The organism is Halorubrum wangae (genome assembly GCF_051194135.1).
Classification (GTDB): domain Archaea; phylum Halobacteriota; class Halobacteria; order Halobacteriales; family Haloferacaceae; genus Halorubrum.
On sequence record NZ_JBLZNH010000001.1, the window covers coordinates 329050 to 386720 of the forward strand.

Below are 57671 nucleotides of genomic sequence, written 5' to 3' on the forward strand. Positions count from 1 at the left end.
ACCGTGACTGAGACCGCCGCCGGCGAGGATATCGAGGCGACGATAGATCTGCTGACCGCGTTTCTCGACTCCGAGACCGGCGAGCACGACTACACCTTATAAACAACCCCGCGGTGGTGCGCGCCCCTCGCGGACGGGCGTCGGAGGCGATCACCGCCGCTACACCGCTGATTCTTAATAAATAAGCGGCCGGAAGATCGTCGGCCTCCGTCATCGCAATAAACGAAGCGTCGTGACGAAAGCGTCGTGACGAACGATGCGACCACTTCAGATAGCGTCTCGCCGGACTGCTTATTACCCGCCGCCCGAACGACCCTGCGTGGACGAACTCGTCGTGAGAACCGATGTGTACGCCGACCCCGAGGAGGTGTACGAGTTCCTGCTCGACTTCCCGGGGTACGCCCGCTACTCGAAGTACCTCGATGACGTGCGGACGGTCGAGGGCGACGGCGGCCCGGGCACCCGCTACGCGCTCAGATTCGCATGGTGGAAGATCACCTACACGGCCCACTCGCTGGTGACGGGCGTCGATCCCCCCGAGCGGATCGACTGGGAGATCACGAAGGACATCGACGCTGGCGGCTGTTGGCGCGTGACCCCGCTCGATTCGGCGGACGACTCGGCGGACGATTCCGCGGACGACGTGCCCGACGGCTCCCGCTGCGAGGTCGCACTGGAAGTCGAGTTTGATCCGGGGTCGGCGAGCCCGGCGGCGCTCGACCTCCCGCGTCTCGTCTCTTTCGACTGGGTGGTGAAGAAGGCGGTCCCGCTCATCCGGGCCGAGGCGGAGCGGGTGGTCCAACGCGCCGTACGGGACCTGGAGGGGTCGAATCGCACCGTCGACCTCGACGTCTACGTCGACTCCGAACGGATCTGAGGGAGTGGACTCGAGGACGCGACGCGCGCGAGTGAGTCGGCGTCCGCGCCGTCGCCGAGTCGAAGGCCTTAATATATCCAGCGGGGAACGATGGAACGCGTACGAGGGCTCGTAGATCAGTGGTAGATCATCCCCCTGGCACGGGGAAGGCCCGGGGTTCAAATCCCCGCGAGTCCACTTCTTCACTCACTCCGTTCGTTCAGTCGCTACCTCGCGATACCGTTTCCTACCGCTCACTGGATCCCCGCGAGTCCATGTTTCTTCGCCACTCGTGAGGTCGGCGTCGCCGCCGGACCGGCCGCGACCTTCGCACGGCGGGCGTCGAATTACGAAGCCCCTCTCGAGCGTCTCACCGAAATGTATTATAGCTGGTAGTATCGTGTATCTCCGCTCCGATCACCGGTGATACCTCGGTGTGAGTTTCGAGCGGTGCATTTTCAGTAAACTCCGTTCTGGCCCCCGAAACGTACGTTTTCTATGAAATACCAACTATCGATTGCGTTCGTAGCGGGCAAAAAGAACGTCTTTAACAGGTATATATAAATATATTTAATATCGTATAGAACGATTATAAAGCATGGTCAAATGGATGGCTGTACTGTACGGAATGATCGCCTCGTTCGTCATCGGAATCGTCAGCGGACTCGGACTACCGTTCACGGACGCAACGCTGCCGGTCGTCGGCTTCGGTGTCAGCGGCCTCATCGCGGGCGGCGTCGCCGGCTACGTCGCCGATGAGGGACTCAGCGGGGGCGCCCTGCACGGGCTCCTCGCGACCACCCTCGGGGGGATCGTCGTGGCGATCGCGGTAATCGCCCTCGGCGCCCTTTCGGCCGGTCTCGCCGGCCTCGGCGTCGGTGCCGCCTTCCTGGTCGTCATCTTGGCGTCCGGGATTCCCGGTGCGGTCGGTGGTGCGATCGCCGGTATGATGCACCCCGAGGAGGAGGTCCGCGGTCGTCCGACCGCCTGAGTTCGGCGGTCGCGACCCGGTCCGACACTGCTTTTTTATACATGCTTCGTTCCGCCGAGCCACCGCAGCACCTCGCCGCGCCGGTCGAGCAGCGTCCCGAGGTGGTCGGTCTCGGTGGTCGTGAGCGTCACGTCGCTCTCGTCCGTGAGGGCGCGCACGGCCGAGAGCGGCGCGTTCTCGTCTCGCGTTCCGTGCCAGGCGCGGACCGAGGCCGGCGCGCGGTCGATCCCGGTCCACTCGCTCCCGAACGAGCGGTTCTCTCGGGCGGCCGCCGTCGCGCCCTGCCGGAGCGCCTCGTGGAAGTCGTCTGCGACCGTCTGCGCGACACCGTCTGACACCGAGCGGTCGGTGTACTGCCCGACCACGGCGTCCGGTCCTGCGACCGACGCGTACGCCCTCGTCAGCCGAAAGAGCAGGCGGACGGCGAACGGGACCCGCGCGAGTTTCACGAGACCGACGTCGGCCGGCGGGACGACGGTGCTCACCAGCGCGACGCGGTCCGCGCGCTCGGTCGCCGCGGCCGCGAGCGCGAACGGGCCGCCGCCGGAGAACCCCGCGACCCCGCATCGCTCGACCGACTCCGCATCGAGGAGCCTCTCGAGATCTCGTCGCCAGTCGCGCCAACTCCAATCGTCCGGCGGCGGCGACGACCGTCCGTAGCCCGGCCGGTCCGGGACGAGGAGTCGAACGCCCTCGATCGCGGCGGCGTCAGCGAGGAGCGACGCGAACAGCCGCGACCCCGGCGTTCCGTGGTGCGCGACGACCGGCGTCCCGTCCTCGTCGCCGGCGACGGCGTAGGTGAGCGTCCGGCCGTCCGAGAGCGTGCACGTCTCTGTCGAGAGCGCGGCGGAACGGTCCGCCCGCCGGGAACTCCGTTGCATGACTCGTTTTTTTCGTCTCCGTCGGTATAACGGGTCGGGAGTCCCAAATCGCTCTCTTAGCCTCCGTTGATTCGGTCGGTCACGCCTCGACTGACATCGGTGTTACCGCGGATTGATGCGGGACGCTCACGTGAACCAATGTATGGCTACACACGAGGTCACGGCGGAGCCTCCCGACAGCCTGGTACACGCGACGGGTTGGGACCACGTCACGCTGATCGGCAGCAACGCCGACGAAACGGTCGCGTTCTATCGAGACGTACTCGGGCTTCCTCTGGTGATCAGGCAGCCGAACCTCGACCGCGAGGAGGTCGAACACCTCTTTTTCGACGCGGGCGACGGACGACTGGTCACCTTCTTCGTCGACGAGACGCGCGACTCCGTCGAGACGCAGAAGCCCGGAATCGGCGCGGTCCATCACCTCGCGTTCAGCGTCGAGCCGGACGAGCTCCCGGCGATCCGCGACCGTCTGCTCGACGCCGGCCACGAGGTGAGCGAGTTCGACCGCGGCGCCTTCCACTCGCTGTACACCCACGACCACAACGGGCTCGTTATCGAACTCGCCGCCGACAAGTTCGAGGTCCCGGACGACCGGAAAGGCGAGGTCCTCGCGCACGCGCAGGCGGCCCGCGTCGCCGCCGGCGACGAGTACATCGCGACGGAACATCTGGAGGCCGCTATCGAGGAGCTCGGCCTCCCGGTGGAGCGGTACGACCTCCCGGACGCCGCGACCGGTCGAGATTTCTGACGACGCGATGGAACTCAGATCGGCCGTCCTCGACTTTTTCGCCTGCAACGAGGCGAGCGTCCGGAGCGCGCTCTGCGACCTCCTCGACATTCACTCCGACGCCGACTCGTCCCGCGGCGCCCGACCCTGTATCCGCCGCGCGGCCAGCACGAAGAGTCCCGTCCCGATCAGGTAGAGCCGCCAGCCGGCGTTTGCGATCGGGAAGATACGGTTGACCGGTTCCTCGGTCACCTCGTCCGGGTCGCGCGGCTCGACCGGATTGTTGACGTGCACCGTCTCCGTGGTTCCGGTCGGTCCCGCGTCGACCGTCCGCGTCCCGGTCTCCGGATCGATCCGCAGGTCGACGAACGTCTGGACGAACCCGTCCGCGGTCGAGAGCAGTATCTCGCCGTCGAGCCGGAGGAACTGATCACGGAGCGGCCACAGGTAGTTTACCCCGTCGAGGTGGACCCAATCGAGCGCCACGTGCGCGAAGACGTGCGCGAACAGCGCGGCCCACGCGACGGCGACCCACCGCGGCGACAGGCGCGCACGCACGGCGGAGCGCTCGCGAATCCGCGTGTCGTAATACAGGAGGAGCGCGGCGACCGCGGGGATCACGAGCGTGTGGCCGACGGTCCGGTGGGCGCCGGGCATGAGCGGGCCGAGGAAGCTGTCGGCCTCGGGCGCGACGACGACGACGAGCAGGACCGCGATCGCCCGGCGGTCGAATCGGTCGTCGAGCAGCCCGGCGGCGAGCAGCACGGCGAACCCGGCGTGGACTATCGTCGAGACCATCTATCGGGCCACCACGGTCTCGTCGCCGTCGCCGGCCGCGGAGCGTTCCTCGTCCGCGTCGCGCTCGCTCTCCGTCGTCCGCCGGTTCGTCGCCCACCGGAACCGAACCGCCAGCAGCGCGGCCGCGGCGACGACGACGACCAGCTGCCAGCCGGTTCGAACGAGGTGGAACTCGCGGTCGGCACCGAGTGAGAGCCCCGGTCGCCCGTCCGGGTTCGCGAACGTCGAAAGCGCGTACGATTCGGTCGTCCCGAGCGTCTCCAAGGGGAGGAGACCCGGTCCCTGCGCCCCAACGGAGACGAACGTCTGGACGACCCCGTCCCGCGTCGAGAGGACGAACCCGCCGTCGACGAGGTAGTAGGCGTCGGCGAGCGGGTACAGCAGATTCACGCCCTCGCGACCGAACAGGTCGGGGGCGATGCCGGCGACGAGAAACGCCGCGAGCGCGACCCACGCGATCCGGACGCCGCGCCAGCCGACGCGTTCGCGGAGCCGCGAGGCGCCGCGCGTTCGGGTGTCCCAGTGGAGGGCGACGCCGACCGCGAGGGGGAGCCAGACGGCGTGGAGGAGGGCGTTCGTCGCGCCGGGGATCGCGAGGCTCGCGACCGCGTCGAGGTCGGGGAGGACCGCCGCCGCAACGACGACCGCGACCGAGCGCCGGTCGAACGCGGCGCCCAAGAGGGCGGCCGCGAGGAGGGCGCCGAAGGCGGCGTTGACCAGCGTCGGTGCCATACCCGTCCTACGACCGCACGCGAATAAGTCGCTCGGGCCGGCCCCTCGGTCAGCGGTCGTCGTTGCGGTCGGCGGGACCGCGGTCGGTCTCGCCGCGGTCGGGCGGCGCGGGATCCTTGACGAACTCGAAGTCGCCGACGTCGGACTCGCGATCGGCCGTCGGTACCCGCGCCGACGCCATCGACTCCGGGCGACCGAGGAGCGAAACCGCCATTCGTCGGGCGACGTAGGCGACGAGATTCGCGACGTGAAGCGCGAGTAGGACCCCGACGACCCCGACCGGGAGTGCGACCAGTGCCTCCGGAAGAGTGTCGATCGCCCACGTCACCGGCTCGCCGTTGACCTCGCCGAAGTCGGTCGTGTACGGGTAGCGGAGGGGGGCGACGACCAGCGGCAGCGCGCTCGCCAGCAGGAACAGCGGAACGAACGCGAGGACGCTGACCCAGAACTTGAGCGAGACGAACCCGAGCCCCGTCCACGTCGACTGGGCGTCGGTGTACTTCCGCACGCCGCCGAGCGCGCCCTCGGCGGCGGCGAGGTCGTTCGGACGACGCAGGCTCGTCCCGAGGAGCGCGTTCGCGAGCCGACGTTCCAACCCCGCGGCGAGCCGGGCGCCGATCAGGGTCGCGAACAGGATCACGAAGCCGACGAGCGCGACCGAGAGCGCCAGTCCGAACGCGACCCCGAACGCGAACAGCGTCCAGTAAGCGAACCCGAGCGGGACCGCGAGCAGCAGGTACAACAGGTGTCTGTACGTTCGACCGTCGGCGACGACGCCGACGAACGGGAGGGCGGAGGGCTGACGGAGAGAGACCATGCGCGGCCGAAAACGGTTCGTCTGTCGACATAAATCGGTCGCTCTCGGCACCGCGAACGGGACTCGGTCGGGCGTGGGGGCCGCGTCCGCCGCGGCTCACTCAGCCGATGAAGAAGTCGACCGCGTTCCCCGTCGACTGTCCCTTATAAAGCTCCGAGTAGCCGCAGTCCGCGCAGGAGACCACCACGAACGTGCGGTTCTGCACGTCGAACAGCTTCGTGAGGCCGCTCCCGCTGGTGGCTATTTCGTCGGTCTCCGTCTCTTCGCCGCCGCACTTCGGACAGCCGTCGCGGCCGTCGCCGAAGTCCACCGCGCCCGGATCGACCGTCGCGTCGTCGCCGGACTGCGCCGGACGCTGAGTCGAGTCGTTGCCGAACACCGAATACTCCACGTCGTCGTCGTTGTCGGAGGGCATCGATCTCACGTTCCACGGAGAGATATAAACTCCTTTTGCCGCCGAGGCTCCTCCACGTTCTCTACTCGTCGATTTCGTCGACGAGGTCGTCGGCGACGCCGACGTATCCCGCCGGCGTCAGGGCCCGGAGCTCCTCGCGCACGCTCTCGTCGACGTCGAGGTCACCGAACAGGTCGCGGAAGTCGTCGAGCGTCACCGACTGCCCCCGAGTCAGTTCCTTCACGCGTTCGTACGCGTCGATGTCCCCCTCGCGACGGAGGATCGTCTGAACGGCCTCGCCGATGACCTCGGGCGTCGCCGCCAACTCCTCGCGCATCACGGCCTCGTTCGGCACGACCTTCGCGAGTCCGTTCTCGGCCTTTCCGTAGCCGATGAGGCAGTGCGCGAGCGCGGCGCCGACGTTGCGCTTGACGGTGGAGTCCGACAGGTCGCGCTGCAGGCGCGAACTCGTCACGTAGTCGCCGAGGAAGGTGAGGTCGCTGTTCGCCTTCGAGAGGTTCCCCTCGCTGTTCTCGAAGTCGATCGGGTTCACCTTGTGCGGCATCGTCGACGACCCCGTCTCGCCCTCGACCGTCCGCTGGCCGAGATACCGGTCGGAAACGTAGAGCCACGCGTCCACGTCCAGGTCGAGGAGGACGTTGTTCACTCCCCGCAGCGCGTCGAACAGCGCCGCGAGGTCGTCACAGGGGTTCACTTGCGTCGCGAGCGGAGTGTGCTCCAACTCGAGCCCGTGCACGAACGACTCGGAGAACGCCGCCCAATCGACGTCCGGGTAGGCGGCGTCGTGGGCGGCGTAGGTGCCCGAGGCGCCCGCCAGCTTTCCTGAGAGGTCGCCGTTCGCGACGACGACCCGGCCGAGCGCGCGACCGAGTCGCGAGGCGTACACCGCCATCTCCTTGCCGAACGTCGTCGGCGTGGCGGGTTGGCCGTGGGTACGGGCGAGCATCGGCGTCTCGCGGTGCGCCTGCGCGAGGTCGACGAGCGAGTCCCGGACCTCGCGGACCGCGGGCACGAGCACCTCGCTCACCGCGGGTTTGAGCAGCAGTCGGTGCGCGAGGTTGTTGACGTCCTCGCTGGTGAGTCCGAAGTGGACCCACGGGTACAGCGCCTCGCTCTCGGCGATTGCTCCGGCGTCGGCCGCCTCGTCCAGTCGAACGCGCAGGAAGTACTCGACCGCCTTCACGTCGTGATTGGTCGCGGCGTACCCCTCGGCGCCCTCGACCTCCAGCGCCTTTATCAGGCGCGCGTCCTCGGCCGAGAACGATTCGTAGACGTCACGGAGGGCAGCCACGGCGTCGCTCTCGAGTTCGATCGGAGTCTCGTCGAGCGCGGCGAGTTCGATCAGGTACTCGACCTCGACGCGGGTCCGGGCGCGCATGAGCGCGGCCTCGCTCGCGTACGGCGACAGCGGCGCGGTGCGCGAAGCGTATCGCCCGTCGAGCGGCGAGACCGCCGCGAGGGGGTCCGACCGCGACAGGCCCGAGATGGCGTGGTCCGTCATATCCGCGACTGCCCTCGGAGCCAGCAAAAGCGTGTCGATGGCGTGACGCACGGACGTGGATAGGTCTCGCTTTTTCGTCCGGTGGGGGCGTCGATCCTATCCGCAAACGTGGGTATTTCGCGGTGCGGACCGCAATCGATATACGCGATCGGTCGGACCGTCCGCGTATGAAGATCGCCGGACTCGCGAGCAACCGGGGACGGAACCTCAGACACATCGCCGACGTCGCGCCGGGCGGCGCGGAGCTGTCGGTCGTCCTGACGAACCGGGAGCAGGCGCCCGTGTTGGAGGCGGCGACGGAGCGCCGGATCCCGACCGAGGTCGTCGAGCGCGACGAGGACGAGTCGCGCGCGTCCCACGAGAGCCGGATCCTCGACCGGCTCGCCGACTACGACTTCGATCTCGTCTGTCTCGACGGCTACATGCGGGTGCTCACCGACGAGTTCCTCGACGCGGCGCCTACGACGCTGAACGTCCACCCCTCGCTGCTCCCGGCGTTCCCCGGCATGGACGCCCACGAGCAGGTGCTCGACGCCGGCGTTCGGACGACCGGCTGTACCGTCCACGTCGTCACCGACGTCGTCGACGACGGGCCGATCGTCACGCAGGAGCCGGTCCCCGTTTACGCTGACGACGACGCGGAGTCGCTCAAAGGACGGGTCCTCCACGACGCGGAGTTCACCGCGTACCCGCGAGCGGTCCGGTGGTTCGCCGAGGGTCGCGTGACGGTCGAGCGCGAGGGCGGCGAGCCGACCGGCGTCACCGTCGAGGGGGACGCCGGCGGCGATTTCCCCGAGCGACGCTTCGTCTCCGAGGAGCGCGCCGAGACGCTGCGGTACGGCGAGAACCCGCACCAGGACGCGGCGCTCTACGCGGACGACGGCTGCGAGGAGGCGAGCGTCGTCGGCGCCGACCAGCTGAACCCCGGCGCGAAGGGGATGGGGTACAACAACTACAACGACGCCGACGCCGCTCTGAACCTCGTGAAGGAGTTCGACGAGCCCGCGGCCGCCGTGATCAAGCACACTAACCCCGCCGGCTGCGCGACGGGCGACGCGCTCGCCGACGCGTACGACCGGGCGCTCCGGACCGACGCGAAGTCGGCGTTCGGCGGTATCGTCGCGCTCAACCGCGAGTGCGACGCCGACACCGCGACCGCGGTCGCCGACTCGTTCAAGGAGGTCGTCGTCGCGCCCGGCTACACCGACAGCGCGCTCGACGTGCTCCGCGAGAAGAAGAACCTGCGCGTGCTCGACGTCGGCACGCTCGGCGAGGGCGAGAATCGTTTCGCGGAGCGGTTCACCGAGAAACCGATCGTTGGCGGCCGCCTCGTGCAAGAGCGCGACCTCCAGTCGCCGACTGCCGCGGACCTCGAGGTCGTCACCGAGCGGGAGCCCACCGACGATCAGTTGGAGACGATGACGTTCGCGTGGAAGACGCTCAAACACGTCAAATCTAACGGCATCCTGTTCGCCACGGGGACCGAGACGGTCGGAGTCGGCATGGGGCAGGTCTCCCGCGTCGACGCCGTGACGCTCGCGGCGATGAAAGCAGAGAAGGACGCCGAGGGGAAGTCCGCCGAGGGAGCCGTGATGGCCTCGGACGCGTTCTTCCCGTTCCCGGACGCCATCGAAGAGGCCGCCGAGGCGGGGATCGAGGCCGTGATCCAGCCCGGCGGCTCAGTCAACGACGAGGACGTGATCGCCGCCGCCAACGAGCACGACATGGCGATGGCATTCACCGGATTTCGCTGCTTCCGCCACGACTGAGCCGGAGTTCCCTGCCGGCTACTCGCCGCTGCCCGTTCCCGGCTTGACGGCGCTTGCCTCCGACTCGACGGCGCCGATACCGGCGATCTCGAACCGCGCTCCGCCCGCTGCGCTCTCGGTCACGGCGATGTCCCAGCCGTGCGCCGCCACGACCTGCTGGATGATCGTGAGCCCCAGTCCAGTGCCGGACGTCTCGGTGCTGTAGCCGTCGACGAACACGTCGTCGCGCTCGGCCTCGGGGATCCCTTCCCCGTCGTCCTCGACGTAGATCCCCGTTCCGTCCGGCAGGTCGCCGACTCGGACCGTTACGTCGGCACCGCCGTGATCGACCGCATTTCTGAACAGGTTCTCGAACACCTGCTGGAGACGGCTCCAGTCGCCGAGCGCGACGCGGGTGGTGTCGACCGACAGCGTCGCCGTCTCGGCGTCCACGAACGACCAAGACTCACGGGCGAGCGCACCGAGATCGATCTCCTCTCGCCCGCCGATCGTCTGGCCCTCGCGAGTGAGAAAGAGGAGGTCGTCGATCAGCGATTCCATCCGATCGACCGCGTCCCGGCATCGCTTGAAGTACTCCGGATCGCCGGTTTCCTCCGCTATGTCGAGGTACCCGTCGACGATCCCGAGCGGGTTTCGGATGTCGTGAGAGACGACGCGGGAGAACTCCTGTAGCTGATCGCGCTGTCGCTGCATCCGTTCAGTCGCCTGCTTATGGAACAGCTCGTAGCCCACCCACTGGGCCAGCAACTCCACGAACGTCTCCTCGTTCTCCGAGAAGGGGCGGTCCCGCGCCTCGGTGTCCGCGAAACAGAAGGTGCCGTACACCTCGCGGTTGACAACGACCTTCGCGCCGATGTACGCCTCCAGCCCGAACTCCTCGTAGGCGGCGTCGTCTTCCCACCCTTCCACGCGGGCGTGTTGGACCGTGAGGGCGCCATCGAGGTCGATAGTCCGCCTGCAGTACGCCTTCGACAGCGGGCAGCTCTGACCGGACTGCAGCAGCTCGTTGTCGCCGCGAGCGTCCACTATCATCTGTGTCTCGTCATCGATCTCGGTGAGGAAGCCGGCCTCCACGTCTAGGTATGAGCGCCCCAAGTCCAGCAGGTCCGGAAGCTTCTCCTCGAACGACCGCTCCTGATCGGCCGTGATCCGGTACATTCGGTGGAGGGCGTCACCCTCGGATACTCTATTTCTCATCGTCGATCACGACTGCGATGCTCTACCAGGGTCTCCCACGACATTAAACAGGATGGTACCGACGATCGAGATCGGAGCGGTCCAGCGGTTCGGTCGATCCGACCGACAAATCGAATCGAGCACACAGACGGACGCAATCGGAATGGCCGCGAACGTAGTTTCCCGCGTCAGTCGTCGCTCGAGGCCTGCCCGGTCGGGTCGCCCGCGGCGCCCGGAACGGCCTCGGCCGGCGCCGGCGGCTCGTCGCGCACGTCGGCGCCCTTGCCCTCGGCGATGACTTCCGCGTACGCGTCGGGGAAGACCCGGACGAAGTCGTCGAGCGCCGCCGTCCAGTCGTCGAGCAGTTCGGCCGCGCGGTCGCTTCCCGTGTACGCGCGGTGGTTCTCCACGAGCCGGCGCAGCACTCGCTCGTCGGACTCGTCGAGGGTCTCGGAGACCGACACCATCCCGTGGTTCACGCGGGCGTCGAGCCGGTCGTCGGGGTCGTACACGTAGGTGACGCCGCCGGACATCCCGGCCGCGAAGTTCCGACCCGTGTCGCCGAGCACGGCGACGATACCGCCGGTCATGTACTCGCAGCCGTGGTCGCCCACGCCTTCGACAACTGCCTTGACGCCGGAGTTGCGGACGCCGAACCGCTCGCCGGCGACGCCGTTGACGTACACCTCGCCCTCGGTGGCCCCGTACAGCCCGACGTTCCCGGCGACGACGTTCTCGGCGGGGTCGTAGCCGGCCTCCTCGGGCGTGTTGACCACGATTCGGCCGCCGGAGAGCCCCTTCCCGAGGTAGTCGTTCGCCGCGCCGGTCAACTCGAGGGTTATCCCCGGCGCGAGGAACGCGCCGAAGCTCTGTCCCGCGTATCCGTCGAACCGGCAGCTGATGGTGTCGTCCGGGAGTCCGTCACCGCCGTGTTCGGAGACGACGCGGTTCGAAAGCGTCGCGCCGACCGCGCGGTCGACGTTCTCCACGTCGCGGGTGAGCGCGACGGGCGCGCCGTCCTCGATGGCCGGGGCCGCCTCGTCGATGAGGTCCCAGTCGAGCAGGGCTTCGATGTCGGCGTCCTCCTGCTCGCGGGTCTTCGTCCGGGCGTCGCCCGCGGGGTCGGCGATCACCGCCGACAGGTCGAGGTGCTTCGCCTTCTCGTGGTCCGTCTCGCGCTGGGTGAGCAGTTCGGGGCGCCCGATGAACTCCTCGACCTCGGAGTAGCCGAGTTCGGCCATGAGCTCGCGGAGCTCCTGGGCGATGAACGTCATGTAGTTGATAACGTGGTCCGGCTGGCCGGGGAAGCGCTGCCGGAGGTCCTCGCGTTGGGTCGCGACGCCGACCGGACAGGTGTTCTCGTGGCACTGCCGTGCCATCACGCAGCCGGCAGTGACGAGCGACGCGGTCCCGAACACGTACTCCTCGGCGCCGAGCGCGGCGGCGACGGCGACGTCGCGACCGGTCTTGAGTCCGCCGTCGGCCGTGACGCGGATGCGGTCGCGCAGGCCGGTCGCGCGGAGCATCTGGTTCGCCTCGGCGAGGCCGAGCTCCCACGGAAGCCCCGCGTTCTTGATCGACGTCTTCGGGGACGCGCCCGTCCCGCCGTCGTGGCCGGAGACGTGGACGACGTCAGCGTTCGCCTTCGCGACGCCGGCCGCGATGGTGCCGATACCGGCCTCGGAGACCAGCTTCACGTTGACGTCAGCGTCGGGGCTCGCAGCCTTCAGGTCGAAGATGAGCTGCTTGAGGTCCTCTATCGAGTAGATGTCGTGTTGCGGCGGCGGCGAGATGAGCCCGACGCCCGGCGTCGAGCACCGGACGTGCGCGATCATCTCGTTGACCTTCTCGCCGGGGAGGTGACCGCCCTCGCCGGGCTTGGACCCCTGCGCCATCTTGATCTGGAGCTCGTCGGCGCTCGCGAGGTACTCGGCGGTGACGCCGAACCGGCCGGAGGCAACCTGCTTGACGTTACACTCCTTCTCGGTGCCGAACCGCTCCGGGGGCTCGCCGCCCTCGCCGGTGTTCGACTTCGCGCCGATCCGGTTCATCGCCATCGCGTTGTTCTCGTGGGCCTCCGGCGAGATGCTCCCGAGGCTCATCGCCGCCGTGGAGAAGCGCTCGACGATCGACTCGACCGGTTCGACCTCGTCGATCGGAACCGGGTCGCGGTCGGACTCGAACTCGAGGAGGCCGCGGAGTGTCTGAAGCTTCTCGGACTCGTCGTTCACTATCTCCGCGAACTCTTGGTACTGCTCGTAGTCGCCGCCCCGGACCGCCTGCTGGAGCGTTCCGACCGTCTGCGGGTTCCAGCCGTGCTTGATCCCCGACGAGCGGTGTTCGTACTCGCCCGTGGTCTCGAGTTCGGGGTCGGCGCCGAACGCCATCGCGTGGCGCGTCCGGAGGTCGTCTTCGATCTCCCCGATCCCGATCCCTTCGGTGCGGATCTCGGTCCCCTCGAAGTACTCGCCGACGAAGTCGGAGGAGAGTCCCACGGCCTCGAATATCTGAGCGCCCTGGTACGACTCCATCGTCGAGATGCCCATCTTCGCCATCGTCTTGAGGAGCCCGTCCTCGAGGGCCCCGCGGTACGCCGCGAGCGCCTCACCCTCGTCGGCGCCGTCGGGGCCTGCCACGACGTCGGCGATGGAGTCGTACGCGAGGTACGGATCGATCGCGTCGGCGCCGTAGCCGACCAGTGTGGCGATATGATGGACCTCGTGCGGCTCGCCCGACTCGATCACGAGTCCGGCGCGGTTTCGCAGGCCGTTGCGGACGAGGTGGTGGTGCACCGCCCCGGTCGCGAGCAGGCTCGGGACCGCGAGCCGGTCCGGGCCGACCGCGCGGTCGGAGAGCACGACCACGTCGGCGCCGTCCTCGATGGCGGCTGCTGACTCCCTGCGGATCTGCGTCACGGCGTCGACGAGCGACCCGCCGCGGTCGTACGTCACGTCGACCGTCACCGAGTCGAACGCCGGTCCGTCGCCGTCGACGGGCTCGCCATCGAGTCCCTTCAACGCCGCCATCTCGGCGTCGGTGAGTATCGGCGAGTCCGAGACGATCTGCTCGGCGTGTTCGGCGGTCTCGTCGAGCAGGTTCCGCTGGTTCCCCATCCGGGTCTCCAGCGAGGTGACGAGCTCCTCGCGGATGTAGTCGATCGGCGGGTTCGACACCTGCGCGAACAGCTGTTTGAAGTAGGTGAACAGCGGGCGGTCGATGTCGGCGAGCACCGAGAGCGGCGTGTCGTCGCCCATCGAGCCGACCGGATCTTTCCCCTCCTTCGCCATCGGCTCGACGAGGTGGTTCAGCGAGTCGGTTGTGTAGCCGAACGCGGCCTGGTGCGACCGGACTGTCAAGTCCTCCTCGCTCTCTTCGTCCTCCTCGTCTCCGTCGATCTCGGTGGATGACGCTGTTTCTGTGTCGACGTCGACCGCTCCCGCGACGTCGTCGAGGTTGACCTGTCCCTTGTCGACCCACTCGCCGTACTTCTCGTCGGTGAGTTCGGCGAACACCTCCTCGTCCGGGACGATACGACCCTCTTCGGGGTCAGCGACGAATATCTCGCCGGGCTGGAGCCGGCCGCGGCGCTGCACCTCGGCGGGGTCGGTCGGCAGCGCGCCGACCTCGCTCCCGACGATGAGCCGGTTCTCGTCGGTCACCTCGTACCGGCACGGACGGAGCCCGTTACGGTCGAGGACGCCTGCGACGCGGTCGCCATCGAAGCCGATGACCAAGGCGGGGCCGTCCCACGGCTCGACGAGCGAGGCGTGGTAGTCGTAGAAGTCGGTTCGGGCCGCGTCCATCAGGTCGTCGTCGCGGAACGCCTCCGGGATCAGCATCCGGAGGGTGTGCGGGAGGTCGCGGCCGGCCTGGAGGAGGAGTTCGACCGCGTTGTCGACGCTCGCGGTGTCCGACTGGTTCGGGTCGTCGATCACCGGCTTGATCGTGTCGAGTTCGGCGCCGAACGACGGGTGGTCGAGGTCGTTCTCGCGGGCGCGCATCCAGTTGACGTTTCCGCGGATCGTGTTGAACTCGCCGTTGTGGACGATGTTTCGGTACGGGTGAGCGAGGTGCCACGCGCCGAGCGTGTTCGTCGAGAACCGCGCGTGAACCAGGGCGACGTGGCTCGCGAAGCGCTCGTCGGTTAGGTCGGGGTAGTAGCCGGCGAGCTGCGAGCCCTTCAGCAGACCCTTGTATACGACGCGCTGGCGGTCGAGCGAGCAGACGTAGAACCGGCCGGCGCCGTCGACGTCGCCGACCGCGTTCTCGATCTCACGCCGGGCCGCGTACAGCGCGCGGTCGAAGCCGAGCAGTTCCGGGTCGGCGTCGTCCGGGCGCGTCTCCTCGCTGGTGAACCGCTCGGCGAGGCCGGCGCCCTCGACCGGTGCGGCGAACAGTTGGGCGACCTCCGGCTCGGAGTCGAGCGCGGTCGCGCCGAGGTCGGCGTTGTCCGTCGGGACGGAGCGCCACGCCAGCACCTCCAGCCCGTAGACGGAGAACACCTCCGCGATGACGTCGTGGATCTCTGCCTGTACGCTCTGCTCGGTCGGCATGAAGACGGAGCCGACCGCGTACTCGTCCGGCAGGTCGGCGTCGACCACGTCGTCGAAGAAGTCGTCCGGGCGCGCAACCATGATACCGGCGCCGTCGCCGGTGTTCTCTTCGGCGCCCGTGGTTCCGCGGTGTTCGAGATTCTCCAGCAGTCGGACCGCGTCAGTCACCGTCTCGTGGTTCGGTTCCCCGTCGAGGTCGACGATGCCGCCAATCCCGCAGTTCGACCGCTCGTCCGATACCGCCGCGAGTCCCCCGTCCTGACCCGAGGGATCCGCGTCCCCCCGGGTGTCACTACGTGGCTCGGTCATAGAATTCACTCACGAGTGATTGCTTAAAGGTATGACCCTGATACGGGTAGGATCCCTCGTACACACATTAGGGAATATAAGGTAATTATTCATCAGGGGTTCCTACCTCCCAATGGGTGTGTCACACGATCACTTTTTGATCGGATTTAGTTTGAACCGGATCGTGACTCGCAAAACTGTTGTTGATATGCACTCGTATCGTGCCGACCGTAGCGATTTTGTTAAGCTGGGTGGTGGGGCGTCCGACGGGACGGTCTCGGGGCTGTCATGATTACCGCGGTCGCTGTTCCGACTCGTCTGTCAACTAGTTACGACGGAGGCTCACTCAGTAAACGGCATGAACGAGCCGTTGATGTCCCACTCGTGGATACAGTGGATCTCACCCGGCTCGTCGTCGATCTGCCACCCGGTGGTCTCGTCGTTCCACTGCTCACGGCGACCACACAGCTCGCACTCACGCTCTCGTGGCGGGGTGATGGTCACGCTCATGCGTGGATAAAGGGGGCGGCCCAGCAAAAGGATATCGCCGGGTCCGCCTCGCCCTCACGATCGCGTCCCGTCTCGCCCTCACGATCGCTTCCCGCATCGGCCTCACGATTGCTTCCCGTACCGCCTGTCATCATCGCTCCTCGCACCTCACGCTCCCGTCTCTCCTCACGACTCGCGCCGCCGCGCACCGAGGCGTCCGACGAGGACGAGCGCGATCACCGTCGCCAGCGGGCCGAACCCAGGCACGTCCTCGGCGGTCGCCCGGATCGGTGCGTCGTCGTAACTCGGCGTTGGCGGCCCCGCGTCCGTCCCGTCGCCCCTCGTCTCCGACCCTTCGGTCGAGCCGGACGCGTTTGTCCCACCGCTCGCCGACGCCGGTCCGGTCTCGTCGGCCGTAGACCCGTCCGTCTCCGGAGCGCCGCTCGGCGGACCGTCGCGGGCCGACTCGGCATCGCTTTCGGACCGATCGCCACTCGCCGGAGGCCGACCTGATTGGGTCGGGGCGCCTGCGGGGGTGACGACGGGCTCGTCGCCCGCGACGCCGCGGACGTCCGCGACCGGTCGTATTTCGCCGCGAGCCCCCATGCGTCCGAACCCCGGTCCGACGCGGTCGTCGTTGCGACCTCGCGCCCCTTCGGCCGCAGACCCGGCCGACGATGCGTCTCCCGTCGTTGACGCGTCGGAGTCGCCGTCGGTCGATCGGTCAGCGCCGCCGACTCCCGATCCGCCGGTTGCGCCGTCCCCGGCGCCGCCTCCGCCACTATCGCCGAGCGAGTTGCCGCCGTCGGACGTTCCGCTATCGTCCCCGGACGATTCCGACCCGTCGAACGTTATCGTCGCCGACGCCTCGTGGTCGCTCTCGGCGTCCGAAGCGGCCGCACGGAGCCGTTCGTCCTCGACGCGGAACTCCGCGGTGAACGCCTCCCCGTCCGTCGGCGTCTCGTCCGTCGCGAAGGCGTCGCTCCCGTTGCTGACGACGAACAGCCCGCCGTCGTGGAGGGCAACGGTCGAGTTCGACGGTACCGACTCTGTCCCCGTCGCGAGCGTCGATCCGCTCGACCGCACGTCGAACGCGAGCCCGTCCAGTTCGGCGAGGTCGCTTCCGGTCTCGACCGTTGCGTTCCGCGCCGCCGGTAGTCCGGTCAGTCCGGTGGCGTTCACCGCGTACACCACGGTCTCGTTCTCACGAACGGTCTCGGTCCGAGAGAGCGTTCCGTCCGCAATCGCCTGTCGCACCGCGCGGGAGGTACCCAAGTCGTCCCGAGTGAGATCGGTCGTCGTGTACACGAGCATCTCATTTGTCGATCGATTTCCGACCGTGACGGTCGCTTCGTCAGACGTCGCGGCGAGTCCCTCCTCGGAGCGGATGGCGAGCCGATACGTCCCGGGCGACAGCGTACCGTTTGACAGAGATGTGTTGACCGATTCGACTGTCGCGCCCGGCCCCGTGGCGATGACGCTGTCCGTTAGCGATTCGTTGCCGAGCGCATACGTGTTAACGCTGATCGAAGTGCGTCCAGGGGCAGGTGTGGAGAGATTAGCAGTTGCAAATGTTTGATTTGTATCTGAATCGATGACTTTGATCGTCACTCTAGAGACATTGTGATGTAGCAGATACTCGGATTGTTTTCCGATTTCGACAGTAGCATCTATCCCCCTGAGACTTGCAGTTTTATCGTTTTTTCCGACTAGACTGAATTGTCCATCTCCGTTCACACCATCTCCAGACAGTGAATAATTTCCTGTTGCTAAGCCAGTAGTGTTGAACACTACTTTGTCCACCCCGTCAACAGAAGAACCCACTCCAACAATCATGGGTTCATTGTTTGGTCGTTCTTTATGCAATTCGACACGGTCTGTAGCTGTTGAATTATCCTCAAATGCGACTAGACTACCAGAGTATATTGTACTCCCTTCGTATTCCGAATTATTATAGTGATAATCAAATGCATCGCTAGTATTTACGCTTGTAGGCACATTTGAGATGTTAATTTCTGCGCTGTCAGACACGTCTCCGTCTACAAAATGATCTGATACATCGGAATTCACTAACTTCTTGGTCGATTTTAAATTCACAGGCTCACCAGAATCTTGACCCTTTGCCAGGCGAATCGTTGCTATGTATCGATTGGTATGCCTAATCCTACTCGCTTCTCCATCTGCATCTTTAATTGGCACTGATAACTCATCATGTGCCCCCGTTAGGACATCTGAATACCCTACATATTCTTCATATGCAATCTCACCATCAGTAGTCAATGGTTGAATAGACACAATATATGGAGTTTGCATTCCATATGTATCTCGCACTTCCGCTCTTGCCACCGTAACTTCTGTAGCCTCTGCCGGATCATATTCCTGATTTTCTAACTCAATAGTTCCTAGATACACTTGGAACATTTCTTTATCAATAGCGGATTCTTTTAATTCGACAGATAGGTCTGACCCAACTTCTTTTTCGTCATCATCTATTTCTTGCTCGGGTATCAGATATGCGCCAAACTTTCCACCTAAATTGGACGTGTTAAGTGATGTCACGTGATCTCCACTCATTTCCTGTGCAGTCTGCGAGCGATATCCGACTATTTCTCCGTCTTCTTTATCAGTAATAATGACCGAGGAATTAACATTTGATCTGAGATTGTTAATTGTAATTCCGGATTCAGTCCTACTATCTTTCTCAAAGTTAGTAGAGACGGTCGCTTGGTCTGGAATCGTCATCGAGCCATCCAAGTATTGAAATTCTTTAGACTTTTTTGTGAGATTCTCTCCTTTTAACTCCTCATATGTTCTTGTTGAGTCCTGACTGACGACACCAACTTCATACTGCAAACCTTCTTCCATTTTAGCTGCTGATGAGTTTATACCTGCAACTTGTACTGAGTTGAATTGAACTGGATTGCTTCTATTTTGGTGTTTAACCTGTACCGCAAGGACACGACTTTGATTGTACGTAATTAATTTCGAGTCTTTTATATCGCCGTTCACAACGTCTGAATTTCGAATATTAACTTCTGAAACGTTTACACCCGCTTTCTCTAAATCGGCAAGACTCAGAAACAGAGTTATATTTTTATTATTAGTTTCTGTTCCACTCGTGCTAACTTCTATATTTGAAATGTTATGAGTTGTCTCAAATGATAGAATATCTTCAGGGTCTCCTGCCTCGTTGATATAATATTCTTGGTTCCCGTTGGATCCTACAGACGCTCCGGCTAATCCTGATGTAATAACAGAGCTGAACAGAATAATACTAAGAATAACTGCTAACCCATTCCAAATTGAATTTTTTCGATCCATCGTGACGGGCCACGTTAAGTAGAGCAGCGGCTAGGAGGAACACTCACAGTGGTGTCCGACGCACTCGCTACCTCGCCACTGCCTCGCATCGTGGGACACAATCACTCGGTTGATTGTTTATTAAAGGATTAACGGACGAAGAAGCTTCTACTTGCGTAAACGTCGCCGGTCACCCACCCGTCAGTTACGAAATATAAGCAGTTACTGCGCGGACTGTAAAGCCGAGAGAAACGAGCGTCAGAGACTTCAGGCAGAAGACGAGTGTTCGGTCTGTTCCATCAGCGAGAGAATGTCGTCGCCGGCGTCGACCGGCGTCGGGTGGGCACCAACGAGTGCGATCACGTCCTCCTCGTGTTTTACCGTCGCCACGTAGAGCAGCACGGGAACGTCCTCGACGCTGCCGCTCTGGTTCTCGCCGACGTTGACCTGCGCGTCGATAGTCGTTTCGAGTATCGATACCTCGGTTTCCTTGCCGAGGATGGTCCGCGTCTCCGACCCGCGGCTCTCGATCTCGTCGGCCTGTATCTCGGTGCCTTCCCCGCCAATCCCGCGCTGGTCGACCTGCTCTAACAGCCGCCGGATCAGCTCCACGTCATCGGCGCGAACGAGGGGATTAACCGACTGTCCCCCTACCGGCGCGTCGGGCGTGCTCGCCACGAACAGCGCCGAACCGTTGTCTTGGTTCTCGTACCCGGCCACCCAGGTCGTCGCCGAGACCTTAGCGTTCACACCCGCCACGTCGAACTCCTCTTCGATGATGAACGACTGCGGCTCCTCGCCCTCGTACCCGGCCGCTGAGGCCGCCTCTGCAGGAACGCGGGCTGGGCTGGCGTCGAACTCGTAGCTCCCGTTCTCTCCCCCAGCGCACCCAGCCACGGCGACGGACGCTGATGCGGCGATCGCCGCGAGCAGTCCACGTCTGTGCATGAGAGGTGTTAGGCACGCTATAACGTTTAACTGTGTCGCCCCGGGGAATCCCGCGTGATAATCGGCGGTGCGTGGTGTCAGTTTCGCGAACGAAGGCACAAAGTTCACGGTGGGGCGTGTGCGAAATGAGCTAAATGGAACGCCGAGGACAGATTGGGCTGGTGGAAGCGCTCCTCCTTGACGTGGTTCGACTCCACGAGACGTGGATGGAGGTCCTCTTCCCGCGCCAGCTCGATCCGAGCGCAGTGCTGGGAAAGTGGAAACCGGAGACCGTCGTCCAGAAGGCCGGGTACTACCTCTGGGCGGTACTCGGCGGGCCCCTTGTCGCGGTCGCGTACCCGCTCCTGCTCGTCGGGTTCGCCACGCGATTCTACGCCACGAAACTGGACTCGGCGGTCGCGCGCTTCGGCGTGGTCGGGGCCGTCATCGTCGCGACGGTCGTCTGGGGCTCGCTCACTCTCCTCGCCCACTTCCAACTCCCGACAGAGGTGATGCTCGGGATCGGCGGGGCCAGCGTCGTGGCTGTCGTTTCCGCGGGCGCGGCCGCCGGTTTCTCGAAGGTCGGGGGTCGGTTCGTCAGCGTCCTCCTCGCGTACCCGTTCGCGATGACCGCGATATTCCTCCCGCCGGTCGTCGCCGGGCTGCTCACACCCGCCATCTCGACGTTGGTGATCGACCCGAGCTACGACCTCGCTCGGTGGATCCTCGACACGTTCCTCGCCGTCGGCGGGATCAACGAGACGCTCCGGGGCGCTTTCGACCTGGAGACGTTCGGCGAGCAGTGGGGCGTCGCCGGGCTCGGCTACGTCCTAATGTGGCTCGGCATCTCCATCCCGCTCGGCTGGTTCCTCGGCGTGCTCGTCTCTCTCGCAGACCTGATCCGCCCGCAGCCCGACGCCTGAGACGATATTGCTCGTCGACGCGGGCGACGCCACCGGTGACGATGTGGCCGCGTTACTCTGATACGTCGAACCGTTCGCTGGCCGTCTCGAACGCGGACTCCGACTGTTCCTTGCTCAGACGGCTTTCCCGCTCCGCGATCGCTTCGGGATCGGGATTCGCGGCGTCGTCGATCCGAGCGAACGACTTGTGGACCTTCGTGTGACACCAGCGACACAGCGCGACCGTGATCTCGTGGGGGCCGGCGTCCGCCGCCTCATCGGCGTCGCCGGCGTCCGCCGTCTCATCGACGTCGTCCTCGCCGCTCGCGCGGCCGTACGAGAGGTGGTGTTCCTCCACTAACGGTCGGGCGTCGTCGTGGGCGATGCGGACCTCCTCGAGGCCGCAGCGGTGACACTCGCGGCCGGTGGTCGTCGAGCGGTAGTGCGGACACCGCCGCCACGCGTCGTCGGGGCCGACGTGACAGGCGTAGCCGTCGACGCGGCGGGCCGCGGCGAACCCGGGGTCGTCGCCGGCGCGCGTCAGCGCGAACCGGCACCGACCGTCGTCGGTCAGGTGATCGCAGACGCCAGCGACCGCATACGGATCGTCGACGCCGACCGGGGTACCGTCCGGCGTCCGTTCCATCTCAGATCAGGCTCGCGCCGTCGAGGTCGGTCCGGCCGTACTTGACGTCGAGCAGCCGCAGGAGAGTCGGTGCGATGTCGAGGAGGTCGGCGTCCTCGATGTTCGCGTCCGGGTGATCGATGAACAGGGCAGCGTCCTCGAACGTGTGCATGCCGGTCCGCGGGCCGTTCGGGTCGAACACCGACTCGTGCTGGCGGAAGCCGGATTTGAGGTCGAACCCTTCGTTCGGGATGACGACGAGGTCGGGGGCGATCTCGTCGTGGTCGCCCCTGAAGACGGTCTCGCGCTCGACGACCCGCTTCGCGACCGGCTTCCCGTCGGGACCCTCCCACGTTTCGAGAGCTGCCTGCAGCTCCGCGCGCACCGACTCGTACTCCGACTCGGGGACGACTCCCTCGGGCTCGCGACCCTCCAGGTTGAGGTAGAACCGCCCGGGGACAAGCGAATACGCGCGGGTGTCGTCGTCGATGTCCGTCAGCGCGCTGTGGTCCTCGGCGTCGGCGTACGAGAGCCACCCGTTCCGCTCCAGCCACTCGTTGCAGTAGACGTCGTAGCGGAGCCGGGTGAATCCGTGTGTCGACCCCACGACCAAGCGGACGTCGTCGGGGAGAGCCGCTCGGATCGCCCCGATGTGCTGATCGAGCGCGGCGTAGAACTCGAGGAAGTCCTCGCTGTACTGTCCCGAGTCCACGTAGTCGCCCCACAGGAAGTGGTTGATCCGGTCGGGCGCCGTGAAGACGCCGACGAACAGGTCCCAGTCGTCGCGCTCGACGTACCGGGAAAACGCGGCGGCGCGCGCGTCGAGCGTCTCACGAGCGTGCTCGATGAACTCGGACTTGTCTGCCTTATGCCCGAGCTTGGCGTTCACCGACAGCCGGTAGTCGCTCCCGGTGAGGTACTCCCGTAGCTCCTCGGGATGGGACGCCTTGTCGACGTCCGGCGAGAGGTACCCCGACACCATTCGTTGGATCGTCCGCTGGGGTGGGAACGTGACCGGGACGTTCATCACCGTCGCGTCGAGGCCGGCCTCGGTCGCGCGGTCCCACACGCGGGTGGCCTGGACGTCCCGTCCCATCGGAACGTACGTGTCGTAGGATCCGATCTCGCGGTCTTGAAAGCCGTACACTCCGGTCTCTCCCGGGTTTCGGCCGCTGGTGAGGACGGGCCAGCACGCGCTCGACTCCGGGGGGACAGTGCTGTCGATCGGTCCGCCGTCGCCCTCGTCTGCGATCGCTGACAACGTCGGGAATCTGTCCGGGTTGTCGTCGACGAGACCGTGCGGGAGACCGTCAATCCCGATGAACGCCACGCGCGGGGTGTCGGTTCCGCGCAACCGGTCGAAGAGGCCCATAGGGGTACATCCGCCGTTGAGGGCAAAAGGGTTGACATCGACTGGCACCGGACCGACCCCGAAGTCGACCTCCCAACTGGAGGCCTCCCTCTCTTGTCTCGCGGGCGGCGGGCGACGCCGAGCGAGTCGACGGTCGGTGACCCGCGGCTCGCTCGGGACCCTTTTCAGGACGCTCCGTGATGGTGACGCATGGAGACGCGACGCGCGCTGCTCGTCGACGCGTTCACGGACGAACCGCTTGCCGGGAACGTCGCCGGAGTGGTGCCGGACGCCGCGGGACTGAGCGACGACCGGATGCAGAAGATCGCCGCGGAGCTCGGCGCTTCGGAGACCGCGTTCCTGTTCGACGCGGGCGACGGCGCCGACGAGCGGCTCCGCTACTTCACCCCCTCGACCGAGGTCGACCTCTGCGGGCACGCCACGATCGCGAGCTACGCCGCATTGTACGCGGCCGGCGAGATCGACTCCGGCGAGCGCACCCTCCGGACGAACGTCGGCGACCTCTCGATCCGGGTCGACGACGGGACCGTCTGGATGCGCCAGAACCCGCCGACGGTCGAGCGCGTCGACGAGGCCGACCTCGACGCCGACCGCCTCGGCGACGCGCTCGGGATCGACCCCGCGGCGCTCAGGGACGTCGGCGCCGACCTCCCCGTCGCCGTGGCGTCGACCGGGCTCCCGTGGCTCGTCGTCCCCGTCAACTTCCTCGAACGGCTCGGCGAGGCCGCTCCCGACATGGCCGCCGTCGAGGCGATCTCGAACGCGCACGACGTCGCCGGGATCTACGCGTTCACCTTCGACGCGCTCGACGCCGATTCGACGCTCCACGGCCGGGCGTTCGCACCCGCCGTCGGCGTCGCCGAGGACCCGGTGACCGGGACGGCGAGCGGCGCGGTCGGGGCGTACCTCCGGGCCGTGGACGCGTTCGACGGCGAGCTACCCGAGGAGCTCCGGTTCGAGCAGGGGCACTTCCTCGACCGTCCCGGGCATGTCGAAGTTCGGATCGACGGCGACGCGGTTCGGGTCGGCGGCCGCGCGGTGGTCTCCACCGAGGGCGAGATGACCCTGCCGGCGGAGCGCGACGACGACGACATCATCGAGGTGTGAACGGGCGGCGCGTCCGTGGCGCGTCCATGGCGCGTCCGAGGCGAAGCGCGCGGCCGAGCCGTCGTCGGCCCCGCGCGGACGACGGGTGCGCAGACTGCGGGCCGAACGTTTAGGCCGCCTCAGAACGTACCGTTTCCATGGAGTTCGACCTTCCACGCGCGGCTGCGTTGCTGGTACTGATCGTCGCGATCGGCGCCGCGGCGCTGATCGGAAGCGGGATGATGCCGTTGCGGATCACCCTGATGATGGTCGTCCCGTCGATGCTCGTCTTCGGGGGAATCGCCTTCGCCATCGGCGTCAAACACGGCCAGTTTCGGTCGACGCACGCGTGATCGACCCTCACGACGGTCGCGTATCGCACGCGCTCAGACGCGTCGGTTAGCGTCGGTCGGAACCACGATGCTTTTTAAAAACGGCCAGTAACCCGAAGCCGTGTTACTCGGGTCTCCGCTCACCGAACTGCTGCTCCTCGCCGGTGGCGCCGTCCTCCTGTACGCGGGCGCCGAACTGCTCGTCATGGGCGCGAGCGATCTGGCACTCGCCGTCGGGCTGAAGGCGTCGACAGTCGGCGTCACCGTCATCGCGTTCGCGACGACCGCCCCCGAGCTATTCGTCTCGCTGCTCGGCGCCGTTACGGTGTCGACGGACGTCGGACTCGGTACGATCCTCGGCTCGAACATCGCCAACATCGGACTCGTCCTGGGTGTCTCGGCGATAATCCGTCCCCTCAACATCTCCGATACGGTGTTCGAGCGCCAGGTCCCGTTTATGGTGCTCGCCGCGCTGCTGCTCGTCGGCCTCGGCTGGAACGGTCGAATCGGCCGACTCGGGGGGCTCATCCTGCTCGGCACACTCGTCGCGTTCACCGTCGTGATCCTGCGGCGTATCCAACAGACACAGTCCGGAATCTCTTCGGCGGAACGCGCGAAGATGCCCGATGCGAGCGTCCGCGACGTCGCCACCGTGGTCGGCGGTATCGTCGCGCTGCTGATCGGCTCCCGCTGGCTCATCGACGGCGGGGAGTCGCTGCTCTCCGCCGCCGGATTCTCCGACATCTTCATCGGGCTCACGGTGCTCGCGCTCGGCACCTCGCTCCCGGAGTTGGCGGCCAGCGTCGTCGCCGCGGTCCGCGGCGAGGCGGAGTTCAGCGTGGGCAACGTCGTCGGGTCGAACATCTACAACATCCTCGCCGTCCTCGGCATCGTTGCCGTGGTCCGCCCCATCGGCGTGAGCGCCGGCGTCCGCGGCTTCGAGTTCCCCGCGCTGCTCGCGTTCACCGCCCTCCTCGTCGGACTCATGTACCGCGGCGAGGAGATATCCCGTGTCGACGGGGCGCTTCTCGTCGCGGGGTACGGGCTCTTCGCGTACCTCTTGTTCCCGTAACGCTCCGGAGGCCCACGCCGCCTCTCGGCCGGAACTGACGCCGCCTCTCGGTCGCAACCGACGCCTATTCGGCCGCTCGGTTCGGATCGACACCCGTGATAGCGATCGTCGTCAGCCGGGCCGACAGCGCCTCCGTACACATCGGCGAGCGACTGCTCGCCGCCGGCGACTGGGAGCGGCGCGAGGACGAGAGCCGTCCCGATGCCGCGGGCGGCGGGGCCTACTACCGGGCGGACGGCTTCGAACTCCGCGAGTTTGAGGACCTCCATATCGACCTGCACGATCCGGCCGCCGCGTTCGGCGGCGCGGACGACGCCGACATCGACTTCCTCGTCTTCGTCTCCAAACACGCCGGGGAGACGGGCAAACTCCTGACCGCTCACGTCACTGGAAACTTCGGGCCGGCGTCGTACGGCGGCGAGCCGGAGACGCTCGCGAGCGCCGCGCCCGGGGCGGAAAAGCGGGTCGTCGAGGCGCTGGCGGCACACGCTCCGTCGGAGTACGACGTCGGTATCGAGTGCACTCACCACGGGCCGACGGCCGTCTCCGTCCCCTCCCTGTTCGTCGAACTCGGGTCCGACGAGCCGCAGTGGGCGGACCCGGAGGGGGCCGAGGCGGTCGCGCGGGCGGTCCTCGACCTGCGGGGGACCGGGCCGGATCTGGTCGACGGCGACTCTCGCCGCCACGTCGTCGGCTTCGGCGGCGGTCACTACGCGCCGCGGTTCACTCGGATCGTCCGCGAGACCCGCTGGACCGTCGGCCATATCGGCGCCGACTGGGCGCTCGATGAGATGGGCGCTCCGGCGGCGAACCGCGAGACGATCGCGCAGGCGTTCGAACGCAGTCGCGCCGAGCACGCCGTGATCGAAGGCGAGAAGCCCGACCTCGAAACGGTCGTCGAGGGGCTTGGCCACCGCGTGGTGAGCGAGACGTGGGTCCGCGCGGTCGGCGACCGCCCGCTCCCGCTGATCGAGCGGCTTGAGAGCGACCTCGCGACCGTCGACGAGGGACTCAGGTTCGGGGCCGTGTCACCGGCGTCTCCGGACGCGGTCTCTATCCGCGAGCTCCCGGCCGAGTTGCTCTCGCGGGCGCAGGGGATCGACCCGGAGGCGACGCGTGACGCGGTGGCCGCGAATACGGTCGCCTTCGACACGGAACAGGCGGGGACCCGCGCGGCGGGGGCGGCCGCCTTCGCCGACGGCGGGGACTCACCGGGCTACGCGGACCTCGTCGCCGAACTCGCCGCGGTGCTCGCCGAGAGCTACGACGCGGTCGAGGTGACTGACAACGCCGTCGTCGCCCGCGAAACCGCCTTCGACCCCGATCTCGCGAGGGTCCGCGGCGTGTCGGAGGGGCCGGCGTTCGGCCGGCTCGCGGACGGAGACGCGGTGGAGGTCGACGGCGAGACCGTCACACCGGACGACGTGTCGCGGTCGCAGACCGACCGATTCCCGGTCGCGATCGAACGCGGAGGCCGGTGAGCCCCAATCGAGGCGATCGACGGCCCCGCGGACGCATCGGCGGCTGTCTGCTACCGTCTGACTAGCGTCAGACGATCGGGCAAAAATAAATACGTCCGGGTCGCAACCCACCACATAATGGATTCTATCGTAGAGGACGCCATCGATGAAGCCGAGGAACCTCCGGCGGACGACGCCGGAGGGAACGGCGCCGGCGAGACCGACGCCTCGGCCGGTGCTCCGCCCCAGTCCGGAACGATGACCGACGACGAACTGCAGGACGTTCTTCAGGACCTCCAGACGAACATCACCGTCGTCGGCTGCGGCGGTGCCGGCGGCAACACGGTCAACCGAATGACCGAGGAAGGTATCCACGGCGCGAAGCTGGTCGCCGCGAACACCGACGTCCAGCACCTCGTCAACATCGAGGCCGACACGAAGATCCTCATGGGTCAACAGAAGACGCAGGGGCGCGGCGCCGGTTCCCTCCCACAGGTCGGCGAGGAGGCTGCGATCGAGTCCCAAGAGGAGATCCATGACGCCATCGACGGCTCCGATATGGTGTTCGTAACCGCCGGGCTCGGCGGAGGCACTGGGACGGGGTCTGCCCCGGTCGTCGCGAAGGCCGCCCGCGAGTCGGGCGCGCTCACCATCGCCATCGTCACGACTCCTTTCACCGCCGAGGGTGAGGTTCGCCGGACGAACGCCGAGGCTGGCCTCGAACGCCTCCGCGACGTGAGTGACACGGTCATCGTCGTTCCGAACGACCGCCTGCTGGACGCGGTCGGGAAGCTCCCGGTCCGACAGGCGTTCAAGGTGTCCGACGAGGTGCTGATGCGCTCGGTGAAAGGGATCACGGAGCTCATCACCATGCCCGGACTGGTGAACCTCGACTTCGCCGACGTTCGCACGGTCATGGAGAAGGGCGGCGTCGCCATGATCGGGCTCGGCGAATCCGACTCCGAATCGAAGGCACAGGATTCCGTCAAGTCCGCGCTCCGCTCGCCGCTGCTCGACGTCGACATCTCCGGCGCGAACTCCGCGCTGGTCAACGTCACCGGTGGCACCGACATGTCCATCGAAGAGGCGGAGGGCGTCGTCGAAGAGATATACGACCGGATCGACCCCGACGCGCGGATCATCTGGGGTACTTCCGTCGACGACGAACTGGAGGGCCAGATGCGGACCATGATCGTCGTGACCGGCGTCGAGTCACCGCAGATCTACGGCCGGAACGGCGAGCCGCCGGAGGAGGCCGCCGCGGAGATGGAAGACATCGACTACGTGGAGTGACGACCCGCCGACGCGCCGCGTCCCAGTAGCGCTCTTTTCGCGGGATCCGGTCGCGGACCCGGGATCGCCCCGCATCAAAAGGTAAAAACCGTCTCGTCTCGAAGTCGGTCCTAACATGGACGTTCCGTACGACCTCAACAGCTACGTTCGGGTGCTGAAGCTGGCGAGCACGCCGAGCACCGACGAGTTCCTCCAGGTGTCGAAGATCGCCGGTGCCGGCATCATCCTCGTCGGCTTCATCGGCTTCCTGATGTTCGCGATCATGAGCCTCCTGCCGGGGGTCGGCGCCTGATGCCGATCTTCTCGGTCAAGACCACCGCGAGACAGGAGCGGACCGTCGCTGACATGCTCGCAGAGAAGGAGATGCCCGAGATTCAGGCGGTCATCGCTCCCGACCAGCTCACCAGCTACGTGATGGTCGAGGCCACGGACGGCAGCGTGTTCGCCCGGATTCTCGACGAAATACCCCACGCTCGCGGCGTCATCCAGACCTCCGAGGGACCGGCCCAGAGCCCCTTCTCGGAGGTCGAGCACTTCCTTTCGCCGACGCCCGACGTCGAGGGGATCGCCGAGGGCGACATCGTCGAGCTGATCGCCGGCCCGTTCAAGGGCGAGAAGGCTCGCGTCCAGCGAATCGACGAGGGGAAAGACCAGGTTACCGTCGAGCTGTACGAGGCGACCGTCCCGATCCCGGTCACCGTTCGGGGCGACCAGATCCGAGTGCTCGACTCCGACGAACGCTGACTGCCGGAACGCTGTTCTCTCCTTTCTCGGCCGTTCTTTCACCCCTCGCCGCGCTACCAGACGGATCGTCGGCAACGACAAGGGCTTTATTTGACGCCGACCGACGGTTCGGACATGTTCGGTCCCGGCGTGCCGGCGATCCTGAGCCTGGTTCCAGACACGTTCACGTTCGCCTGGCTCGTCGCGATCCTCTTCGCGGTCTCGTGGGTCCTCGACAGCCGCGGGTTCGCGGCGGGTCGCCTGCTCGCGGCGGGTACGTGGGCGCTGTTCGGGCTGTTCTGGCTGACGACGGTACCGTACTTCGCGTTCGAACACCAGAGCTACGTCGAGTCGATTCTCGCGCTCGTCGGCGTTCCGGTCTGCACCTACGCCGGCTACCTGCTGTACAACGGCCGCGCGTCGCTGTTCACGCTCACGCGGGCGATCGCGCTCATGCTGTTCATCTACCTGCCGTTCGAGACGATCCCTGCGTTCTCGGTCGCGGGCGTGGCGTTCCCGGAGCCCCGACGGATCCTCATCGAGGCCGTCGCGACCCAGACCGGGTTCCTCATCGACCTGCTCGGCTACGCACCGGAGCGCGTAATGAGCTACGAGGGGTACGACGCGGCGTACGCGTGGACGCTCGCAGACGGCCACACGGTGACGATCCACGTCGTGCTGGCGTGTACGGGACTCGGGAGTATGGCGATATTCGGCGGCCTCGTCGCCGCGGTGCAGGCGCCGCTCTCGCGGAAGCTCCGCGCGCTTGCGGTCTCGATCCCGCTCATCTACGTGCTCAACATCTTCCGGACGACGTTCATCTCCGTCGTCGCGGGGAACCAGTACATGCAGTGGCAGACGGATCTCGTGCTCGCGATGTTCGGCGCGACCGACCCGTACCGCGTCTCGTTCCTCATCTCCGACCGGATCATGAGCCAACTGCTCGCGGTCGTCGCGCTCGTGGGGATCACGTTCCTCGCGGTGCGAGAGCTGCCGGAGCTGGCGGTGATCCTCGAGGACGTGCTCTACCTGCTTACGGGAGAGGAACACGATCTGACGAAGTCGTTGGACCTGCCGCGCGAGCCGACGAACCGCTGAGCTCGGGGCGGCACCGCCGACTCACTCGCGGCGAACCGGCGTTCGCTCGCAGACGAAGCGGTGGCCATGGCAACATATAGGGCCGGCTGTGCGAAACGTCGGACCATGCACACGACGAATCAGCCGGCGCCGCGACGGCATTCCGGGGGAGGTGGCCGCTCGTGTTGAGCGCGATCGACCCGCTCAGTTACCTCCAGACGAACGTCGCGAAGCTCGTGCTGGCGACCCTCCTCGGGATGTTCCTCGGTCTCGAGCGGGAGTGGTCACAGAAATCGGCGGGCATCCGGACGTTCGCGCTCATCAGTCTCGCCGCGGCGATGTTCTCGCTGCTGGACGATCAGGGGTTGCTCCTCGTCGGTGGGGCGCTGATAGTCGCCAGCGCGGTGCTGCTCGCGGTTCGGAGCTTCGTCGAGCCGGACGTCGACGGGCTCTCGCTCACCACGTCGGTATCGATGCTCGTCACGTACGGCGTGGGCGTCCTCGTCGCCCAGGCGTTCTACATCGAGGCGGTGACGGTGGCGATGCTCTCCTCGCTGCTGCTCGTGTTGAAGCGGGAGCTTCACCAGTTCGCGTGGGGGCTCTCCCGCGAGGAAGTCCGCAGCGCGGTGGAGTTCACGATCCTGGCGTTCGTCGTCTTTCCGCTGCTCCCGGCCGAGACGATCGACCCGTGGGGCGCGGTGCAGCCGCGGCTCATCTGGTCGCTCGTCGTCGCCGTCAGCGGCATCGGCTTCGTCAACTACATCCTCGTGAAGCGGTATCAGGGCCGCGGCTACGCAGTCACCGGATTCTTCGGCGGCCTCGTCAACTCCACGGCGGTCGTCGCTGAGATGGCCAAACGCGCGAAGGGGCGGACGGACCTCCTGGACATCGCGGTCGGATCGATCCTGTTGGCGAACGCTGCCATGGCCCTCCGGAACGCCGCGGTCGTCGTCGCCTTCGTCCCGGAGGCCGCCCTTGTGGTCGGCGCGCCGCTCGGCGCGGTCACGCTCGGCGGAGTTCTAATCGCCGTCTGGCGGAGCGACTGGCGCACGACGATGGAAGCCGACCTCACTTCCCCGTTCAGCCTCCGGAACGCCCTGACGTTCGGCGCGCTGTTCCTCGCGGTGTTGCTCGTCTCCGCCGGCGCCGAACGAACCTTCGGCGCGGGCGGCTTCGTCGCCACGTCGTTCCTCGCGGGACTCGTCTCGTCCGGGACCGCGACGACGACGGCCGTCTCGCTGCTCGGCACCGGACAGATAACGGTCGACACCGCGGTCGCGGGCGTCGTCGCCGGGACCGTCGCGAGCATCCTGGTCAAGACCGCATTCGCGGCGAGCATCGCTCGTGAGCTGGTCCGGCCGGTACTGCTGTGGAACCTCGTGTTGATCGCGATCGGGGTCGCGGTCGGCGTACCGCTCCTCCTGCTCTGACCGGTTGGTCGACGATTCGCCCGCTGCCAGCCGTCGGACGGCGCTTACGAGAGGTGCGCCGCCACGTCGGTCGAGGAGACCATCCCGACGTAGTCGTCGTCGACCACGGGGAGGTGTTTGACGCCGTACATCGTCATCATCGCGGCGACCTCCTCCATCATGAGGTCGGGGGTGACCGTCTCCACGTTCTCGGTCATCACGTCGCGGACGACGGCTTCGTCGAGGTCCCGACCGGCCGCGACGGCGCCGACGATGTCGCTCTGCGTGATGATACACCCGCTGCCCGCCGTGACCACGAGCGCGCTGATGTCGCGGTCGGTCATCCGTCGCGCGGCCTCGCGGAGCGGCTCGTCGGCCCCGATCGTCTCAAGCGGCGTCGACATGACCTCGCTGACACGAGTTCGATCGTTTAAATCCATACTGTGTCAAGCGGTAGTCTGTCTGATTATTCTTCCGGTGCCGCCGCCCTCTCGGACTCGTCCGACGGTCGCCGCGGCGGTCACCGTTGCTCCGAGACGTACGCCGTGAGATCGGTCGTCGAGACCATCCCCACCAACTGACCGTCCTCGTTGACCACCGGCAGGTGGGTGTACCCGCGGTTTGCCGGCTCCGCGAACTCCTCGATGGAGTCGTCGGGCGCGATGGTGACAACCTCCGTCGTCATGAACGCCGACGCGGGGGTCTCGTCGTTCGGCTCGTTCTTCCGGACGAGCGAGACGAAGTCGGTCGCGGTGATCAGTCCCGCTAAGCGTCCGTCGTCGACGACGAGGATGGAACTCACTCCGGTCTCCAGCATGCGCTTCGCGGCGTCCGCGGCGGACGCGTCCGGGGCGATCGTCACGAGTTCGGTCGACATCAGCCGCTCGACTGTGTCTTCTCCCATGCGACGTGCTAACGCGAGACTATCGTATCAAACGTCCGGTCGTCCGCGGATCACTCGCCGACGAGGTCCGACGGTGCCCCGGCCAGCCCGGTGAGCGCGTCGGCTTCGACGTGATGGAGGTCGCCGGGGATGACGAGCAGGTGGAGCGGGTCTCCGAACGATCGGTCGGCCAGCGCGCTGAGCCGGTCGGCGGTGACGACCGCGTCGGGCGATCCCGCGCGAGCGACGACGACGGCGAGTTCGTCGCGCCAGCCGTCGGCCAGGAGGCCGGCGGCGACGTCGGCGGTCATGTATTCCTCGTGGTCCGGGTCGGCGCCGGTCGGCCCGGTCCCGACTTTGATGTCGAGGTAGACGACGGTGTGGAGCCCCCGCTCTCGATTCGCCTCGATCGTTTCGATCACGCTCGTCGGGACGTCGTCGCCGCCGTGGGCGTACGGGAAGGGGAGCGTCGTCGCCTTTCCGAACCGGTAGTTCTGAAGGCCGGTAAGGCTCGAGGCGGCCGACTGAGCGGTCACGCCGTGGATCACGCGGGTTTCGATTCCGCGCGCTTCGGCGCGCAGCCGGAGGTCCGTGTGGGTCGTTGAGATCATCGTGTCGCCGGCGGTACAGAAGGCGACGTCGCCGTCCTCGGCGGCCGAGAGGATCGCCTCCGGGTCCTGCTCGACCCCCTCGCGGGGACGGACCTCGATATCGGTTCCGTGGTACGACTCCAGCGCGTCGACGTCGGCACCGACGAGCCTGCTGGTGTAGAACTCGGCGAAGACGCGATCGGCGGCGCGCAGGGCCTCGCTCCCCTCGACGGTGACCGAGCGCTCGTCGTAGAGACCGAGCCCGATGAACGTGAGCATATCCATCGACTGGCGGGCGGCGGATAAAAGGACGCGGAACCGCGCCCCCCGGCCCGTTTTTGGCACCGCCCTACATGTCTTTCATTATTGTTCCTTGTGATTCCATAGCAAGCCCTAAGAGGTAACCACCACAAGCATCATGCACGAGGCCCTCACGGGCTCACATATCACTATGACTGACGAAGAACTCATCTGGCGGATTTCGGGGGGATCCGGTGACGGGATCGCTTCGACGAGCCAGAACTTCGCAAAAGCCTTGATGCGATCGGGGCTTAACGTGTTCACGCATCGCCACTATCCGTCTCGTATCCGCGGCGGCCACACGTACACCGAGATCCGCGCGTCCGCGGACCCGGTGACGTCCCGCGGCGACGGGTACAACTTCCTGCTGGCGCTCGGCGACTCGTTCGCACGGAACCCGCAGGAGGACGCACTCTACGGAAACGAAGAGATCAAACCGCTCTCGGAGAATCTCGACGAACTCCGCGAGGGCGGCGTCATCGTCTACGACGAGGGGCTTCTCGACACGGCCGAGATTCCGAACTTCGACGAGCGAGTCGAGGAGAACAATTGGCACGTCTACCCCCTCGACCTCCGCGGGCTCGCCCGCGACATGGGTCGAGAGGTCATGCGCAACACCGCCGGCGTGGGCGCCACCTGCGCGCTGACCGGCATGGAACTCGACCACGTCGAGGACCTCATGCGCGACGCGATGCCGGAGAAGATCCTCGATCCGAACCTCGAGATCCTGGAGACGGCGTACAACCAGGTACGCGAGGAGTACGACATCGACGCACCCGACGTCTCGGTCCCAACCGGCGAGCACGAGGAGACGCAGCTGCTCATGTCCGGCTCGGACGCCATCGCGTACGGCGCCATCGACGAGGGCTGCCGGTTCATCGCCGGCTACCCCATGACGCCGTGGACCGAGGTGTTCACGATCATGACGCAGAACCTGCCGAAGCTGGGCGGGATCTCCGAACAGGTCGAAGACGAGATCGCGGCGGCGGCGCTCGCGGTCGGCGCTTCTCACGCGGGTGTCAAGGCCATGTCCGGCTCTTCCGGCGGCGGGTTCGCCCTCATGTCGGAGCCGCTCGGACTGGCGGAGATGACGGAGACGCCCGTCGTCCTCGTCGAAGCCATGCGCGCCGGTCCCTCGACCGGGATGCCGACGAAGCCGGAGCAGTCCGACCTCGAACACGTCCTGTACACCTCGCAGGGCGACTCCCAGCGCGTCGTCCTCGCGCCGGGGACAGTCGAGGAGGCGTATGAGCAGTCGCGGATCGCCTTCCGACTGGCCTACGAGTACCAGATTCCGTCGATCCTCCTGTACGACCAGAAGCTCGGCGGCGAGCTGACGAACGTCCCCAAGAGCCACTTCGACCGCGAGCCGAACCCGACGCTCGGGAAGACCCTGAGCGAGGACGCGCTGGCCGAGGAGCCGCACTCGCCCGACGGGAAGTTCCACCGGTTCCAGCACGAGGTCGACGACGGCGTCTCCCCGCGCTCGATCCCCGGGCAGAAGGGCGGTCGTTTCCTCGCGACCGGTAACGAGCACGGCCCGGCCGGCCACATCAACGAGTCGCCGGACAACCGCGTCGCGCAGATCGACCGACGGACCCAGAAGCTGGAGGCGATCCGCGCCGACCTCGACACGGTCGACACGGGTTCGTACGCCGGCCCCGACGACGCCCAGTACGGCATCCTCACGTTCGGAAGCCAGCAGGGCACCGTTGAGGAGGCCGTCGGACGCCTCAACGACGCCGGTATCTCGGTGAAGTCGTACGGCGTCTCCGACATGCTCCCGTTCCCGACCGAACAGGTCGAGGCGTTCGTCGAGAGCGTCGACGAGGTGCTCGTCGTCGAGATGACCGCCTCGGGACAGTTCCGCGGGCTCGTCCAGAAGAACCTCGGCCGCTACGGCGAGAAGCTGTCGAGCCTGCTGAAGTACAACGGGAACCCGTTCGAACCGGCGGAGATCGTCGACGGGTTCGAGGCCGCCATCGTCGAGGGCGACGGCGACGCGTCCGACCATCAGACTACCTTCGTCCCAGCCGCAGGTGATTAACCAATGAGCACGTTTTCAGCAATTGGAGAGGAGCGCGAGATCGACCGTGACGAGTACACCCCCGGCGTCGAACCGCAGCCGACATGGTGTCCGGGGTGTGGTGACTTCAGCGTCCTGAAGGCGCTGAAGCAGGCGCTTCCGGAAGTCGGTCGGACGCCCGAAGAGACCCTGCTGTGTACGGGAATCGGCTGTTCAGGCAAGCTGAACAGCTACCTCGACACGTACGGGTTCCACACGATCCACGGGCGCTCGCTTCCCGTGGCCCGCGCCGCGAAGCTCGCCAATCCCGGCCTCGAAGTCATCGCCGCCGGCGGTGACGGCGACGGCTACGGGATCGGTGGGAATCACTTCCTCCACACGGCCCGGGAGAACCACGACATGGCGTACATCGTCTTCAACAACGAGATCTTCGGGCTCACGAAGGGGCAGACCTCGCCCACCAGCCCGAAGGGACACAAGTCGAAGACGCAGCCACACGGGAGCGCCAAGGAGCCGCTCAAGCCGCTCTCGTTGTCGCTGAACGCCGGCGCCTCCTACGTCGCCCGCACGGCCGCTGTCAACCCGAACCAGGCGAAGGAGATCATCATCGAGGCGATCGAACACGACGGCTTTGCGCACGTCGACTTCCTCACCCAGTGTCCGACCTGGAACAAGGACGCGCGTCAGTACGTGCCGTACATCGACGTCAACGAGTCCGAAGACTACGACTTCGACCCGACGGACCGCGTCGAGGCCGCAGAGATGATGCGCGAGACCGAGGAGTCGCTGCACGAGGGCAAGGTGCTTACCGGCCGGTACTACGTCGACGAGGACCGCCCGTCTTACGGCCAGGAGAAGCGCACGATCGGCGAAATGCCCGATGAGCCGCTGGCCGAGCGATACTGGGACGACGAGTACGAGTGGGAGCGCTCGCACGACCAGTTCCTCGACAAGCACGCCTGACGCGTCCCGAGACGGGAGTTCGCGGTCAATTCTCCCTCGGTTCGCTGTCTGTTCGTCTCGTTTTTTGATTCGCAAGGTATTTTTTCCGTGGTGACAAAGCGATACTCATGAGTACGGTATCGACTGAGGAACGGATCTTGTCGGTGTTAGAGGAGGACGCGCAAGCCTCCTGCGCGGAGATCGCAGAACGCGCCGAGGTCTCGAAGCCGACGGTGCGGAAGTACATCGACCGCCTGGAGGAGCGGGGCGTGATCGTGGGGTACTCGGCGGAGATCGACCCGAAGAAGCTCTCGTCGCAGTCGATCGCGATTGTGGGAATGGACGTCGATTCCGGCGAGTACGTGGGCGCGACCCGCGCGCTGAAGGAACTCGACGAGATCCAGGCGCTGTACACCTCGTCAGGCGATCACATGCTGATGGCCGAGGTCCGCGCCGGCGACGGCGACGAACTCGGTGACGTCATCTCCGAGAAGCTGCTGGCGATCGACGGCGTCACCGCCGCACATCCCTCTTTCCTCCAAGAGCGTCTGAAGTGAGGCCGGGCGGTCGGCTTCGACGTGCTCAGACAGTCTCTCCGCCGACAGCCCCAGCGAACGGCGTCACCGAAGCCTGCTCACGTCGGCGGTGACGATCGCCTCGTCACCGCCGGGGCTACGGCGGGTCCCGCGCCGAGAGAACCCGTGCATGGCGAAGAACTCCTGTGCACCGGGGCTGTCGGCGGGGACGCTCGCCCGCAGCGTGTCGACGCCGCGGTCGGGTATCGAGGAAGCGATACGCGAGAGCAGTTCTTTGGCGACGCCCTCCCCGGCGTGCGTCGGGTGGACCCACAGCGCGAGCAGCTCCGCCTCCGACCCCTCGGCGTCCGGGTGCGCGATGGCGACGCCGACGGGGCCGTCGTCGCCCTCCATCAGGAAGGACCACTCCGCCTCGGCGGCGGCCTCGCGGACGCCGGCGGCGGACACGTCCAAGAGAGGCGATCCGAGGTCGTCGAACACGCTGGCCTCGCGAGCCCGCGAGACCGCCGTCCGTAACGCCTCCGCGTCGTCGGGTCGCGCCGCCCGGACATGCATAGTCGACCGTGAGTAAAGAACGCACGTATAGGTTTCGGGACGGGGATGATTCGCACAGTCGCGGCAGGTAAAGAACCGTCTCGATCGCCGACGCAACCGGAGTGCGGGGCGTCGGCGCGGCGATCGACTCTCGGATTACGCGACCGGCTCGATCCCGATCGTGACGACGACGTCCTCGACGTCCCACGCCTCGACGAGCCCGTCCGGACCGTCGTCGGCGTCGTGCGGGTCGTCGAGCCACTCGTCGGCGCGGACCTCGCCGGCGATCAGGTCTGCGTGCTCGTCGACGAAGCCGGCGATTCGGTCGTCGTCGACGGCGACCCCCACGCGGATTCGTGCCTCGACGTCCAGGTCGAGCTCTTTACGCATCTCTTGGATCCGGCGGATCACGTCACGAGCGTACCCCTCGGACTCGATTTCGGGAGTCAGAGAGGTGTCGACGTAGACGGTGCCGCCCTCGAAGTCGACACCGGAGACGCCTTCGGGGGGTTCGGCGACGTACTCGACCATCGCGTCGTCGAGGTCGACCGGCTCACCGTCGATCGTTACCCCGTCTCCCTCGACCGCCGCGCGGGTCGCGCCCCGTACCGCCTCCATCACCTGCTGCGCGTCGGCGCCGAACGCGGGACCGATCTCGGCCATCTCCGGTTCGGCCGTCTCGACGAGTTCGTCGAACGCTTCGGTGACGGTCACCTCGCGGGCGTTGACGCGTTCACCGATGAGGTCGGCGAGGCGCTCTACCGCGGCCGTCACCTCGTCGTCGTCGCTCTCGACGACGACCCGCGGCACGGGCCACCGGAGCTTCCGGCCAGCCTGCTGGCGGGCGTTCGCCGCGGCCTCCTCGACGTTGCGGAGAACGGCCACGTCGCGCTCCAGCTCGGGGTCGCGAAGGTCGTCGTCCGGCTCGGGGTAGTCGAGCTGGTGGACGGTCGCAGCCTCGCCGTCGAGCGTCTGGTACATCCGCTCGGTCAGGTACGGCGCGATCGGTGCGAGCAGTCGGATCACCTCGTCGAGGACCGTCGCGAGCGTCGCGTACGCGCCGCGCTTCGAGGCGGAGTCCGCCTCCTCCCACATTCGGTCGCGGACCGCCTTCACGTAGAACCGCGAGACGTCCTGCGTGACGAACTCGATGACGGCGTTGACCGCGTCGCTGACGCGGTAGTCGGCCCACGCCTCGGTCACCTCGGTCTCGACGGACTGGAGCCGGGAGAGCACCCACTCGTCGACGAGCTCCAGTTCGCCCTCGTCGAGGCTCGCCTCGGCCGGGTCGTAGCCGTCGAGCTCCATGTACTCCAGCGGGAAGCGGAACACGTTCCAGAGGATGTTGAGCTTCCCCTGTAGCTCGCCGAGCCCGTCCCACTCGAACGCGAGGTCGACCCCCTGCTGGTCGTGGCTGAGCAGGTAGGTGCGGAGCGGATCGCGACCGGCGCGGTCGATTGCCTCCTCCGGAGTGACGATGTTGCCGACCGACTTCGACATCTTGCGGCCGTTCTCGTCGTTGGCGAACCCGTGCATCAACACTTCTTCGTAGGGAATCTCGCCGACAGCGGCGGTTCCCATCCCGAGCTGCGACCAGAACCAGCCGCGGGTCTGGTCGTGCGCCTCGACGATGAGGTCGGCCGGCCACAGCTCGTCGTGGGCCTCCTCCTCGGACGGGTAGCCGAGCGTGCCCCAGCTTGCGACCGACGAGTCGAGCCACACGTCGAACACGTCCTCGACGCGGCGGTACGTGGTGCCGTCCTCGACGATGGTCAGGTCGTCGACGGCGGGGCGGTGGAGGTCGATCGCCGCGGGGTCGATGTCCTCTTCGACGCGCTCGGCGAGCTCCTCGCGGGTGCCGACAACGATCATGTCCTCGTCGAGGTTGCCGGCCTCGGCGTCCTCGGGTACCCAGATCGGGATCGGGATGCCCCAGTAGCGCTGCCGGGAAACGTTCCAGTCCGGCGCGTCCTCGATGAAGTCGCGGAAGCGGTTATCCCGCGCCCACTGCGGGTGCCACTCGGAGTGCTCCATGTTGTCGAGGAGCTCGTCTTTGACGTCCGTGATCGAGATGAACCACTGGTCGGTGACCAGTTGGATGATCCCGGTGTCACAGCGCCAGCAGTGACCGTAGCTGTGGTCGACGGTGCCGTGCGCGAGCATGTGCCCGTCGGCGACCAAGTCGTCGACGATGTCGTCGTTGGCGTCGCGCACGAACTGTCCCGCGTACTCGCCGGCGGCCTCGGTGAACTCACCGTTCGGCGCGACGGGGCAGTAGATATCGAGCCCAAGCTCACTGCCGCGGTGGAAGTCCTCCTCCCCGTGGCCCGGCGCGGAGTGAACGAGCCCGGTGCGGTCGGCCTCCACGTAGTCGGCGTCGTACACCTGCCCGGCGCCCTCGAAGTCGGGATACTCGGCAAGGCGGTCGGCGAGGGGGTGGTCGTACGCCCAGCCGACGAGCTCCTCGCCCGTCAGCTCGGCCTCGATTTCGAACTCCTCGTAGCGGCCCTCCTGAAGGACGGCCTCGACGCAGTCGGCGGCGACGTAGATGAGTTCGCTCTCGCCGTCCTTCTCGGCGCGGACGGCGTTGTACGTGAGGTCCTTGTCGACGGCGACGAACGTGTTCGCGGGGATCGTCCACGGCGTCGTCGTCCAGATGACGAGGCTCCCTTCGCGGTCGGCGAGCGGGAACTTCACGTAAATGGACGGATCCTCGACGTCCTCGTACTCGACCTCGTTGTTGGCGAGCCCGGTCTCACAGCGCGGACACTGCGAGATGGAGCGTTTCCCCTGCTCGACGAGTCCGTTATCGGCGACGTTCGAGAACGCCCACCACGCGGCTTCCATGTACTCGGGGTCGATGGTCTCGTAGGGGTCGTCCCAGTCCATCCAGACGCCGATGGATTTGAAGTCCTCGTCCATCGCCGCGCGGTTGGTGACGGCGAACTCCTTGCACTTCTCGATGAACTCTTCCATACCGTACGCCTCGATGTCTCGCTTGTTCTCGAAGCCGAGCTCCTCCTCGACTTTCACCTCGATCGGAAGCCCGTGCATGTCGTACCCCGGGCGGTCGGTGACGCGGTGACCGGTCATCCGCTTGTGGCGGATGATCGCGTCCTTCAGCGTCTTGTTCCACGCCGTGCCGAGGTGCATCTGTCCGGAGGTGTACGGCGGCCCGTCCACGAAGAAGAAGGGCGGGTCGTCGGCGTGTGCCTCCTTGGCCGACTCGTACGCGTTGACGTCGTCCCAGTACTCGTCGACCGCCGACTCGACGTCCGCGGGCGCGTACTGGTCGTCGATCTGCTCCATGTGCGTTGGTCTGCGCGCGCGTATTTGAATACGGCGGAGTCGGGGCCGAGGGCAGGAATGAGTCGTGCGTCGAGGGTGAGTCAGATGCGATCGATGCCGTCGGTAAACGAGGGGGAACCCACTTTGATCGGTAGACTCGGGGATCTCAGTATCGTTTCCGGTAATTGATCCATACCAATATATGGCCGGCGGGGTATTTGTTGCATACATGAACGTCGCACGATTGACTCTCGTCACCGTTGCGGTCCTACTGCTTGCCGTCGCCGCTACCGGCGGTGCCGTCGGCCAAGAGGAAGATCCGGTGACGCTCACCGTCGAGGTCACCGATCAGAACGGTGACGCCGTAGGCGGTGTGACGGTCGAGGCGGCGTGGGAAACCGACTCGGGAGACACAGGGACCGCATCGGGGACGACGGCGAGCAACGGGAACGTCCTCCTCGACGTGCCGGAGGGATCGAGCGTCGAGTTGAACGTGGACGACGACACCTACATCCGGAACAGGCCGGTTCAGGTCGACAGCGCGAGCGAATCGGAGATCGCACTCGAGGTCTCCCGGAGCGGCACGGCGACCGTGACGGTGCTCGACGATCAGAACCGGTCGCAGGCCGACGCCACCGTGACCGTTCGCGAGGACGGCCGATCGATCGACCGCGGCGAGACCGACTCGGACGGCAGCTACGAGACGGCCCGCCTCGAGCGGGGCACGTACGAGATTGCCGTCGTGAAGCCCGGCTACTACGAGACTGAGCGCGAGGTGACGGTATCGCTGAGCACCGAGGTGACGGTCGAAATCCAGCGAGGGACCGTGACGCTCGACGTCCGAACCTTCGACGACCACTTCGAACCGCCCCAACCGATCGACAACGGGTCGGTTCGGGTATCCTCCTCGGTGTACGACGGCGAAGTAAGCGTGACCGAAGGGATGGCCTCACTCAACGTACCCGTCAACGCGGAGTACACGGTGCAGGTTGTCAAAGATGACTACGACGCCACTCCCAAGCGGGTCAAGGTGCGGGAGTCCGCGATATCCACGAATGTCTCAGCCCAGCGGGCCCAGGCGCTCTCCGTCACGTCGGCGAACGATCGCGTCCTCGTCGGCGAGACGACTCGGGTGACGGTGCGGAACGCCTACGGCGAGCGGGTGGCCGGCGCGTCGGTCACCGTCGACGGCGACGAGGTCGGGGAAACCGACGACCGCGGGGAGATCGACGTGCCGATCTCCTCCGCCGGCGACCGGACGATCGTCGCGCAGGACGGGTCCGTCGAGTCCGATCCGGTGACGGTCGAGGGCGTCGAGACCGCGGATGAGGCCGATCCGGACCCCAACGAATCGAACGACACGGACGGTTCGGCGAACACGGACGACGGCGCGCCCGGCTTCGGCGTCGTCGCCACACTCCTCGCGCTCCTCGCCGCGGCCGCCGTCGCAGGCCGGCGTCGCAGTGGCTGAGCGCGGAGTTCCGTAGTACAGTTCCGGGCCAGACCGGCGTGGCTTGGTCCGGGATCAGGTTGGTCGGACGCGGTCCCGTTCTGTTGCTACCACGCCGCGCGCAGCACGCCCTCGATGGCCTCGGGCGTCGCGTCCAGTCCCGCCGGCGCGCGATCCATGCTCCAGTCGTCGGCGATGTACTCGGCGATCGCCGGGAAATCCTCCTGGTCGGCCGCCGGAACGTCTCGGAGGCGTCCGGGGACCGGCAGCGCGTCACGGACCGCGGCGACGGCCGCGACGACGTCCTCGGCGATCGCCTCGTCCCCGCGACCCTCAACGTCGACACCGAGTCCGTTGGCAAGCGCCCGGCGGCTCGCGTCGACCTCGTCGAAGAGGTACGCGAGGACGTGCGGCGCGACAATCGCGTGGATATCGCCCTGCTGGACGTCGTAGCGGCGCGCGAACCCGTGGCCGAACGCGTGGATCACCGAGATCCGACGGTTGAGTTGGACCAGTAGCGTGCCGACCACGGCTCGATCCATCGCGGCCTCGCTGCTCGCCCGGTCCCCGGCGACCCGCGGGAGCGCATCGGACAGGAGCCGAAGGCCGTGGATCGCGGTCGCGTCGCTCACCGGGGTCGCGTCCCGCGCGTACGGCGTCTCGATCCCTTTGTCGAACCCATTCATCGCCGACCCCGCCAGCGCCGAGCGGGGTGTCGTCTCGAACAGCGCCGGGTCGGCCAGGTCAACGATCGGCATAGCCCTGCTGCCGCTGACGGTCATCGGCTGTCCGGTCGGCGACGCGTCGGCCGACAGCACTTCCAGAGATCCGCCCGTCGAGACGTCGGCGCCGGCGAACGTCGTCGGGATCACCGCGAGCGGAATCTCGGGATCGGTTCCGGGCGCGAGCGACCCGAGCGCGTCGGGCCCGTCGGCCGCGTCGGCGCGGAGGTCGGCGAGGTCGCGCCCATCGACGTCGAGCATCGTCGCCTGTCGGGCGACGTCGAGACTGCTGCCCCCGCCGACAGCGACGAGGACGTCCGCGCCGACCTCGGCTCGCTTGTCGAGGAGATCGTACGCGGTTTCGACGTGTTTGTCGGGCGTCGTCCCGTCGAAGACGCCCGCGAGACGCTCGCCGAGCCCCTCGCGGATCGGATCCATCAGATCGTCGTTGGCGCCCACGTTGGAGCCGCAGACGAGTAGTGCGTTGTCGAGTCTCCGATCGCCGAGAATCGCGCTCAGATCGCTCGTACGACCGCGTCCGTACAGGATATCACAGCCGTGGTACTCGTATTCGAAGGCGTCCGCGATCGGTAACATTGCGAGTCCGTACGTCGGGCGGCCGCTTGTAGCTGTGGGCGGGGTGGTCTGCCGGACGGACGGCCGGTTCGGCTCGCACCGGTCCCCAAGAGCCAACCCGCTGCGGGTCGGAGACGCAGACACGGTCGATGGACCGACACACCATGCGCCGCTTCCCGCCGCTCCCCGACCTCGACGATCATGAGGTGCCCGACGACGTCCTCGAAGGGCACCTTTGGCTTCTCGAACTGATCGACGGGAGCGGCCTCCGATTCCGGATGGACGAGTCCGGACTCCTCCGATTCGGCGGTCCGGAAGCGACGTACGCCGACGCCGACGCTATCCCGTTCGCGCTCCGGTCCGCGGTCCGCCACGTCCGAGACCGGTTTGACCGGGAGGCGCTCCGGCGCGCTGTCGACGACCCCGCCGGCGTGACGTTCTTCGGCGTCGCGACCCACCGCCGCGGGACCGACTACGACTGGGACCGCATCCCGCCGTTTCTCGGGACCGACGTCCGGGTGAGTGGCGCAGACGAGGCAGACACCGGAACGACGGACGATGGGTTCCGACCGCCCGACGCCGTCGCGGCGATCTTCGAAGGGGTCGGCCTCGACCCGGTCAACGCGGTGGCACGCGAGGTGAACGCCCGCGATTTTGACCCCGATCGGTACGAGGTGCCGACGTCGGCGTGGCGCGCCGGCCCGGCGGCGGGAGTCGTCGTCCGGAACAAACGCGGTGGGCGCGGGCGGATCGCGAGGGAGACGACCGGCGACGGAGACGACGACCGCCCGGAGAGCGGTGACTCGGCCGACGGCGGGTCCGGTGGCGCAACCGACCCCGACGAACTCGTGGCAACACACGCCGGGAAAGAGCGGTTCGAACGGATCGTTGCGAGCCTCGAACGACGCGGCGAGCCGGCGACGGTCGACGCGCTCGCGGACCGGGTGACCGAGGCGGTCGCACGGGAGACCTCCCTTCGGTTCGGGACCGGAAATTCCGGCCCGGACGGGGTCGACGCCGCCCGTTTCCGCGCATCCGTCGTCGAGCGCGCGCGAACGTTCCTCGACGACCGTCGAGCGGGGGGCCACGGCGGCGCGAGCGGGAGGCAGTAACGGTCTCGCGGACGGAGAGTACGTCGGGCTTCCGTCGGCGCATACCGTGCTCTCTCTGTCGGCGCCGGGCCCGCTCTCTCGCGTCGAGTCTCACGCCCGCGCGCGTGCGTCGGCTTTATAACCCGTCCCCGACTAAATTCGGTAAGTTCTATGTCAGAGCAGAGCGAATACGGAGCCGGCCAGATACAGGTCCTCGAAGGCCTGCAGGCCGTCCGTAAGCGTCCGGCGATGTATATCGGGTCCACGGACGGCCGCGGATTACACCATCTCGTCTACGAAGTCGTTGACAACTCTATCGACGAGGCACTTGCGGGCCACTGCGACGATATCTCGGTCACGATTCACGACGACGGCTCCGTCAGCGTCAGTGACGACGGGCGGGGGATTCCCGTCGACACTCACGAGAAGTACGACCGGCCGGCGCTCGAAGTGATCATGACCGTCCTCCACGCCGGCGGGAAGTTCGACTCTAAGTCGTACCAGGTCTCGGGGGGGCTCCACGGCGTCGGCGTCAGTGTGGTCAACGCGCTCTCCGAGCGGCTGGAAGTCGAGGTGAAGCGAGACGGCGGCGTCTACCGCCACGAGTTCGCCCGCGGTGAGCCCGTCGAGGGCGGATTCGAGCGCGTCCGCGATATGGACGACGGCGAGGAGACCGGGACGTACATTCGATTCTGGCCCGACGGCGACATCTTCGAGACCGACGAGTTCGAGTTCTCGACGCTCGCGAGCCGACTCCGCGAGCTGGCCTTTCTCAACTCCGGCGTCGCCATTACGCTCGTCGACGAGCGCGAGGCGGACGCCGACGCCTCGGACGTGGGCGAGGAGCAGACGTTCCGCTACGACGGCGGCATCCGCGAGTTCGTCGCGTATCTCAACGAGGCCCGCACTCCGATCCACGAGGATGTTATCTACTTCGCGGACGAGGACGCGGACATCCACGTCGAGGTCGCGATGCAGGCGACCGAGGAGCTGCAGGGCTCCGTTCACGCGTTCGCGAACAACATCAACACCCGCGAGGGAGGGACCCACCTCACCGGCTTCAAGACGGCCCTGACCCGGACCGTCAACGACTACGCCAACGAGCACGGCCTCGTCGACGACCTCGACGCGAACCTCAAGGGAGAGGACGTTCGCGAAGGCCTCACAGCGGTCATCTCGGTGAAACACCCCGACCCGCAGTTTGAGGGACAGACGAAGACGAAGCTCGGCAACAGCGAAGTCCGCGGCATCGTCGAGTCCGCGACGCACGAGAAGCTCGGCACCTTCTTCGAGGAAAACCCCGACACCGCTCGGAAGGTCGTTCACAAGGCCGCCGAGGCCGCGCGGGCGAGAAAGGCCGCGAAGAAGGCCGAGGAGCTTACTCGACGGAAGTCCGCGCTGGAGTCGACGGCGTTGCCCGGCAAGCTCGCCGACTGCCAGACGCGCGACCCCGCGGAGGCGGAGCTGTTCGTCGTCGAGGGCGACTCGGCGGGCGGCTCGGCCAAGCAGGGCCGCAACCGCGAGAATCAGGCCATCCTTCCGCTGAAAGGCAAGATCCTCAACGTCGAGAAACACCGTCTCGACCGCATTCTGGAGAACAACGAGATCCGCGCGCTGATCACTGCGATCGGCGCGGGGATCGGCGAGGAGTTCGACATCGAGGACGTCCGGTACAACAAGATCATCCTGATGACCGACGCCGACGTCGACGGCGCGCACATCCGGACGCTGCTGCTCACGCTCCTGTACCGCCACATGAAGCCGCTGCTCGAAGCGGGCTACGTCTACGCGGCACAGCCCCCCCTCTACCGCGTCCGCTACCGCGGCGAGACGTACGACGCGATGACGGAGGAGGAGCGCGACCGGATCGTCGAGGAGAAGTGCGACGGCAACCCGGACCAGGTCCAGCGGTTCAAGGGCCTCGGTGAGATGAACCCCGACCAGCTCTGGGACACGACGATGGACCCGGAGAACCGGATCCTCAAGCAGATTAACATCGACGACGCCGCCGCGGCGGACCGCATGTTCAACGTGCTGATGGGCGACGCGGTCGAGCCGCGCAAGCAGTTCATCAAGGAGCACGCGACCGAGGCCGAGTGGGTGGACATATGAGCTCCGACGCTCCCGATGTCGACGCCGGCGACGTCCGCGCCGCGCAGGTGACGAACGCGCGCATCGAGGACGAGATGGAGCAGTCGTACATCGACTACGCGATGTCGGTCATCGCTGGCCGCGCGCTCCCCGACGTCCGCGACGGGCTCAAACCCGTCCACCGGCGCATCCTCTACGCGATGCACCAGGCGGGCGTCACGAGCAACTCCTCGCACCGGAAGTCCTCCTCCATCGTCGGCGAGACGATGGGTGACTACCACCCGCACGGCGACAGCGCCATCTACGACACGCTCGCGCGGATGGCTCAGGACTTCTCGATGCGGTACCCGCTCGTCGACGGACAGGGGAACTTCGGCTCCGTCGACGGCGACCCGCCGGCCGCGATGCGGTACACGGAGGCCCGGATGGCCCCCATCGCCGAGGAGCTACTGGCCGACATCGATCGCGATACGGTCGATTTCACTTCCAACTACGACGACCGCTTAGAGGAGCCCGAGGTGTTGCCCTCGGCGGTCCCGCACCTGCTCATCAACGGGTCTTCGGGGATCGCGGTCGGGATGTCGACCAACATCCCGCCGCACAACCTCCGCGAAGTCGTCGACGCGACGGTCGAGCTGATCGAAAACCCCGACGCGACCGTCGAGGACCTGATGGAGCACGTCAAGGGGCCAGACTTCCCGACCGGCGCGAACATCGTCGGCCGGAACGCGGTCCACAAGGCGTACAAGACGGGCCGCGGTCGCGTCCGAGTCCGCGCCGAGTTCGAGGTCGACGAGGAGGAGGGCCGGATCATCATCTCGGAGCTCCCCTTCCAGCAGAACAAGGCGCGACTCGTCGAGCGGATCGCCGAGGACGTCAACGAGGGCTCGATAGAGGGGATCCGCGACCTCCGCGACGAGTCAGACCGTGACGGGATGCGCATCGTCGTCGAACTCAAGCGCGACGCGATGGCGGAGGTCGTCAAGAACCAGCTACTGGAGAGTCACCTCGAACGCACCTTCGGCGTCATCAATCTCGCCTTAGTCGACGGCTCACCGCAGGTGCTGGATTTAAAAGAGACACTCCGTCACTACGTCGAACACCGCCGCGAGGTGGTGCGTCGGCGCTCCGAGCACGAGCTCGCCGAGCGTGAGGACCGCGCACACATCCTCGAAGGGCGCCTGAAGGCGCTCGAACAGGTCGACGACGTGGTCGAAACGATCCAGAACTCCGACGACCGCGACGCCGCGAAGGCAGCGCTCGAGGCGGAGTACGAGTTCAGCGAGGCGCAGGCGGCCCACATCGTCCGGATGCAGCTCGGCTCGCTCACCTCGATGGAGACCCAGGAGATCGAGGAAGAGTACGAGGACGTCACGGCCCGGATCGAGCGGCTGGAGATAATCCTCGCCAACCCCGACGAGCTCGACGCCGTGATCGTCGACGAACTGCGGGAGATGAAAGAGGAGTACGGCGACGAGCGCCGGACGAGCTTCATCGAGGACGCCGGTAACGTCACTCACGAGGACCTCATCCCGGAAGAGGAGTGCGTCGTCGTGATGAGCGAGGACGACTACATCAAGCGGATGCCGCTTGAGACGTTCAAGGCGCAGAACCGCGGCGGGAAGGGGATCATTGGCACCGGTCTGAAGGAGGGCGACCGCGTCTCCTCAGTATTCGCCGCCAACTCCCACGACTACCTGCTCGTCTTCACCAACCGCGGCCAAATCTACGAGTTGAAGACCTACGAAATCCCGGAGATGTCCCGAACGGCTCGGGGGAAGTCGGCGGTCAACCTCCTCGATCTGGGCGACGGCGAGGAGATAGAGGCGGTGGTGAACACCGACGACCTCGACGAAGACGAGTTCCTGACGATGGTCACCCGCGACGGGTACATCAAGCGGACCGCCGTCAACCAGTTCGGGAACATCATGTCGACGGGTATCCGCGCGATCCGGCTGGAGGACGGCGACGAACTCGTCGACGTCGAGGTGACCGACGGCGACACCGACATTGTCATCGGCAGCTGCCACGGGATGGCGATCCGCTTCGACGAATCGGAGGCACGCGCGATGGGCCGGACCGCTCGCGGCGTCATCGGAATCGACCTCCGCGAGGGGGACGCCGTCGCCGGCGTGGCCGCCATCGACGACGAGTACCACAACTGGGTGCTCACTGTCACGGAGAACGGTTACGGGAAGCGCTCCGACCTGGACGAGTACCGTCTGCAGTCCCGCAACGGGAAGGGGCTGATAGACATCAAGACTGGCGACCGGAACGGTGAGGTCGTCGCCATCGAGGCGGTCACCTACGGCGACCACCTGCTCGCGATGAGCGGCGACGGCCAGATCATGCGGACCCGGGTCGAGGAGATCTCCACGGTCAGTCGCAACACGATGGGCGTCATCGTGATGAATCTGGACGCGGACGACGAAGTCGCATCCGTGGATATCGTCCCCGAGGCGACCCACGCCGTTGAGTCGGTCGAGGGCGACGCGGTTGCGGCGGACGATGCTGACGTGGCGGAGGACGGACCGGCTGAAGCCAACGTGGACTAACGACCGGTCGGACGCCGAACGCACGGACCGGTAACGAGACCGCGCTGACCGAACGACTCTGTTTTTGCGACGCGCCCGAACGGTCTCGTGTGCGGGATTAAAGTTCCGTGCCCCTCATCCGCCCACATGGATAGACGCCGTCTCCTCGCCGCGACCGTCGCGAGCGCGACGGCCGCCACCGGCTGTCTCGGTGTCGGCAATCCGGATCCCGGGCGACTCGACCTGACGGTTCGTAACGACGGCGACGCCGCCGTCGACGTGGAGGTCGTCGTGCGCGGCGACGACGGGACGACGTACGAGTCGGCGACCGACCGCGTCGACCCCGGCGTCGCCCGGGCTTTCGAGGCGACCGTCGGCGGGAGCGGTCGCCACGAGGTCACGGTCACCGGAGCCGATTGGGAGGGGCGGCTCGCGTGGGACGCCGGTGTCTGCGCGCTGTACGACGGAACCGTCGCCGTCGACGCCGGCACCGTCGCGGTCGCCGGCGAGTGCGTCGACCCGCGATAGCGCAAATTTCAGGAAAATTACTTACGGTCACCGCGAAAACGGCCAGATAAGATGGACGAGTACGAGGGAATAGACGAGGTCGTACACGAGCCAACGGCGGCGTTCGCCGAGTCGACGAACGTCGCCGCGTTCATGCGCGAGTACGGGATCGACGACTACGAGGCGCTGATCGAACGAACGACGACCGAGGTCGAGGGCGAGCCGGCCTCCGGCGTCGACTGGTTCTGGGACGCCATCGTCGACTACCTCGACATCGATTTCTACACCGAGTACGACGCGGTCCGAGACGACACTGACGGGCCGCAGTTCACCGACTGGTACCCCGGCGGCGAGATCAACGTCGCGCACAACGTCGTCGACCGCCACGCCGCGGTCGACTCGCCAAATCGAAACAGGGTCGCGCTGATCTGGGAGGGGGAACCGGGCGACGTGCGCGAGATCACCTTCCACGATCTGGCCCGGCAGACCAACCGCGTCGCCAACTACTTGGAGTCCGTCGGCGTCGAGACCGGAGACACGGTCGGCTTATATATGCCGATGGTTCCCGAGGTCGTCTCGATCCTCTACGGCTGCCTGAAGGTCGGTGCGATCGCGGTGCCGATCTTCTCCGGGTTCGGCACCGAGGCGACGGCGACTCGGATCGGCGACGCCGAACCGTCCGTCCTCTTCACGGGTGACGGGTTCTATCGGCGGGGGAGCGAGGTCCGGCTAAAGCCGACCGCCGACGAGGCGATCGCAGAGGCGGGGCACGTCGAGCACGCGGTGGTGTACGACCGGTTGGGCGCGACTCCGGCGAGCGCGCCGGAGCAGTCCGGCGCCGCGGCCGCCGATCCGGTGCCGTGGGACGCCGGTCGCGACGTCACGTGGGACGACGCGATCGGGTCGCAGTCGACCGACTACGAGTCGAAGCGGCTCCCCAGCGACCAGGAGTCCATGCTGTTGTACTCATCGGGAACGACGGGCGAACCGAAGGGGATCGTTCACACCCACGCGGGCGTCCTCATGCAGTGCGCGAAAGAGATCCACTTCGGCTTCGACCAGAAGCCCGCTGATCGGTTCTTCTGGGTCTCCGACATCGGGTGGATGATGGGGCCGTGGACGCTGATCGGCAACCACGCGTTCGGCGGGTCGGTCGTGATGTACGAGGGTGCGCCGGATCACCCCGAGCCCGACCGCTTCTGGGAGCTTATCGACCGGCACGGAATCACGCAGTTCGGCATCTCACCCACCGCGATCCGCGCGCTCCGTAAGCACGGGGACGAGTGGGTCGAGGGACACGACCTGTCGAGCCTGCGGATCTTGGGCTCGACCGGCGAGCCGTGGGACCCGGAGTCGTGGCGCTGGTTCTACGACGCGGTCGGCGGTGGCGACTGCCCCATAATCAACATCTCCGGCGGCACCGAGATATGCGGCTGTTTCCTGATGCCGATGCCGAACCAACCCCTCAAACCGTGCACGCTCGGGGGTCCGGGGCTGGGGATGGATATCGACATCGTCGACGAGAGCGGCGAGTCTGTGAGAGACGCGGGCGAACGCGGCTACCTCGTCGCCCGCGACTCCTGTCCGTCGATGACGAAGTCGCTGTGGTCCGGCGACGAGCGCTATCTCGAGGAGTACTGGTCGACGTGGGAGGACCTGTGGGACCACGGCGACTTCGCGCAGCGAGACGCGGACGGCTTCTGGTTCCTGCACGGTCGGGCCGACGACGCCCTGAACGTCGCCGGCCGGAAGGTCGGACCGGCCGAGATAGAGGGAGTGCTCATCGACCACGACGCCGTCAACCAGGCGGCCGCGGTGGGTGTCCCGGACGACACCACCGGAACCGCGGTGGTCGCGTACGTCGTCCTCGAACCGGGCGTCGAGCCGAGCGACGCGCTCCGCGATGAGCTACGAGCGCTCGTGGGCGACGAACACGGGAAGCCGTTCAGGCCGCGAGAGCTCCTGTTTGTCGACGCCTTCCCGAAGACGCAGTCCGGGAAGATCATCCGGCGCGCAATCGAGTCCGTGTACAGCGACGAGGATCCCGGTGACCTCTCGTCGATGGAGAACCCGGAGGCGTTAGCGGCCCTCCGCGACCCGAGCTAACGCTCGAGCGCACAGATTCCCGGATCGAGTTACGAGTCGGCTTCGGCCACTGCATCGGCGAGCGCGTCGTAGTCCGGTTCCTGCCCGGCGTTCTCCGCGAGCCAGCGGTACGTCACGACACCGTCGCCGTCGATCACGAAGACGGCCCGTTGCGCGACCGTGTCGACCCCGTAGTGATCGAACGACTCGATGACGTCGTACGCCTCGATCGCGCGGTGGCCGGGATCGGCGACGAGCGCGAACGGCAGTTCGTACTGCGTTCGGTAGGCGGCGAGCGCGTGCGGGAGGTCGGTGCTCACGCCCAACAGCGTGCAGTCGCTGTGGTCGAACTCGTCGCGGAACGCCTCCATCTCGTCGGTGCAGGTGTTCGAGAAGGCCGCCGGGAAGAAGGCGAGCACGACAGGCTCGTCGCCGAGACGGTCTGCCAACCCGAACGGTTCGATATTTCCGTCTACGATCGATCCGGTGAAATCCGGGGCGTCGTCGCCAACATCGGTCATATCCTCCGGTCGTCCCCCGAGCGTATGACGGTTTCGACGATCATTGCCCGCGCGTTCGTGACGGCGGGATTCTCGCCGCGTCGTCCCGCTACGGCCGGGGACCGCGCTCACCAAGGCAAAAAGACTATAATCGCCAGATGGTTACCCGGTAATAGAAATGATAAGCGCGATTCCACTGATCGGCGGTATTCCGGCGGGCCCGGAGCTCCTCATTATACTGCTCGTGCTGGTCCTTCTGTTCGGAGCGAACAAGATCCCGAAGCTCGCCCGGTCGACCGGCCAAGCGATGGGCGAGTTCAAGAAGGGGCGCGAAGAGGTCGAGGACGAACTGAAGCAGATGCAGGACGGCGAGAGCGACGACGACTCGGCGGTCGAACCCAACACGATGACCGAGTCCGACTCGACGGTCGACGAGAAAGAAGAGGAACTCGAAGACCTCGAAGCCGAGAAAGAGAAGAGCGCGTAGACGACTCCGCGACACCGACCGATCTCCGCCGCGACGTTTTCTCCGACCGCTGTGGGCACGTGGCCTAGCGGACAGGGCGAGAGGTTCCTAACCTCTCGATCGCGGGTTCGAATCCCGCCGTGCCCGTATCGACCGATATGAGTTGCGAGTACGGCCGATCTTTTCTCACTCCGTTCGCTCGTGAGAATCCCACCGCGCCCGTTCGTTTTCAGCTTCCTTCGCCCAACCGCGGGAACGACCGCCACGCGAGCCACACGGCTCCGACGACGATCACGAGGGTCGCGCCGGCCAACGGCAGACCCGGCTCATATAACAGGGGCGGGTGATAGCCCAGTCCGTAATCGAGCGCGACGTTGCCGACGCCGAGCGCGAGCGCGAGCGCCAACGCGCCGCGAGTCGTCCGCCCGAACGCCGGGAACAACAGCGCGAGTCCGACGAAACAGAGGTGCGTGCCGAGCACGCCCCAGTAGTACACCCACGCGTCGGGGGCGGCGACGTACTGCGAGAACGCGAGGTTCAGCGAGACCAGCGGCCAGAGGCCGAACGTGAGCAGCCAGACGAACGCGAGCGTGTGGAGGTACGCCAATGCTCGCGATGTCGGGGCGTCAGCGACGACGCTCCCGCCCGCTCGAACCGCGGGGACGAGCGTCAGGAGGACGCCCCCGCCGAGCGCGACCGCGACCGCCGAGTCCGCGTACAGCGGCCACAGCGGGACCGGAACCTCTCCCGCGGTCGGCGCGTAGTAGGCGACGCCGACCGCGAACATGAACGCGACGAACGCGAGCACGATGCCGAGACTCAACGGTGTCCCGAGCAGCTCTTCGGCGACCGCCGCGCGCACTCGGCGGCGCACGGCCGGTTGCCGGAGGCGACCGAGGGCGCGGAGCGTCGATTCGTCGTCCGGTGTCGTCACGGCGGCGCTTCGGTCGCGAACGGTAAAAACCGCCCTCTCGGTGAGCGATTATCAGAGCCGGTGTTTTGCGAGACACCTTTTTTAAGGGTGGCACCATCAGCGGATGTATGGCAACAGAGGACGCCGAGCGCTCGCCGCAATCGCCCGAGGACGCGGGCGAAGCGTCGACGGCGTCCGATCCGTCCGTCGCACCCGTCACGCGCGGGCGATACTCCTGGCGATCGTTCCTGACCGATCGCGACCTCTCCGAGGCTGCGGAGGCCCTCTACGCGGACATCGGCGACGCGCCGGCAGTTCCGGCGAGCGCCGTCGCCGCACACGCCGAGGACGGTGCGGACCGCGTGATACGCGCGCCCGGCGTCGACGAGGCCTTCGTGGCCGACGGTGAGACGCCGGTTTCCGGACACGGAACCCCTGACGCGGGCACCCTCGTCGTCGGTGACGGCCACGTCGTCCTCGACGGCGACGCGGTCGTGAACGACGGGACGTCGACGGCGGCGGTGGACTCCGGGGCGTTCGAGGAGGATACGGACGAGCCGGAAGCGGAGTCCGACGACGACGGGGCGGCCGAGGTTGACGACGGGAAACCGGCGATCGACACTGCTGAATCGGAAGCGACCGCGGAGCCGGATGAGGGCGACGAGCCGGTCGAAATCGACGAACCGGACGACACGAACGACGAAGAACCTCCGTTCGTGGTCGACGACGGGGGGCTTTCCGGGACGGTCGCCGTCGCTGCGGGCGACGTCGAAACGGTACCGCGACGCGCGCCGACCGACGAGGAGTGGGAACGTGTCGATATCGACCCGAGCGACTTCCTCGGGTTCGACCCGTCGGAGACCGCGTACCGGGTCGGGGCGGCCGCGGCCGTCGGTGACGTCCTCTGGGACCTGTGTTCTGCCCGGTACAACCTCTACGAGGTTCCGGTGCTCAAGGGGTACTACACGTGGGACGACTACCGCGACGAGTACTTCCTCGACGAGGAGGGGAACCCGCCGACCGACGAGGAGGACGAGCCGCTCAAGTTCACTCACGAGGACAAGACGGAGGCGTTGGGATTCGATCCCGACCGAACCGAGGACCTGTTGGGCGCGGGCGGCGGCGCCGCGGCCGAACTCGCCGACGTGGTCGAGGAACGCACGGTGAACGTAAACCCCGAGGTCGACGAGGACGAGTTCTTCTCGACCGCCGCCGGGGACACCACCCTCGCGAACCGGTACGACTTGGAGAAGGCGGTGCCGATGCCGAAGAAGACTCACTTTCGAGAGATCGAGCGGTACTGGGTGAACAAGCCGTACGCGTTCATCATCGTGTTCCGCTCCACGAAGGAGAACGAGGTGAAGTACTACGCCGTCCAGCCGTACCGAACCCAGATCGAGATCGATCTCGTCGAGTTCCTGACCGGCAAGCTCCGGACGGCTATCAAGTACGCCGACGAGTCGATCGCGGGCGGCGACGAGGAGTTCCGCAAGACGGTGATCGTCGACGAGACGCTCACGCTTCTCGATCGGTACGACCTCTACGAGCGCGAGGAGGACGACCGCGGAGTGGTCGACGACCTCGTCGACGACATGGTCGATCGGTTCGGGTTCGACCTCACGGAAGGGATCGCCGCTCGGATCACGGAGTCGCTGGGCTACGAGCCCCCGACCGAGCCGGCGTCGGAATCGGCCCCGGCGAAGATCCTCGCGCGGCCCGAACCGGCGGTGCTGGAGGAGGACTCGGAGACGCTGTCGACCCATCAGGTCGAGAAGCTGCTGTACTACCTCAAGCGGGACTTCATCGGCTACGAGCGTATCGATCCGATCAAGTACGACATCAACGTGGAGGACATCTCCTGTGACGGGTACAACTCCCCCGTCTTCGTCTACCACTCCGACTACGAGCAGATCATCACCAACGTCTACCACGAGACCGACGAACTGGACGACTTCGTCGTGAAACTCGCCCAGCGGTCCGGGAAGGGGATCTCGAAGCGGCGCCCGCAGGTGGACGCGACCCTCCCGGACGGCTCCCGCGCCCAGCTCACGCTGGGCCGCGAGGTGTCCGACCACGGGACGAACTACACCATCCGGCAGTTCAACGACGTCCCCTTTACGCCGATCGACCTGATCAACTGGAAGACGTTCTCGCTCGACGAGATGGCCTTCCTGTGGCTCTCCATCGAGAACCACAAGAGCCTGATCTTCGCCGGCGGCACCGCCTCGGGAAAGACGACCAGCCTGAACGCGGTTTCACTCTTCATCCCCTCGAACGCAAAGATCGTCTCCATCGAGGACACCCGTGAGGTCGAACTCCCCCAGCGCAACTGGATCGCCTCCGTCACCCGTCCCTCCTTCTCCGACGACGACAAGGGCGACATCGACGAGTTCAATCTGCTGGAGGCCGCCCTCCGCCAGCGACCCGACTACATCGTGATGGGCGAGATCCGCGGCGAAGAGGGACGGACCGCCTTCCAGGTGATGTCGACCGGACACACCACGTACACGACGTTCCACGCCGACACGGTCGGCGAGGTGCTCAAGCGGTTCACCACGGAGCCGATCAACGTCTCGAAGACGATGTTCACGGCCCTCGACTTGGTTTCCGTCCAGACCTCGACTCGGGTGCAGGGGAAGAAGGTGCGTCGGAACAAGTCGCTGACCGAGATCAACCACTACGACGCCGAAAACGACGAGATCAACGTCCAAGACGTGTTCCAGTGGCAGGCGGAGACGGACGAGTTCCTCCAGATGGGCGATTCGAACACCCTCGAAGACATCATGTTCGACCGCGGGTGGAGTCGATCGGTTCTGAACGATGAACTCCAGAAGCGCCGGGTCGTGTTGGCGTACCTCATCGACCGCGGGCTCAACAGCTACGCGCAGGTTGCCGCGACGTTCCAGGCGTTCATCAACGACCCCGAGACGGTGCTCGCGCTGATGGCCAACGAGCAGTTGGAGCGCTCGCTGGAGGACCTCCGGGAAATGGAGTCCGTGCTGATCAACGTCGACCGCGACAAAGAGGAGATGGTCCCCCGTCCCGACCCGGACGAGGCGGGTCGAGACGAAGTCGAACGGATCCTCGCCGACGCCGAAGACATGTTCGCGGAGTACCGCGGTCAGATGCCGGAGTCCGTCTCCGACGCGCTGATCAACTTGGCTCCCGTGCCGGATATCGAGGCGTCGCCCGACGTCCCCAAAGAGACGCTCGCGGAGACGGCCCGCGAGGCCAAGGCGCTCTACCCCGAGCCGCTCGGCCCTGAGCCTCCCGAGGTCGACGGGGAGCAAGACGACGTCGAGGCTGCTGTCCCGGAGCGAGACGACGTGGAAGCGGGCGATCCGGTGGCAGACGAGGTCGAGCCCGATGGGTCGGTGGTGGACGGCGTGGAAACCGGCGATCCGGCGGGCAACGGAGCGGGACACGTACCGACCGCGGACGGCGAGGAGGCGGATGAGACCCCCGGATCCACGAAGACGAACGGTGACGCGAGCGTCGAAGCCGATGCCGACGGGTTTGGTGAAGCGACCGACGTGGTCGCCGAAGACAGCCACATCGACTTCGACGAGCCGTTCGACGAGGGTGTCGACGTGTTGGAGCCGACCGAAGATGCCCCCTTCGACCCCGGCGACGGTGACGGCCGTGACGAGAGCGATGAAAGCGACGAAAGCGGTGAGGACGACCGCGACGCGGGCAGCGACAGTGAGGGCGGGGGAGACAGTGACAACGGCGAGGAGCCGGACGAGGACGAGTGGGCAGTGGGCAGCGACGAGTGGGCAGTGGGAAGCGACGATGGCGACGATGAGGATGGCGACGATGAGGATGGCGACGACAGCGACGATGAGGACGACGACATCGGCGACTGGGGGTTCGGTGCGGTCGAGTCCCCGGAGGAGGGATAGCGCCGTGACAGCGCGGAGGTGGGTCGCGTGAGCCTCGACACCGGCGTCGGCGACGGCTCCGCCGACGCCGACGTCCTCGCGGAGCTGTTTTACCCCGCCTTCGAACTGCTGTTCGATCCCGAGGGAGACTTCGTCGGGGACGTCGAGCGCAAACTCGCGGAGGC

The 57671-nt window shown here is 66.4% G+C and carries 48 protein-coding genes and 2 tRNA genes (2 of these 50 only partly in view); 29 read left to right on the plus strand and 21 right to left on the minus strand.

Annotated elements, in window-relative coordinates; genetic code table 11:
- From ACNS84_RS01725 to ACNS84_RS01740, 4 genes are all read left to right on the plus strand, one after another.
- Nucleotides 1–102 carry the final stretch of a M42 family metallopeptidase gene (locus ACNS84_RS01725; protein ID WP_435073121.1) on the plus strand. It extends 951 nt beyond the left edge of the window, so only the last 102 of its 1053 coding nucleotides appear in the window; the start codon falls outside the window, past its left edge; the stop codon is at nt 100–102.
- A gap of 217 nt (nt 103–319) precedes the next feature.
- Nucleotides 320–877 carry an SRPBCC family protein gene (locus ACNS84_RS01730; protein ID WP_435073122.1) on the plus strand — a complete coding sequence of 186 codons (558 nt, stop codon included), beginning with the start codon at nt 320–322 and terminating at the stop codon, nt 875–877.
- A 105-nt stretch (nt 878–982) separates the two neighbouring features.
- Nucleotides 983–1054, plus strand: a tRNA-Ala gene (locus tag ACNS84_RS01735).
- A 400-nt stretch (nt 1055–1454) separates the two neighbouring features.
- A complete protein-coding gene (locus ACNS84_RS01740) occupies nt 1455–1847 on the plus strand; it encodes a DUF5518 domain-containing protein (RefSeq protein ID WP_435073123.1) in 393 nt (130 codons plus the stop codon).
- A 35-nt stretch (nt 1848–1882) separates the two neighbouring features.
- On the opposite strand, the gene ACNS84_RS01745 is transcribed toward ACNS84_RS01740, so the two are convergent.
- Nucleotides 1883–2728, minus strand: coding sequence for an alpha/beta fold hydrolase (locus tag ACNS84_RS01745; RefSeq protein ID WP_435073124.1), 846 nt, complete (start codon nt 2726–2728; stop codon nt 1883–1885).
- A gap of 142 nt (nt 2729–2870) precedes the next feature.
- Between ACNS84_RS01745 and ACNS84_RS01750 the strand changes: the two genes are divergently transcribed.
- Nucleotides 2871–3476, plus strand: a complete 606-nt coding sequence (locus ACNS84_RS01750; RefSeq protein ID WP_435073125.1) for a VOC family protein — start codon at nt 2871–2873, stop codon at nt 3474–3476.
- A 90-nt stretch (nt 3477–3566) separates the two neighbouring features.
- On the opposite strand, the gene ACNS84_RS01755 is transcribed toward ACNS84_RS01750, so the two are convergent.
- From ACNS84_RS01755 to purB, 5 genes are all read right to left on the minus strand, one after another.
- Nucleotides 3567–4253, minus strand: coding sequence for a metal-dependent hydrolase (locus ACNS84_RS01755; protein WP_435073126.1), 687 nt, complete (start codon nt 4251–4253; stop codon nt 3567–3569).
- Nucleotides 4254–4985, minus strand: coding sequence for a hypothetical protein (locus ACNS84_RS01760; protein ID WP_435073127.1), 732 nt, complete (start codon nt 4983–4985; stop codon nt 4254–4256).
- Nucleotides 4986–5034: 49 nt separating this feature from the next.
- The gene (locus tag ACNS84_RS01765) at nt 5035–5802 is read right to left on the minus strand and encodes a sensor domain-containing protein (protein WP_435073128.1); all 768 of its coding nucleotides are present in this window, start codon (nt 5800–5802) and stop codon (nt 5035–5037) included.
- A gap of 100 nt (nt 5803–5902) precedes the next feature.
- Nucleotides 5903–6217, minus strand: a complete 315-nt coding sequence (locus ACNS84_RS01770) for a zinc ribbon domain-containing protein (RefSeq protein ID WP_435073129.1) — start codon at nt 6215–6217, stop codon at nt 5903–5905.
- Between the two features lie 61 nt (nt 6218–6278).
- Entirely contained in the window at nt 6279–7718 is a 1440-nt protein-coding gene (purB, locus tag ACNS84_RS01775; RefSeq protein WP_435073130.1) for an adenylosuccinate lyase, read from the minus strand.
- 167 nt (nt 7719–7885) lie between these two features.
- Between purB and purH the strand changes: the two genes are divergently transcribed.
- Entirely contained in the window at nt 7886–9487 is a 1602-nt protein-coding gene (gene purH / locus ACNS84_RS01780) for a bifunctional phosphoribosylaminoimidazolecarboxamide formyltransferase/IMP cyclohydrolase (RefSeq protein ID WP_435073131.1), read from the plus strand.
- 18 nt (nt 9488–9505) lie between these two features.
- Here purH and ACNS84_RS01785 read toward each other — a convergent pair whose 3' ends face one another.
- From ACNS84_RS01785 to ACNS84_RS01805, 5 genes are all read right to left on the minus strand, one after another.
- Nucleotides 9506–10645, minus strand: a complete 1140-nt coding sequence (locus tag ACNS84_RS01785) for a sensor histidine kinase (RefSeq protein WP_435073132.1) — start codon at nt 10643–10645, stop codon at nt 9506–9508.
- A 206-nt stretch (nt 10646–10851) separates the two neighbouring features.
- Nucleotides 10852–15525: a glutamate synthase large subunit gene (gene gltB, locus ACNS84_RS01790; RefSeq protein WP_435073133.1), complete on the minus strand. Its 4674-nt coding sequence runs from the start codon at nt 15523–15525 to the stop codon at nt 10852–10854.
- Nucleotides 15526–15846: 321 nt separating this feature from the next.
- A complete protein-coding gene (locus ACNS84_RS01795) occupies nt 15847–16014 on the minus strand; it encodes an HEWD family protein (protein WP_435073134.1) in 168 nt (55 codons plus the stop codon).
- A gap of 165 nt (nt 16015–16179) precedes the next feature.
- Nucleotides 16180–17307 carry a PGF-CTERM sorting domain-containing protein gene (locus ACNS84_RS01800; RefSeq protein WP_435073135.1) on the minus strand — a complete coding sequence of 376 codons (1128 nt, stop codon included), beginning with the start codon at nt 17305–17307 and terminating at the stop codon, nt 16180–16182.
- Between the two features lie 2253 nt (nt 17308–19560).
- Nucleotides 19561–20241 (minus strand): DUF6517 family protein, encoded by a 681-nt coding sequence (locus ACNS84_RS01805; protein WP_435073136.1) that lies wholly within the window; start codon nt 20239–20241, stop codon nt 19561–19563.
- A 161-nt stretch (nt 20242–20402) separates the two neighbouring features.
- Between ACNS84_RS01805 and ACNS84_RS01810 the strand changes: the two genes are divergently transcribed.
- Nucleotides 20403–21143: a hypothetical protein gene (locus ACNS84_RS01810; protein ID WP_435073775.1), complete on the plus strand. Its 741-nt coding sequence runs from the start codon at nt 20403–20405 to the stop codon at nt 21141–21143.
- 52 nt (nt 21144–21195) lie between these two features.
- On the opposite strand, the gene ACNS84_RS01815 is transcribed toward ACNS84_RS01810, so the two are convergent.
- On the minus strand, nt 21196–21768 hold the full coding sequence (locus ACNS84_RS01815; protein ID WP_435073137.1) for a DUF7097 family protein: 573 nt from the start codon (nt 21766–21768) through the stop codon (nt 21196–21198).
- A 1-nt stretch (nt 21769) separates the two neighbouring features.
- Nucleotides 21770–23119 carry an alkaline phosphatase family protein gene (locus ACNS84_RS01820; RefSeq protein WP_435073138.1) on the minus strand — a complete coding sequence of 450 codons (1350 nt, stop codon included), beginning with the start codon at nt 23117–23119 and terminating at the stop codon, nt 21770–21772.
- Nucleotides 23120–23308: 189 nt separating this feature from the next.
- On the opposite strand from ACNS84_RS01820, the gene ACNS84_RS01825 reads away from it, so the two are divergent.
- The 9 genes from ACNS84_RS01825 to ACNS84_RS01865 all read left to right on the plus strand — a co-directional run bounded on the left by ACNS84_RS01825 (nt 23309) and on the right by ACNS84_RS01865 (nt 31592).
- The gene (locus ACNS84_RS01825; RefSeq protein WP_435073139.1) at nt 23309–24226 is read left to right on the plus strand and encodes a PhzF family phenazine biosynthesis protein; all 918 of its coding nucleotides are present in this window, start codon (nt 23309–23311) and stop codon (nt 24224–24226) included.
- Nucleotides 24227–24363: 137 nt separating this feature from the next.
- Nucleotides 24364–24558 (plus strand): DUF7333 family protein, encoded by a 195-nt coding sequence (locus ACNS84_RS01830; RefSeq protein WP_435073140.1) that lies wholly within the window; start codon nt 24364–24366, stop codon nt 24556–24558.
- A gap of 100 nt (nt 24559–24658) precedes the next feature.
- A complete protein-coding gene (locus ACNS84_RS01835) occupies nt 24659–25609 on the plus strand; it encodes a calcium/sodium antiporter (RefSeq protein ID WP_435073141.1) in 951 nt (316 codons plus the stop codon).
- Between the two features lie 95 nt (nt 25610–25704).
- Complete coding sequence (locus tag ACNS84_RS01840) at nt 25705–27090, plus strand: D-aminoacyl-tRNA deacylase (protein ID WP_435073142.1); 1386 nt, start codon at nt 25705–25707, stop codon at nt 27088–27090.
- Nucleotides 27091–27207: 117 nt separating this feature from the next.
- A complete protein-coding gene (ftsZ, locus tag ACNS84_RS01845) occupies nt 27208–28362 on the plus strand; it encodes a cell division protein FtsZ (protein WP_435073143.1) in 1155 nt (384 codons plus the stop codon).
- Between the two features lie 115 nt (nt 28363–28477).
- The gene (locus ACNS84_RS01850) at nt 28478–28654 is read left to right on the plus strand and encodes a protein translocase SEC61 complex subunit gamma (RefSeq protein ID WP_322531408.1); all 177 of its coding nucleotides are present in this window, start codon (nt 28478–28480) and stop codon (nt 28652–28654) included.
- Nucleotides 28654–29106, plus strand: a complete 453-nt coding sequence (locus ACNS84_RS01855; RefSeq protein WP_435073144.1) for a transcription elongation factor Spt5 — start codon at nt 28654–28656, stop codon at nt 29104–29106. The genes ACNS84_RS01850 and ACNS84_RS01855 overlap by 1 nt, the downstream gene beginning before the upstream one ends.
- Nucleotides 29107–29220: 114 nt before the next feature.
- On the plus strand, nt 29221–30183 hold the full coding sequence (artA, locus tag ACNS84_RS01860; protein ID WP_435073145.1) for an archaeosortase A: 963 nt from the start codon (nt 29221–29223) through the stop codon (nt 30181–30183).
- Nucleotides 30184–30344: 161 nt separating this feature from the next.
- Nucleotides 30345–31592, plus strand: a complete 1248-nt coding sequence (locus tag ACNS84_RS01865) for an MgtC/SapB family protein (RefSeq protein WP_435073146.1) — start codon at nt 30345–30347, stop codon at nt 31590–31592.
- Nucleotides 31593–31636: 44 nt separating this feature from the next.
- Here the strand turns inward: ACNS84_RS01865 and ACNS84_RS01870 are convergent, their stop codons facing one another.
- The 3 genes from ACNS84_RS01870 to dph5 all read right to left on the minus strand — a co-directional run bounded on the left by ACNS84_RS01870 (nt 31637) and on the right by dph5 (nt 33323).
- On the minus strand, nt 31637–32011 hold the full coding sequence (locus ACNS84_RS01870) for a CBS domain-containing protein (RefSeq protein ID WP_435073147.1): 375 nt from the start codon (nt 32009–32011) through the stop codon (nt 31637–31639).
- An 80-nt stretch (nt 32012–32091) separates the two neighbouring features.
- Nucleotides 32092–32475, minus strand: coding sequence for a CBS domain-containing protein (locus ACNS84_RS01875; protein WP_435073148.1), 384 nt, complete (start codon nt 32473–32475; stop codon nt 32092–32094).
- A gap of 50 nt (nt 32476–32525) precedes the next feature.
- Nucleotides 32526–33323: a diphthine synthase gene (gene dph5, locus ACNS84_RS01880; protein WP_435073149.1), complete on the minus strand. Its 798-nt coding sequence runs from the start codon at nt 33321–33323 to the stop codon at nt 32526–32528.
- Between the two features lie 172 nt (nt 33324–33495).
- On the opposite strand from dph5, the gene ACNS84_RS01885 reads away from it, so the two are divergent.
- The 3 genes from ACNS84_RS01885 to lrpA1 all read left to right on the plus strand — a co-directional run bounded on the left by ACNS84_RS01885 (nt 33496) and on the right by lrpA1 (nt 36869).
- Nucleotides 33496–35391 (plus strand): 2-oxoacid:acceptor oxidoreductase subunit alpha, encoded by a 1896-nt coding sequence (locus tag ACNS84_RS01885; RefSeq protein WP_435073150.1) that lies wholly within the window; start codon nt 33496–33498, stop codon nt 35389–35391.
- Between the two features lie 3 nt (nt 35392–35394).
- Nucleotides 35395–36333, plus strand: coding sequence for a thiamine pyrophosphate-dependent enzyme (locus tag ACNS84_RS01890; RefSeq protein ID WP_435073151.1), 939 nt, complete (start codon nt 35395–35397; stop codon nt 36331–36333).
- Nucleotides 36334–36440: 107 nt separating this feature from the next.
- The gene (gene lrpA1, locus ACNS84_RS01895) at nt 36441–36869 is read left to right on the plus strand and encodes an HTH-type transcriptional regulator LrpA1 (protein WP_435073152.1); all 429 of its coding nucleotides are present in this window, start codon (nt 36441–36443) and stop codon (nt 36867–36869) included.
- Nucleotides 36870–36932: 63 nt separating this feature from the next.
- Here the strand turns inward: lrpA1 and ACNS84_RS01900 are convergent, their stop codons facing one another.
- Nucleotides 36933–37403, minus strand: a complete 471-nt coding sequence (locus tag ACNS84_RS01900) for a GNAT family N-acetyltransferase (RefSeq protein WP_435073153.1) — start codon at nt 37401–37403, stop codon at nt 36933–36935.
- A gap of 135 nt (nt 37404–37538) precedes the next feature.
- Nucleotides 37539–40691, minus strand: a complete 3153-nt coding sequence (gene ileS / locus ACNS84_RS01905; RefSeq protein WP_435073154.1) for an isoleucine--tRNA ligase — start codon at nt 40689–40691, stop codon at nt 37539–37541.
- 208 nt (nt 40692–40899) lie between these two features.
- Between ileS and ACNS84_RS01910 the strand changes: the two genes are divergently transcribed.
- Entirely contained in the window at nt 40900–42141 is a 1242-nt protein-coding gene (locus ACNS84_RS01910) for a carboxypeptidase regulatory-like domain-containing protein (protein WP_435073155.1), read from the plus strand.
- Between the two features lie 86 nt (nt 42142–42227).
- On the opposite strand, the gene ACNS84_RS01915 is transcribed toward ACNS84_RS01910, so the two are convergent.
- A complete protein-coding gene (locus tag ACNS84_RS01915) occupies nt 42228–43439 on the minus strand; it encodes an iron-containing alcohol dehydrogenase family protein (protein WP_435073156.1) in 1212 nt (403 codons plus the stop codon).
- 128 nt (nt 43440–43567) lie between these two features.
- On the opposite strand from ACNS84_RS01915, the gene ACNS84_RS01920 reads away from it, so the two are divergent.
- From ACNS84_RS01920 to ACNS84_RS01940, 5 genes are all read left to right on the plus strand, one after another.
- Nucleotides 43568–44530, plus strand: a complete 963-nt coding sequence (locus ACNS84_RS01920; protein ID WP_435073157.1) for a hypothetical protein — start codon at nt 43568–43570, stop codon at nt 44528–44530.
- A 150-nt stretch (nt 44531–44680) separates the two neighbouring features.
- Entirely contained in the window at nt 44681–46621 is a 1941-nt protein-coding gene (gene gyrB / locus ACNS84_RS01925; protein ID WP_435073158.1) for a DNA topoisomerase (ATP-hydrolyzing) subunit B, read from the plus strand.
- A complete protein-coding gene (gene gyrA / locus ACNS84_RS01930) occupies nt 46618–49155 on the plus strand; it encodes a DNA gyrase subunit A (protein ID WP_435073159.1) in 2538 nt (845 codons plus the stop codon). Before gyrB ends, gyrA begins: the two co-directional genes overlap by 4 nt.
- A gap of 126 nt (nt 49156–49281) precedes the next feature.
- Complete coding sequence (locus ACNS84_RS01935; protein ID WP_435073160.1) at nt 49282–49662, plus strand: hypothetical protein; 381 nt, start codon at nt 49282–49284, stop codon at nt 49660–49662.
- Between the two features lie 51 nt (nt 49663–49713).
- Nucleotides 49714–51747 carry an AMP-binding protein gene (locus tag ACNS84_RS01940; RefSeq protein ID WP_435073161.1) on the plus strand — a complete coding sequence of 678 codons (2034 nt, stop codon included), beginning with the start codon at nt 49714–49716 and terminating at the stop codon, nt 51745–51747.
- A 29-nt stretch (nt 51748–51776) separates the two neighbouring features.
- On the opposite strand, the gene ACNS84_RS01945 is transcribed toward ACNS84_RS01940, so the two are convergent.
- Nucleotides 51777–52247 carry a redoxin domain-containing protein gene (locus ACNS84_RS01945; RefSeq protein WP_435073162.1) on the minus strand — a complete coding sequence of 157 codons (471 nt, stop codon included), beginning with the start codon at nt 52245–52247 and terminating at the stop codon, nt 51777–51779.
- A gap of 157 nt (nt 52248–52404) precedes the next feature.
- Between ACNS84_RS01945 and ACNS84_RS01950 the strand changes: the two genes are divergently transcribed.
- A complete protein-coding gene (locus ACNS84_RS01950) occupies nt 52405–52713 on the plus strand; it encodes a Sec-independent protein translocase subunit TatA/TatB (protein ID WP_435073163.1) in 309 nt (102 codons plus the stop codon).
- Between the two features lie 53 nt (nt 52714–52766).
- Nucleotides 52767–52839, plus strand: a tRNA-Arg gene (locus tag ACNS84_RS01955).
- Between the two features lie 82 nt (nt 52840–52921).
- On the opposite strand, the gene ACNS84_RS01960 is transcribed toward ACNS84_RS01955, so the two are convergent.
- Nucleotides 52922–53554 carry a DUF1405 domain-containing protein gene (locus ACNS84_RS01960; protein ID WP_435073776.1) on the minus strand — a complete coding sequence of 211 codons (633 nt, stop codon included), beginning with the start codon at nt 53552–53554 and terminating at the stop codon, nt 52922–52924.
- 179 nt (nt 53555–53733) lie between these two features.
- On the opposite strand from ACNS84_RS01960, the gene ACNS84_RS01965 reads away from it, so the two are divergent.
- Both ACNS84_RS01965 and ACNS84_RS01970 read left to right on the plus strand, forming a co-directional pair.
- Nucleotides 53734–57507 (plus strand): ATPase, T2SS/T4P/T4SS family, encoded by a 3774-nt coding sequence (locus ACNS84_RS01965; RefSeq protein WP_435073164.1) that lies wholly within the window; start codon nt 53734–53736, stop codon nt 57505–57507.
- Between the two features lie 27 nt (nt 57508–57534).
- A protein-coding gene (locus ACNS84_RS01970) for a type II secretion system F family protein (protein ID WP_435073165.1) crosses the window boundary here: on the plus strand, nt 57535–57671 show its 5' end (the start). Its footprint extends 1903 nt past the window's final position; the window shows 137 of its 2040 coding nt (coding positions 1–137); its start codon is at nt 57535–57537; the stop codon falls past the right edge of the window.

What these genes read in the sequence shown, in the direction of transcription:
- ACNS84_RS01755 (WP_435073126.1), bottom strand. Translation starts at nt 4,253, where the DNA reads ATGGTCTCGACGATAGTCCACGCCGGGTTCGCCGTGCTGCTCGCCGCC.
- ACNS84_RS01770 (WP_435073129.1), bottom strand. Translation starts at nt 6,217, where the DNA reads ATGCCCTCCGACAACGACGACGACGTGGAGTATTCGGTGTTCGGCAAC.
- ACNS84_RS01795 (WP_435073134.1), bottom strand. Translation starts at nt 16,014, where the DNA reads ATGAGCGTGACCATCACCCCGCCACGAGAGCGTGAGTGCGAGCTGTGT.
- ACNS84_RS01890 (WP_435073151.1), top strand. Translation starts at nt 35,395, where the DNA reads ATGAGCACGTTTTCAGCAATTGGAGAGGAGCGCGAGATCGACCGTGAC.
- ACNS84_RS01910 (WP_435073155.1), top strand. Translation starts at nt 40,900, where the DNA reads ATGAACGTCGCACGATTGACTCTCGTCACCGTTGCGGTCCTACTGCTT.
- ACNS84_RS01945 (WP_435073162.1), bottom strand. Translation starts at nt 52,247, where the DNA reads ATGACCGATGTTGGCGACGACGCCCCGGATTTCACCGGATCGATCGTA.
- ACNS84_RS01745 (WP_435073124.1), bottom strand. Translation starts at nt 2,728, where the DNA reads ATGCAACGGAGTTCCCGGCGGGCGGACCGTTCCGCCGCGCTCTCGACA.
- ACNS84_RS01820 (WP_435073138.1), bottom strand. Translation starts at nt 23,119, where the DNA reads ATGGGCCTCTTCGACCGGTTGCGCGGAACCGACACCCCGCGCGTGGCG.
- lrpA1 (WP_435073152.1), top strand. Translation starts at nt 36,441, where the DNA reads ATGAGTACGGTATCGACTGAGGAACGGATCTTGTCGGTGTTAGAGGAG.
- ACNS84_RS01850 (WP_322531408.1), top strand. Translation starts at nt 28,478, where the DNA reads ATGGACGTTCCGTACGACCTCAACAGCTACGTTCGGGTGCTGAAGCTG.
- ACNS84_RS01825 (WP_435073139.1), top strand. Translation starts at nt 23,309, where the DNA reads ATGGAGACGCGACGCGCGCTGCTCGTCGACGCGTTCACGGACGAACCG.
- ileS (WP_435073154.1), bottom strand. Translation starts at nt 40,691, where the DNA reads ATGGAGCAGATCGACGACCAGTACGCGCCCGCGGACGTCGAGTCGGCG.
- artA (WP_435073145.1), top strand. Translation starts at nt 29,221, where the DNA reads ATGTTCGGTCCCGGCGTGCCGGCGATCCTGAGCCTGGTTCCAGACACG.
- gyrA (WP_435073159.1), top strand. Translation starts at nt 46,618, where the DNA reads ATGAGCTCCGACGCTCCCGATGTCGACGCCGGCGACGTCCGCGCCGCG.
- ACNS84_RS01870 (WP_435073147.1), bottom strand. Translation starts at nt 32,011, where the DNA reads ATGGATTTAAACGATCGAACTCGTGTCAGCGAGGTCATGTCGACGCCG.
- ACNS84_RS01900 (WP_435073153.1), bottom strand. Translation starts at nt 37,403, where the DNA reads ATGCATGTCCGGGCGGCGCGACCCGACGACGCGGAGGCGTTACGGACG.
- gyrB (WP_435073158.1), top strand. Translation starts at nt 44,681, where the DNA reads ATGTCAGAGCAGAGCGAATACGGAGCCGGCCAGATACAGGTCCTCGAA.
- ACNS84_RS01950 (WP_435073163.1), top strand. Translation starts at nt 52,405, where the DNA reads ATGATAAGCGCGATTCCACTGATCGGCGGTATTCCGGCGGGCCCGGAG.
- ACNS84_RS01800 (WP_435073135.1), bottom strand. Translation starts at nt 17,307, where the DNA reads ATGCTCGTGTACACGACGACCGATCTCACTCGGGACGACTTGGGTACC.
- ACNS84_RS01765 (WP_435073128.1), bottom strand. Translation starts at nt 5,802, where the DNA reads ATGGTCTCTCTCCGTCAGCCCTCCGCCCTCCCGTTCGTCGGCGTCGTC.
- ACNS84_RS01965 (WP_435073164.1), top strand. Translation starts at nt 53,734, where the DNA reads ATGGCAACAGAGGACGCCGAGCGCTCGCCGCAATCGCCCGAGGACGCG.
- purB (WP_435073130.1), bottom strand. Translation starts at nt 7,718, where the DNA reads ATGACGGACCACGCCATCTCGGGCCTGTCGCGGTCGGACCCCCTCGCG.
- ACNS84_RS01785 (WP_435073132.1), bottom strand. Translation starts at nt 10,645, where the DNA reads ATGTACCGGATCACGGCCGATCAGGAGCGGTCGTTCGAGGAGAAGCTT.
- ACNS84_RS01915 (WP_435073156.1), bottom strand. Translation starts at nt 43,439, where the DNA reads ATGTTACCGATCGCGGACGCCTTCGAATACGAGTACCACGGCTGTGAT.
- ftsZ (WP_435073143.1), top strand. Translation starts at nt 27,208, where the DNA reads ATGGATTCTATCGTAGAGGACGCCATCGATGAAGCCGAGGAACCTCCG.
- dph5 (WP_435073149.1), bottom strand. Translation starts at nt 33,323, where the DNA reads ATGCTCACGTTCATCGGGCTCGGTCTCTACGACGAGCGCTCGGTCACC.
- ACNS84_RS01805 (WP_435073136.1), bottom strand. Translation starts at nt 20,241, where the DNA reads ATGCACAGACGTGGACTGCTCGCGGCGATCGCCGCATCAGCGTCCGTC.
- ACNS84_RS01855 (WP_435073144.1), top strand. Translation starts at nt 28,654, where the DNA reads ATGCCGATCTTCTCGGTCAAGACCACCGCGAGACAGGAGCGGACCGTC.
- ACNS84_RS01740 (WP_435073123.1), top strand. Translation starts at nt 1,455, where the DNA reads ATGGTCAAATGGATGGCTGTACTGTACGGAATGATCGCCTCGTTCGTC.
- ACNS84_RS01935 (WP_435073160.1), top strand. Translation starts at nt 49,282, where the DNA reads ATGGATAGACGCCGTCTCCTCGCCGCGACCGTCGCGAGCGCGACGGCC.
- ACNS84_RS01815 (WP_435073137.1), bottom strand. Translation starts at nt 21,768, where the DNA reads ATGGAACGGACGCCGGACGGTACCCCGGTCGGCGTCGACGATCCGTAT.
- ACNS84_RS01920 (WP_435073157.1), top strand. Translation starts at nt 43,568, where the DNA reads ATGGACCGACACACCATGCGCCGCTTCCCGCCGCTCCCCGACCTCGAC.
- ACNS84_RS01875 (WP_435073148.1), bottom strand. Translation starts at nt 32,475, where the DNA reads ATGGGAGAAGACACAGTCGAGCGGCTGATGTCGACCGAACTCGTGACG.
- ACNS84_RS01885 (WP_435073150.1), top strand. Translation starts at nt 33,496, where the DNA reads ATGACTGACGAAGAACTCATCTGGCGGATTTCGGGGGGATCCGGTGAC.
- ACNS84_RS01940 (WP_435073161.1), top strand. Translation starts at nt 49,714, where the DNA reads ATGGACGAGTACGAGGGAATAGACGAGGTCGTACACGAGCCAACGGCG.
- purH (WP_435073131.1), top strand. Translation starts at nt 7,886, where the DNA reads ATGAAGATCGCCGGACTCGCGAGCAACCGGGGACGGAACCTCAGACAC.
- ACNS84_RS01760 (WP_435073127.1), bottom strand. Translation starts at nt 4,985, where the DNA reads ATGGCACCGACGCTGGTCAACGCCGCCTTCGGCGCCCTCCTCGCGGCC.
- ACNS84_RS01830 (WP_435073140.1), top strand. Translation starts at nt 24,364, where the DNA reads ATGGAGTTCGACCTTCCACGCGCGGCTGCGTTGCTGGTACTGATCGTC.
- ACNS84_RS01750 (WP_435073125.1), top strand. Translation starts at nt 2,871, where the DNA reads ATGGCTACACACGAGGTCACGGCGGAGCCTCCCGACAGCCTGGTACAC.
- gltB (WP_435073133.1), bottom strand. Translation starts at nt 15,525, where the DNA reads ATGACCGAGCCACGTAGTGACACCCGGGGGGACGCGGATCCCTCGGGT.